General features: G+C 69.1%; 45 protein-coding genes, 1 tRNA gene and 2 pseudogenes (2 of these 48 running past the window's edge). 28 read left to right on the forward strand and 20 right to left on the reverse strand.

Going from position 1 to position 57,671, the window contains the following annotated elements:
- A protein-coding gene (locus tag OG885_RS43800) for an AAA family ATPase (RefSeq protein ID WP_405742380.1) crosses the window boundary here: on the reverse strand, window positions 1-203 show its 5' portion. It extends 310 nt beyond the left edge of the window; the window shows 203 of its 513 coding nt (coding positions 1-203); it begins with the start codon at window positions 201-203; the stop codon falls past the left edge of the window.
- A gap of 439 nt (window positions 204-642) precedes the next feature.
- Window positions 643-722, reverse strand: a tRNA-Asp gene (locus OG885_RS43805).
- A 214-nt stretch (window positions 723-936) separates the two neighbouring features.
- On the opposite strand from OG885_RS43805, the gene OG885_RS43810 reads away from it, so the two are divergent.
- Complete coding sequence (locus tag OG885_RS43810) at window positions 937-1,521, forward strand: dihydrofolate reductase family protein (RefSeq protein ID WP_405743176.1); 585 nt, start codon at window positions 937-939, stop codon at window positions 1,519-1,521.
- Window positions 1,518-1,931, forward strand: a complete 414-nt coding sequence (locus tag OG885_RS43815) for a VOC family protein (RefSeq protein WP_405742382.1) — start codon at window positions 1,518-1,520, stop codon at window positions 1,929-1,931. The genes OG885_RS43810 and OG885_RS43815 overlap by 4 nt, the downstream gene beginning before the upstream one ends.
- A gap of 138 nt (window positions 1,932-2,069) precedes the next feature.
- Here the strand turns inward: OG885_RS43815 and OG885_RS43820 are convergent, their stop codons facing one another.
- The gene (locus tag OG885_RS43820) at window positions 2,070-2,468 is read right to left on the reverse strand and encodes an MmcQ/YjbR family DNA-binding protein (RefSeq protein WP_405742384.1); all 399 of its coding nucleotides are present in this window, start codon (window positions 2,466-2,468) and stop codon (window positions 2,070-2,072) included.
- 128 nt (window positions 2,469-2,596) lie between these two features.
- On the opposite strand from OG885_RS43820, the pseudogene OG885_RS43825 reads away from it, so the two are divergent.
- The 3 genes and pseudogenes from OG885_RS43825 (at window position 2,597) to OG885_RS43835 (ending at window position 5,224) form a co-directional block, all read left to right on the forward strand.
- Window positions 2,597-3,559 (forward strand): annotated as a pseudogene (locus tag OG885_RS43825) (helix-turn-helix domain-containing protein).
- A 117-nt stretch (window positions 3,560-3,676) separates the two neighbouring features.
- Entirely contained in the window at window positions 3,677-4,135 is a 459-nt protein-coding gene (locus tag OG885_RS43830; protein ID WP_405742386.1) for a hypothetical protein, read from the forward strand.
- Window positions 4,136-4,315: 180 nt separating this feature from the next.
- Window positions 4,316-5,224: a hypothetical protein gene (locus OG885_RS43835; protein ID WP_405742388.1), complete on the forward strand. Its 909-nt coding sequence runs from the start codon at window positions 4,316-4,318 to the stop codon at window positions 5,222-5,224.
- Between the two features lie 180 nt (window positions 5,225-5,404).
- Here the strand turns inward: OG885_RS43835 and OG885_RS43840 are convergent, their stop codons facing one another.
- From OG885_RS43840 to OG885_RS43860, 5 genes are all read right to left on the reverse strand, one after another.
- A complete protein-coding gene (locus OG885_RS43840; protein ID WP_405742390.1) occupies window positions 5,405-5,554 on the reverse strand; it encodes a hypothetical protein in 150 nt (49 codons plus the stop codon).
- Between the two features lie 62 nt (window positions 5,555-5,616).
- The gene (locus OG885_RS43845; RefSeq protein WP_405742392.1) at window positions 5,617-6,801 is read right to left on the reverse strand and encodes a serine hydrolase domain-containing protein; all 1,185 of its coding nucleotides are present in this window, start codon (window positions 6,799-6,801) and stop codon (window positions 5,617-5,619) included.
- 74 nt (window positions 6,802-6,875) lie between these two features.
- Window positions 6,876-7,001 (reverse strand): hypothetical protein, encoded by a 126-nt coding sequence (locus tag OG885_RS43850; protein WP_405742393.1) that lies wholly within the window; start codon window positions 6,999-7,001, stop codon window positions 6,876-6,878.
- 119 nt (window positions 7,002-7,120) lie between these two features.
- Entirely contained in the window at window positions 7,121-7,852 is a 732-nt protein-coding gene (locus OG885_RS43855; RefSeq protein ID WP_405742395.1) for a DUF4232 domain-containing protein, read from the reverse strand.
- A gap of 296 nt (window positions 7,853-8,148) precedes the next feature.
- On the reverse strand, window positions 8,149-8,682 hold the full coding sequence (locus OG885_RS43860) for a hypothetical protein (protein ID WP_405742397.1): 534 nt from the start codon (window positions 8,680-8,682) through the stop codon (window positions 8,149-8,151).
- Window positions 8,683-8,870: 188 nt separating this feature from the next.
- Between OG885_RS43860 and OG885_RS43865 the strand changes: the two genes are divergently transcribed.
- The 3 genes from OG885_RS43865 (at window position 8,871) to OG885_RS43875 (ending at window position 14,236) form a co-directional block, all read left to right on the forward strand.
- Window positions 8,871-9,515: a GAP family protein gene (locus OG885_RS43865; protein ID WP_405742399.1), complete on the forward strand. Its 645-nt coding sequence runs from the start codon at window positions 8,871-8,873 to the stop codon at window positions 9,513-9,515.
- Window positions 9,516-9,937: 422 nt separating this feature from the next.
- Window positions 9,938-12,211 carry a M4 family metallopeptidase gene (locus tag OG885_RS43870; protein WP_405742401.1) on the forward strand — a complete coding sequence of 758 codons (2,274 nt, stop codon included), beginning with the start codon at window positions 9,938-9,940 and terminating at the stop codon, window positions 12,209-12,211.
- A 264-nt stretch (window positions 12,212-12,475) separates the two neighbouring features.
- Window positions 12,476-14,236, forward strand: a complete 1,761-nt coding sequence (locus OG885_RS43875) for a S8 family peptidase (protein ID WP_405743177.1) — start codon at window positions 12,476-12,478, stop codon at window positions 14,234-14,236.
- A gap of 128 nt (window positions 14,237-14,364) precedes the next feature.
- On the opposite strand, the gene OG885_RS43880 is transcribed toward OG885_RS43875, so the two are convergent.
- The 3 genes from OG885_RS43880 to OG885_RS43890 all read right to left on the reverse strand — a co-directional run bounded on the left by OG885_RS43880 (window position 14,365) and on the right by OG885_RS43890 (window position 20,152).
- Window positions 14,365-15,609 (reverse strand): NAD(P)/FAD-dependent oxidoreductase, encoded by a 1,245-nt coding sequence (locus OG885_RS43880; RefSeq protein ID WP_405742403.1) that lies wholly within the window; start codon window positions 15,607-15,609, stop codon window positions 14,365-14,367.
- 215 nt (window positions 15,610-15,824) lie between these two features.
- The gene (locus tag OG885_RS43885; RefSeq protein ID WP_405742404.1) at window positions 15,825-19,832 is read right to left on the reverse strand and encodes a trypsin-like peptidase domain-containing protein; all 4,008 of its coding nucleotides are present in this window, start codon (window positions 19,830-19,832) and stop codon (window positions 15,825-15,827) included.
- A complete protein-coding gene (locus OG885_RS43890; RefSeq protein WP_405742406.1) occupies window positions 19,808-20,152 on the reverse strand; it encodes a CU044_2847 family protein in 345 nt (114 codons plus the stop codon). Before OG885_RS43890 ends, OG885_RS43885 begins: the two co-directional genes overlap by 25 nt.
- 271 nt (window positions 20,153-20,423) lie before the next feature.
- On the opposite strand from OG885_RS43890, the gene OG885_RS43895 reads away from it, so the two are divergent.
- The gene (locus OG885_RS43895) at window positions 20,424-20,546 is read left to right on the forward strand and encodes a hypothetical protein (protein ID WP_405742408.1); all 123 of its coding nucleotides are present in this window, start codon (window positions 20,424-20,426) and stop codon (window positions 20,544-20,546) included.
- A 266-nt stretch (window positions 20,547-20,812) separates the two neighbouring features.
- On the opposite strand, the gene OG885_RS43900 is transcribed toward OG885_RS43895, so the two are convergent.
- The gene (locus tag OG885_RS43900) at window positions 20,813-21,169 is read right to left on the reverse strand and encodes a winged helix-turn-helix transcriptional regulator (protein WP_399963440.1); all 357 of its coding nucleotides are present in this window, start codon (window positions 21,167-21,169) and stop codon (window positions 20,813-20,815) included.
- Window positions 21,170-21,309: 140 nt separating this feature from the next.
- Between OG885_RS43900 and OG885_RS43905 the strand changes: the two genes are divergently transcribed.
- Window positions 21,310-22,161, forward strand: a complete 852-nt coding sequence (locus tag OG885_RS43905) for an alpha/beta fold hydrolase (protein WP_405742410.1) — start codon at window positions 21,310-21,312, stop codon at window positions 22,159-22,161.
- 220 nt (window positions 22,162-22,381) lie between these two features.
- Window positions 22,382-23,143, forward strand: coding sequence for a class I SAM-dependent methyltransferase (locus OG885_RS43910; RefSeq protein WP_405742411.1), 762 nt, complete (start codon window positions 22,382-22,384; stop codon window positions 23,141-23,143).
- A gap of 50 nt (window positions 23,144-23,193) precedes the next feature.
- Here OG885_RS43910 and OG885_RS43915 read toward each other — a convergent pair whose 3' ends face one another.
- From OG885_RS43915 to OG885_RS43925, 3 genes are all read right to left on the reverse strand, one after another.
- Window positions 23,194-24,135: a carbohydrate ABC transporter permease gene (locus OG885_RS43915; RefSeq protein ID WP_405742413.1), complete on the reverse strand. Its 942-nt coding sequence runs from the start codon at window positions 24,133-24,135 to the stop codon at window positions 23,194-23,196.
- Between the two features lie 13 nt (window positions 24,136-24,148).
- Window positions 24,149-25,120 carry a carbohydrate ABC transporter permease gene (locus OG885_RS43920; RefSeq protein WP_405742415.1) on the reverse strand — a complete coding sequence of 324 codons (972 nt, stop codon included), beginning with the start codon at window positions 25,118-25,120 and terminating at the stop codon, window positions 24,149-24,151.
- A 108-nt stretch (window positions 25,121-25,228) separates the two neighbouring features.
- Window positions 25,229-26,539, reverse strand: a complete 1,311-nt coding sequence (locus OG885_RS43925) for an ABC transporter substrate-binding protein (protein ID WP_405742417.1) — start codon at window positions 26,537-26,539, stop codon at window positions 25,229-25,231.
- A gap of 285 nt (window positions 26,540-26,824) precedes the next feature.
- Between OG885_RS43925 and OG885_RS43930 the strand changes: the two genes are divergently transcribed.
- Window positions 26,825-27,841: a LacI family DNA-binding transcriptional regulator gene (locus OG885_RS43930; RefSeq protein ID WP_405742419.1), complete on the forward strand. Its 1,017-nt coding sequence runs from the start codon at window positions 26,825-26,827 to the stop codon at window positions 27,839-27,841.
- Between the two features lie 615 nt (window positions 27,842-28,456).
- A complete protein-coding gene (locus tag OG885_RS43935; RefSeq protein ID WP_405742420.1) occupies window positions 28,457-31,111 on the forward strand; it encodes an RICIN domain-containing protein in 2,655 nt (884 codons plus the stop codon).
- Window positions 31,112-31,606: 495 nt separating this feature from the next.
- Here OG885_RS43935 and OG885_RS43940 read toward each other — a convergent pair whose 3' ends face one another.
- Together OG885_RS43940 and OG885_RS43945 are read right to left on the reverse strand one after the other, a co-directional pair.
- Window positions 31,607-32,266 carry a response regulator gene (locus OG885_RS43940; RefSeq protein WP_405742422.1) on the reverse strand — a complete coding sequence of 220 codons (660 nt, stop codon included), beginning with the start codon at window positions 32,264-32,266 and terminating at the stop codon, window positions 31,607-31,609.
- Window positions 32,263-33,447 (reverse strand): sensor histidine kinase, encoded by a 1,185-nt coding sequence (locus OG885_RS43945; protein WP_405742424.1) that lies wholly within the window; start codon window positions 33,445-33,447, stop codon window positions 32,263-32,265. Before OG885_RS43945 ends, OG885_RS43940 begins: the two co-directional genes overlap by 4 nt.
- Before the next feature lie 322 nt (window positions 33,448-33,769).
- On the opposite strand from OG885_RS43945, the gene OG885_RS43950 reads away from it, so the two are divergent.
- Together OG885_RS43950 and fxsT are read left to right on the forward strand one after the other, a co-directional pair.
- Entirely contained in the window at window positions 33,770-34,369 is a 600-nt protein-coding gene (locus OG885_RS43950; protein WP_405742426.1) for a DUF308 domain-containing protein, read from the forward strand.
- A gap of 143 nt (window positions 34,370-34,512) precedes the next feature.
- Complete coding sequence (gene fxsT / locus OG885_RS43955; RefSeq protein ID WP_405742428.1) at window positions 34,513-37,086, forward strand: FxSxx-COOH system tetratricopeptide repeat protein; 2,574 nt, start codon at window positions 34,513-34,515, stop codon at window positions 37,084-37,086.
- A gap of 88 nt (window positions 37,087-37,174) precedes the next feature.
- Here fxsT and OG885_RS43960 read toward each other — a convergent pair whose 3' ends face one another.
- Window positions 37,175-38,038 (reverse strand): helix-turn-helix transcriptional regulator, encoded by an 864-nt coding sequence (locus tag OG885_RS43960; protein WP_405742430.1) that lies wholly within the window; start codon window positions 38,036-38,038, stop codon window positions 37,175-37,177.
- Between the two features lie 113 nt (window positions 38,039-38,151).
- On the opposite strand from OG885_RS43960, the gene OG885_RS43965 reads away from it, so the two are divergent.
- From OG885_RS43965 to OG885_RS43975, 3 genes and pseudogenes are all read left to right on the forward strand, one after another.
- Window positions 38,152-38,850 carry an SDR family NAD(P)-dependent oxidoreductase gene (locus tag OG885_RS43965; RefSeq protein ID WP_405742432.1) on the forward strand — a complete coding sequence of 233 codons (699 nt, stop codon included), beginning with the start codon at window positions 38,152-38,154 and terminating at the stop codon, window positions 38,848-38,850.
- Window positions 38,851-39,193: 343 nt separating this feature from the next.
- Window positions 39,194-39,392: pseudogene (locus OG885_RS43970) on the forward strand (IS5/IS1182 family transposase); the annotation flags it as partial.
- A 287-nt stretch (window positions 39,393-39,679) separates the two neighbouring features.
- A complete protein-coding gene (locus OG885_RS43975; protein ID WP_405742434.1) occupies window positions 39,680-40,444 on the forward strand; it encodes a maleylpyruvate isomerase family mycothiol-dependent enzyme in 765 nt (254 codons plus the stop codon).
- A 332-nt stretch (window positions 40,445-40,776) separates the two neighbouring features.
- On the opposite strand, the gene OG885_RS43980 is transcribed toward OG885_RS43975, so the two are convergent.
- Window positions 40,777-41,673 (reverse strand): LysR family transcriptional regulator, encoded by an 897-nt coding sequence (locus OG885_RS43980; RefSeq protein ID WP_405742436.1) that lies wholly within the window; start codon window positions 41,671-41,673, stop codon window positions 40,777-40,779.
- 122 nt (window positions 41,674-41,795) lie between these two features.
- Here OG885_RS43980 and OG885_RS43985 point away from each other — a divergent pair, with 122 nt between their 5' ends.
- The 7 genes from OG885_RS43985 to OG885_RS44015 all read left to right on the forward strand — a co-directional run bounded on the left by OG885_RS43985 (window position 41,796) and on the right by OG885_RS44015 (window position 50,992).
- Window positions 41,796-42,788 (forward strand): NADP-dependent oxidoreductase, encoded by a 993-nt coding sequence (locus tag OG885_RS43985; RefSeq protein ID WP_405742438.1) that lies wholly within the window; start codon window positions 41,796-41,798, stop codon window positions 42,786-42,788.
- 959 nt (window positions 42,789-43,747) lie between these two features.
- Window positions 43,748-44,206, forward strand: coding sequence for a hypothetical protein (locus OG885_RS43990; RefSeq protein WP_405742440.1), 459 nt, complete (start codon window positions 43,748-43,750; stop codon window positions 44,204-44,206).
- A gap of 601 nt (window positions 44,207-44,807) precedes the next feature.
- On the forward strand, window positions 44,808-47,552 hold the full coding sequence (locus OG885_RS43995) for an AAA family ATPase (RefSeq protein WP_405743179.1): 2,745 nt from the start codon (window positions 44,808-44,810) through the stop codon (window positions 47,550-47,552).
- Between the two features lie 95 nt (window positions 47,553-47,647).
- Window positions 47,648-48,472 (forward strand): alpha/beta fold hydrolase, encoded by an 825-nt coding sequence (locus tag OG885_RS44000; protein WP_405742442.1) that lies wholly within the window; start codon window positions 47,648-47,650, stop codon window positions 48,470-48,472.
- A gap of 19 nt (window positions 48,473-48,491) precedes the next feature.
- Window positions 48,492-49,316 carry an alpha/beta fold hydrolase gene (locus tag OG885_RS44005; protein ID WP_405742444.1) on the forward strand — a complete coding sequence of 275 codons (825 nt, stop codon included), beginning with the start codon at window positions 48,492-48,494 and terminating at the stop codon, window positions 49,314-49,316.
- A 19-nt stretch (window positions 49,317-49,335) separates the two neighbouring features.
- On the forward strand, window positions 49,336-50,133 hold the full coding sequence (locus OG885_RS44010) for an alpha/beta hydrolase (RefSeq protein ID WP_405742445.1): 798 nt from the start codon (window positions 49,336-49,338) through the stop codon (window positions 50,131-50,133).
- A gap of 67 nt (window positions 50,134-50,200) precedes the next feature.
- A complete protein-coding gene (locus OG885_RS44015) occupies window positions 50,201-50,992 on the forward strand; it encodes an MBL fold metallo-hydrolase (RefSeq protein ID WP_405742447.1) in 792 nt (263 codons plus the stop codon).
- Window positions 50,993-51,576: 584 nt separating this feature from the next.
- Here OG885_RS44015 and OG885_RS44020 read toward each other — a convergent pair.
- Window positions 51,577-52,530 (reverse strand): hypothetical protein, encoded by a 954-nt coding sequence (locus tag OG885_RS44020; RefSeq protein WP_405742449.1) that lies wholly within the window; start codon window positions 52,528-52,530, stop codon window positions 51,577-51,579.
- A 369-nt stretch (window positions 52,531-52,899) separates the two neighbouring features.
- Between OG885_RS44020 and OG885_RS44025 the strand changes: the two genes are divergently transcribed.
- The 3 genes from OG885_RS44025 to OG885_RS44035 all read left to right on the forward strand — a co-directional run.
- Window positions 52,900-55,011 carry a LamG domain-containing protein gene (locus OG885_RS44025; protein ID WP_405743181.1) on the forward strand — a complete coding sequence of 704 codons (2,112 nt, stop codon included), beginning with the start codon at window positions 52,900-52,902 and terminating at the stop codon, window positions 55,009-55,011.
- A gap of 304 nt (window positions 55,012-55,315) precedes the next feature.
- On the forward strand, window positions 55,316-55,918 hold the full coding sequence (locus OG885_RS44030) for a cadmium resistance transporter (RefSeq protein ID WP_405742451.1): 603 nt from the start codon (window positions 55,316-55,318) through the stop codon (window positions 55,916-55,918).
- A 1,290-nt stretch (window positions 55,919-57,208) separates the two neighbouring features.
- Window positions 57,209-57,671: the 5' portion of a class I SAM-dependent methyltransferase gene (locus tag OG885_RS44035; RefSeq protein WP_405742453.1), read on the forward strand. Its footprint extends 329 nt past the window's final position; only the first 463 of its 792 coding nucleotides appear in the window; its start codon is at window positions 57,209-57,211; its stop codon lies off the right edge, out of view.

Genomic DNA, 57,671 nt, shown 5'->3' on the forward strand with positions numbered 1-57,671 from the left:
TCGAGCACGACGCTGGTCCCCAGCCGCAGCGCCTGGAGGGCGACCGAGATGAGCCGCCCTTCCAGCACCCAGCGCTTTCCGTCGGCCATCGAATCGCCGAACAGCGGGACCATCCAGTCGTCCGGCGTCAGCCGCAGTGCCCGATGGGTCACGGCGAGCTCTTTGGCCCGGGTGGTCTTCCCGGCCCCGGGGAGCCCGACCATCAAGAACAGGGTGGCGGCAGGCGGATCCTGCGGCGTGCGGGCGAGGGGACGGGGCCCCGTACTGGCGTGTGGTGCACCGAAGCGCTGCGACTGAGACATGACTCCCCTGATCAGGCTGGATGGCCCGGCAGCACAGCGATGAGTGAGTGGCTGCCGACAGGACACTGATCCGGCGGTACGTCGTGACACCGGCCCCGGCAGGGAGCCGTCAACGAGGCCGCGGTGATGGGCAACCGCGGATACCGCCGTTAAGAGGCGGTACGGGTGGTCATGGCGGCGCAGCAACACATGCCGTCACCCTAGCCGACCCACCTGGACAGACGAGACGAAGCCGCCCGCCGGTTTTCCCCCGTGGCGGGCGGCTCGTGCCGTGGTGTTCAGAGATCGAGGTCGGCGGCGGCGACGTTGGCGTCCTGGGCCGCTGGACGACACCGGCCGGGGCCGGCGGCGGGATTCGAACCCGCGTCACCCTCTTGACAGGAGAAGTAACCGCAGCCTTCGCACCTGAACAACGCCAACCGTAGACGGCCTGATCCGTCAACGCACCCCTTTTTCTTGTGTGCTGCCGAAGGGCCCCCGCCCCGGACGCCGCACGCCCCGCCGGAATTCTGTCGAACGGCCAGCTCCGGCCCTCAACTCCTGCCCCTCAGCCTCCCTGCGGCCCGGCGCGCCGGACCGATTAGTTCGCCGGTTGACTGAAGTCTTTCCTCACGGAGAAGAGAGGGAGACCAGGATGGACAATCCGATTCGGCTCTACATGTCGATGTCGCTCGACGGCTATATCGCCGGCCCTGACGATCGGCCAGGACAGGAGCTCGGACGGGATGGCGGACGGCTTTTCAACTGGCTCGACGACCGGGAGTCCGACGGTCCCAGCGGTCAGGTCTATCGCGAGGCGCTGGCGACCGGCGCGCTGATCTCCGGCCGTCGGACCTTCGAACTCGCCGGGCGTTGGAAAGGCGATCACCATGACGGCGTGCCGATCTTCGTACTCACTCACCAGGTGGATGACGGGGACGTCCCGCCGGGCCGCGCGCGTTTCGTCACCGACGTCGAGGACTGCGCCCGTCAGGCACGCGCAGCCGCCGGGCACCGGCCGGTCATGGTGCACGGGGCCGGGGCGGCCCAAGCACTTCTCCGCGCCGGTCAGCTGGACGAGATGGAGATCCATCTGGTTCCGGTCCTCCTCGGCGGCGGCCGACGGCTGTTCGACCACCTGGGTGGCGGTCACATCGAACTCGACCTGGTCCGACGGCTTGAGGACCGCGACGTGACGCATCTGCGCTACCTGGTGCATCGAGCAGAGGCGGCCGCGTGAAGACACTCTTCGTCTCCTACCGCGTCACCGACCTGGACCGCTCGCTCGGTTTCTATACCGCCCTGGGCTATACCGAACTGGGCAGGGTCGATATCGGTGACGAGGCTCGCCTCGTGATCCTCAAGTTCCCCGAAGAACCAGCGGCCTCGCTCGAACTCGTACACCGTCCCGGCGACGGACCAGTCGACGTGGGCAGCGGCTTCGACCACCTCGCGATTCAGGTCGAGAGTCTCGCCACCACCCTGGAGACGCTGACCGAAGCCGGTCTGAGTCCCGGGCCCCTCCAGTACCCGGGTGGCCCTCATGGCCCGAAGACGTCATGGCTCACAGACCCGGACGGCTACCGGATCGAGCTGGTGGAATGGCCGTCCGGGCATCCCGACGGCATCACCGCAGCGGACTTCGCCTGAGGGGGACCGCAGACGTTCGGTGCCGCCACCCAGCCGCGTTCACCCATGGGCGGCCAGTACTGCCACGAGTCCCGGGCCAGGGCCGCCTGCCAGGCGGTGTCCTGGAGCCGGTCGCCGGTCGCCGGTCGCCGGCCGCGCTCACCGCGCCGCCTGGGTGCTGCTGTCGTAGGTGCGCGGGTCGACGGGCTGCTCGGCCTTGGGCAGGCCGGAGACGACGAGCCGGTAGGAGTCGGTGACGAGTTCCGTCACCAGCTTCTTGTCGACGCCTTCCCCGCCCTCCAGGGTGATCCAGTGCCTCTTGTTCATGTGGTAGCCGGGGGGGGTGATGTGCCGGTTGCTGTTCGCCAGGGCTTCGGCGTCGCCGGGGTCCGCCTTGAGGATCACGACCGGCCGCCCGGGGACTTCGGTCATCAGCATGAACACTTTGCCGCGTACCTTGTAGACCTCCCAGTCGTCCCCGAAGGGATGCTCCAAGCGGGCTCCGGGGAGTTCCTCGGCGCAGGTGGCGGCGGTCTTGTGCAGGGTCGTTCCGTTCACGGGCAGGGCCTTTCTGGAGGGGGACGGGCTGCCGCGTCCTGCGGTGCCGCGGGGGAGCGTGCGGACTCGCGGCGGCACGTTCCATCGTTTCTCCGGACTTGGCCGAACGGGCTGTACGCTGCGGACACGTGATGGCCGACAGGCGACACCCCAGGCAGGAGGGGCCCGCGGCGGTCCCCTTGTACGGTTTCCAGCCCCCGGTCGGCACTCCGTACGGGCTTGAGGTGACCACCGTCGAGGACTTCTTCGCCCAGCTCGAGGACTGGCCGTGGAACCCGCCCCGCCCGGGCCGCGCCACCTTCCACTACCTCATCGCGGTCACCGAGGGCGAGCTCCTCCACGACGTCGACCACATCACGCGGACGGTCGGGACCGGACAGTGGCTGTGGGTGCGACCCGGGCACGCGCAGTGCTGGCATCCGCCCGGCGACACGCGCGGCCTGTTCATCCTGTTCGAGCCGGACGTACTGCGCCCCGACATCGCGCGCCTGCTGGCCCCGCTCACCGCGCACGAGGCCCCCGCCGTCCTGAACCCGCACCCCGACGACACCGACTGGCTGCGGCAGAGGGCCTGCCAACTGCTCCACGAGCACCAAGCGTTGGGGCGCCGCCCACTCGACGTCCACCACGGCCCTGCGGCGCAGCCTGCTCGAATCCCTGCTGCTGCGGCTCGCCAACTCCCCTGATGTCGCCGCCCCCACGAGCAGCGCCCGCGACACACATACACACGCCTCATGAACGCGCTGGAGCTGCACTTTCGCGAACTGCACCGGGCTGCGGACTACGCCGAGCTGCTCGGCTGCTCGGTGCGCACCCTCAGCCGCGCCGCCCGCGCCACCACCGGCAAGGGCGTACGCGAACTCATCGACGAGCGGCGCCTGTTGGAAGCGCGACGACTGCTCGGCGGCGCCGGATGGGACGCCCGGTCCGTCGCCGCCCACCTGGGGTTCTCCGATTCCGCGAACTTCGACCGCTTCTTTCGCACCCACACCGGCCGCACACCCGCGGCCTTCGCGGACCAGGCGCCACCAAGTCCCCAAACCGGGCAACCCGAGCAGGCTGAAGCGCACCGCGCAGAGGGCGACCGGTGAGACTGCCGACGCTTTCGGCCAGGCGTTGCCTGCCTTGTTCTGTTCCTTCGGGACCTCACCTCGCGACGAAACAAGGCCAAGGGACGTCAAGTGACAGGTGACTGACATGCTGGCTCAATGCGATTGATCGACTGTGACGGGCACGGCATTGAGCTGGGGGTTGTGAACTACCAGTTCCCCGATGCCGCCCATGAGGGGAAGCGTCGGAGCTGGCTGATCATCGACGGCACTGCGCATTGCCCACAGGGAACATGGACTTTCCGTTGGCAGGCACTGACTCCGGAGGACGCGGTCGCGTTGGCCAATTGGCTCCGCGACGTTGCTCGCACGCCCGACGGTGGCCAACCAGCGGATCGCAGCCTTGAGTTCATCGAGCCGAACCTGGCCTTCACGGCCGACCGGGCCGATGCACGGCACGTCACCCTCCAGATCCGCTTGGATCTCGAGTTCTCGCCGCCCTGGCGGAAGCGGAATCATCCAGGAGACCCGTTCACAGTCGCGTGTCACATCACGCCGGAGGCGCTGCTGAGAGCAACGACGGAATGGACCGCTGAGATCGCCCCTTACCCGCCGTGAACCCCAGGCGAACAGCACGGGCCTTCCTGACCTGGACAGGGGTCCGACCAGGCGACACTTCAACAAGGTGGTCAAGGGGCAACGGCCCCCTTCGCCCGGGTTGGTGAATGCGCGGCGAAGAAGACCGTGTCACGCGGCGCGGCCCGGCAACGGACGGCCAGCGGGGCAGAGGGTGAGGGTGTGGATGTTGACGAGGTCATCGGCGCGTTGTACCGGCTGCGGCCCGAGGAGTTCGTCGCCGCGCGGGATGCATGGGTGGCGGAGGCCCGCCGGGCGAAGGATGCGGCCGCGGCGCGGCGGATCGCCGGGCTGCGGCGGCCCACGCTCGCGGCCTGGGCGTCGAACCTGTTCGTACGCCAACGCCCTCAGGAGGCAGAACGCCTGCTGGAGCTGGGGGAGACGTTGCGGCAGGCGCATCGGACGCTGGATGCCGGGCAGCTGCGCCAGGCGAGCCGCCAACAGCACCAGATGATCACCCTGCTGGCGCGGGAGACGGCCGATCTCGCACAGCAAGCCGGATCGCCGTTGACTCAGGCGGTCCGGTATGAGGTCGAGCAGATCCTGCACGGTGTCCTGGCCGACCAGAAGGTCGCCGAGGAGTGGGCGGCGGCCCGGCTGACCAGAGTGCCGGCGGCAACGGTGGACTTCACCGCCGTCACCCCCGAGGCCCTGCCCGAACGCTCCCGGCCGCCAGCGACTACGGCCCCCACGGCGGCGACCCGCGGGACGAAATCCCGGGCGAACAAACCCGACCGGCGCACCCAGGCGCGGCGCGAGCGAGTGAACCGGGCCCGTGCGCGCAGCGAGGAGACGGCAGGGGAGGCCCGCCGAAGCCAGGACATCCTCAGCACCGCGAACGACACGAAGCAGGCTGCTGACACTCGCGCAGAAAGAGCCCGGGCCCGGGTGAGCGAGCTGGAGGAGCAACTGCAACAAGCCCGAGAGGAACTGCGCGAGGCCATGGAGACGGTGGCCCTCGCCGACACCGCGGTGAAGGACGCTGCCCGGGCCGCCGACAAGGCCCGCCGGACCGCGGACCGGGCGAGCCGGGAGCTGGCCAAACTCACCGAGGACGCGGACGAGGCATAGCCGGCCTCGGCCCCTCGCCCGCCCCGTTCCCGGACGGCCCGCCTTCCGGGTGCGGCCGCGGCCTTCCCATCGGAGGAGGGAGACTCCGGCGGGCTGTTCGGGCAAGGTGATCGTCTCGGTGTCGTAGCTGCACCGGCAGCCGGACGTCGTTGTAACAGTGGGCGGGTTGCGCGTCCGGGGTCAGACGGGCCGGGCGTTCGGACGGATCGTCACCGTGTTGAGGTCGACACCCGTGGGATGGTCGAGCGCGAAGCCGATCGCCTCGGCCACTGCTTCCGGGTTCATCGCGATGGGTGGTGCCTGGCCGTGCCACAACGCGGTGTCGATCATGCCTGGGTTTCACGAGGGTGACTCCGATTCCGCTGTCGGGGTCAGTGGGTCGAAGTTGAGGGTCACTCCTCATGCGATTGCAGTATCTGAGCGGGGCCGGTGACCGCCCGCACCACCTCCTCGATCAGCAGCCGGTTCTCCTGATCCGCGCTCTCGCCGACGGTGAACCGGGTGCGGATGTAGGCGTAGGCCAGATCCAGCCGTGGGCTGGCGAAGGCCACCCCTCCGGCTGCCCCTCCGTGACCGAAAGCGTCGGGACCGAGGCAGGGGTAGCGGTCGTCGAGGACCGCGAAGCCCAGGGCGAAGCGGCTTTCGACGCCGGCCACCACGTCGCTGCCCTCGGAGTGAATTCGGGTGAATGTCTCGACCGTGCCCGCGTCCAGCAGAGCCGACCGGTCGTCCAGGACTCCGATCGCCGCCGCGTAGGCCCCGGCCGCGCCTCGGGCGGAGGCGACACCGCCCGCTGACCCCTGCCCGAGGGCCCTGGTACGGCGGAAGTTGGGGAAGACGGACAGGTCCGGCAGGTACTGGTGACTGAAGGCGATCTTCACCAACTCCGGGGGCTCTTCCACCTCCCCGCCAGGGTTCTGGATCGCCGGGGCCACGGGGACGTATCTGGGTTCGAGTTCCTCCGGCAGGCCCAGATAGAAGTCGACGCCGTACGGGCGGCGCACCCGGTGCTCCCACCAGTCCTGGAGGGTACGGCCGGTGGCACGGCGTACGACCTCGCCGGTGAGGGCGGCTATGACCAGGCCGTGGTAACCGAACGCCGTGCCGGGTTTCCAGTAGGGCGTCTGGGCGGCCAGGCGCTGGGCCATGAGGGTGTCGTCGGCCAGTTCCTCGATCGTGAAGACGTCGTCCACGCCTATCACGCCGGCCTGGTGGGCGAGCAGTTGGCGCAGCGTCGTCGCTTCCTTGCCCGCCGCGGCGAACTCCGGCCAGTACGAGGCCACCGTGCGGTCCAGGTCCAGGAGGCCGTCCTGGACGAGCAGGGCCACGACCAGGTGGGCTGCGCCCTTGCTCACCGAGAACACGCCGGTCAGCGAGTCGCCGTCCGCGACGGGGCCGGCCCAGAGGTCCACCACACGCTCGCCACGGTGGTACACGGCCAGTTGTTGGCCGGTGGGGTGCGGTTGCCGGGCCGCCGCCTGTGCGAAGACCTCGCGCACCGCTTCGAAGCCCGTGTGCACATGTCCGTGCACGTGTTGCCGCACCGGCGTGCGATCGCCGTCTGCGTTGTCGGTCAACTCTGTCTCCTGTGGTCGAACCGTGCGTATCACTGCGGGCGTTCGCCGCACCTGGATCATGTCCGTGGCTGCCCTCACGAATGCGCCGCGGCCTGTGCCTCGGCGAGCACGTTGAACACGGTGACTTCGGCGCGGTTCGGGTCCTGGGCGCGGACGGCGTCGCCGCGGTGCAGGGCGGGGCCCGGCGTGTCACGCGTCATGGACGACCGCGCCCTGAAAACACCGCGGGGCCTGCGCCGATGACTCGGTGCAGGCCCCGCGCCCATGCCATGGCCCCTCACTGAGCCCTGCTGGGCGCGCCTGTTGCGCCTGGAATCGGTCAGGAAGGTTCGACTGCTGATACGGCGGTGACGGTCACGGTGTCGTCGCACTCGGCGAACTGCCCGTCGTCCAGGGCCACCTGGTGTGCCCCGGACCCCGGCAGCCCGATCACCATCGTGGGATACACCACGGGGGCCGAGCCGGATACGCAGTATCCGTCGGCCTCTCCTTGCACTTGCACGAACGTCAGCTTCACCCATGCTTCGGCACCGGGCAGTACCGTCACCGCCGTCGCGGTTCCGGTCGGCTTGACGGTGAGCGGCACGTTCATCTCGGGAGAGCCGTTCCCGGCGCCGGCCACCGTGGGGTGACCTGTGAGGACGCACGTCTGTGCGGACACATTGGTGAACTCGACGACGGCTGCACCGGTACCCGTACCGTCCGGCCGCACGGCAGCCTGACGGGAGGTCGCTTTGAGACTGCCCGCGGCGCACGTCGCCGCCGAACCCGGCGCGGATGCCGAAGGCGCGGAGGCGCTGGGCGCGGGCGGGGAGACAGAGGGCGTTGAGGGGCCGGACGGGTCGGTGGAAGCGGAGGCGGAACTCCCAGGCTTCGCAGCGCCGGATGGGGAGGGAGAAGCCGTTGCTGTGCTGACGGCCCCGGACGAGGTGGCTCCGCCTCCTCCGGTGCCCGCATCCGCCTCACCGGGCTGACACCCCGCCACCGCCAGAGCCGCCGAAGCCACGATGACCGCTACCGCCGTGCTGCGCATCGCGCTCACATTCCGCATGCCGTCCCCCAAGTTCCAGTTGTCCGGAGCGCGACTCCAGCCGCCTCGTCGAACCAGACAGAACCGTGGGGCCGGCAGTTCTCCCGCGCACCGACCTGTGACCCACCGGTGACGAATCCCCCGGACAGTCGACAGCGACCAACACCGTGCCGCCGCTGTGGTGCTGGCGTAGGTGCGGCAGTTGAAGCCCGAGGAGTGATCAGGCCCGCTACTGGTACGACCTGCGAGAAGGGCCGAGGCCCGAGTCCGTGGTCGGAGCGCATCTGCTGATCAATTGCGGCAGCTGTGAACGGCCCTTACCTGGGCCCTGCCTGGTCGTCCGGCGTGGGCAGGGCTGAAGGGTCGAGATCTCGGCGCATGCCGGCACGCAGGGCGTCAAAGGCGTCGAACCATGGCCGGCACTCACTCCTGAGCTCCGCCCAGGTGTCGTATCTGCGGCCGGCGATGAGTTGTTGAACGAGGTCGCGCATGCCCTTCATGGTCTTGTCGGAGAGGGCAACGATCTCGGGTGGCGCTGTGATCGCCAGCTGGTACCGCAGCTCGTACACTCCGCCGTTGCGGTAGGCGCCTTCCGCCTGACGGGCCCGCTCTGGCCAGGGCTCCGTGCTGTCGATGACGACGGCGCGGATGTCGTTCCAGGTCCTGGCGACCGCTGCCAGGTAGGCGGCATACAGTTCGCGTCTGACCTCAGTACGGCGCTCGCTCTGCTCGCGGCGCCACTTGGCTCGGTCGGCTATCGATGTGGCGCCCACTCCGATGACTGCGCCGGTCACTGTGCCTATGAGGGTGCCCCATTCCATCGCCTCAAGATAGGCCTTCCTCACGTGCATGCCCCTGCTCCCTCTCGAACCGTGCCTGAGGAGACAGGTAGGGCGTCATGGGCGTGGCCTGCTTGACCCGCCAGGCCGCCACCTGCACAGTCGTGAAGCGGCTCCGTGGCCAGCGCCGCGATCTTCTGCCGGCCGGCCCCTGATGCATGGATGGCGGCCGACCCCGAAGCACAGGAGCGATTGGTTCGATGGTCCTCAACCTGGTGGTGATCGGCACGGCCGTCACCCTGGGGCCGTTGCACAACAGTGCCTTCATCCTGTTGCTGTCCTCGCGGAACGGTATCCGTCAGGGTCTGGCATTCCTTTTGTCGTGGCTGGCCAACCTGGTCGTCGTCATTGCCGTCGTGGTGCTGCTGACCGGCGGTCAGCCGCCGGATCGCCACAGCGCTCCCTCGACCGCCGCGATCGCCGCGAAACTCGCCATCGGTCTGGGGCTGGTGGTGTACGGCGCGCGCCGGCGGCGCCGACCGCCCCGCCCGCGCGGTCCCGTGCGCTGGGCCGCTCGGATCGACAACGCCTCCTGGGTCACGGCGGCCGGTCTGGCGTGGCTGCTGCAGCCTTGGGCGCTGGTCGGCGCCGGTGCTGCAACGGTCCTGGAGGCGGACCTCTCCACCGCGCACGACTGGCTCGCGCTGAGCGGCTACTGCCTGTTGGCGACCCTCAGCCTCATCGTCATGGAGATGTACGCGGTCTGGGAGCCTGCGGCCGCGGAAGCCCGGCTGAACGCCCTGCGGATCTGGCTGAGCGAGCACCAGGAGCAGCTGGTCGTTACGCTCTCCCTCGCCGCCGGCCTGTGGCTGATGGCCGCCAGCATCTACGAGCTGGTCGCCTGACGCGGATGGCCGGTCGGAAAAGGCGGCAGCAGCCAGAGCGAGATGGAGCCGAGGCGGCCTGACCACTCGTCTGATCAGCGCCATGACACCGCAGTTGCGGAAATCCACCACGGCTCGCGGTGAAGCCCTCCCTTTGAGGCGAGGCTGAAAACCGGCGCTGCCTGTGCCGATATGCCCGTCCGGCATGGTCATTTCCAGCCGTTGCTTTGGCATTCACATGACAAACCTGTGTGTACGGTGCCACTCTTCTGCGGAAGTTCACGGTTCCTCGACGGAATCCCCACACAGAGCACCCCCACACCCCCACCCCCCACCTCCTTCCACCCGCATGCCGTGCAGCGCTCCGGATCGGCGCACCCCGCCGCTCCGTCTCGTCCACGACCCTGCCTCACGGGCCGTCCGTTGTGTTGAAGGAGAACCCGTTGCCCTTGCGACGCCGCGCTCTTGCCGGGCGCAGACGCGCCACCGCCACCGCCCTCGCTCTCACTGCCGTAGGTTCCCTGCTCGCCCTCGCCGCCCCAAGTCCCGCCGCCGCGGCCCCTGCCGAGCCGAGCCCCACGAAGATCACCGCCACCCCCAGGGCCGGCGCCACGCAGCCGTCCCTGACACCCGCCCGCCGAGCGGCCCTGATCGAGAGTGCCCGGTCCGCGGCGCCCCGCACGGCGCAGCGAATCGGCCTCGGCGCCCAGGAGAAGCTCGTCGTCAAGGACGTCATCAAGGACGCCGACGGCACCACGCACACCCGTTACGAACGCACCTACGCGGGGCTGCCCGTCCTCGGCGGTGACCTGGTCGTCCACGAAAAGAGCGGTCGTACGTCCGTCACCAAGGCGAGCTCCGCCCGACTTCAGGTCCCCTCGCTCCGTCCGGCGATCACCGCCGCGGGCGCCGCCACCAAGGCCCTCGGCGTCTCGAAGAAGGCCGAGGCCAAGGGGTCCCGGACGGAGCGGGCGCCCCGCCTGGTGGTTTGGGCCGGGACCGGTAAGACCGTGCTGGCGTGGGAGACCCTCGTCGAGGGCGTCCAGAAGGACGGCACTCCCAGCGAACTCCAGGTCGTTACCGACGCCGTCACCGGCAAGAAGCTTCTGGCCGCGGAGCACGTCCACACCGGCTCCGGCACCGGCCAGTACGCCGGCGAGGTGCCGCTCGGCTCCACCCTGTCGGGATCGACGTACCAGCTCGTCGACCCCGACCGTGCCGGGCAGCGGACGTACGACCTCAACCAGGGGACCTCGGGCACCGGCACCCTGTTCACGGACGACAACGATGTCTGGGGCAACGGACTTCCGACCAACCGTCAGACCGCCGGTGTCGACGTGGCGTTCGGTGCCGCGGCCACCTGGGACTACTACAAGGAGACGTACGGCCGCAACGGCATCCGCAACGACGGTGTCGCCGCCTACAGCCGCGCCCACTACGGCAACAACTACGTCAACGCCTTCTGGCAGGACGCCTGCTTCTGCATGACGTACGGCGACGGCTCGGGCAACACCCATCCGCTGACCGCGCTCGACGTGGCGGCCCACGAGATGAGCCACGGCGTCACCGCCGCCACCGCGGGCCTGGTGTACTCGGGGGAGTCCGGCGGGCTCAACGAGGCGACCTCCGACATCTTCGCCGCCGCCGTCGAGTTCTACGAGAACCTTCCGGCCGACCCCGGGGACTACCTCGTCGGTGAGAAGATCGACATCAACGGTGACGGCACACCGCTGCGTTACATGGACAAGCCCTCCAAGGACGGTGCCTCCCGCGACAGTTGGAGCTCCGCCCTCGGCGGCATCGACGTCCACTACTCCTCGGGCCCCGCGAACCACTTCTTCTACCTGCTCTCCGAGGGCAGCGGCGCCAAGACCGTCAACGGCGTGGACTACGACAGCCCGACGTACGACGGCCGGCCCGTCACCGGCATCGGTATCCAGAACGCCGCCGCGATCTGGTACCGCGCGCTGACGACGTACATGACGTCCACGACCGACTACGCCGGTGCCCGCACCGCCACCCTGTCGGCCGCCGGCGACCTGTTCGGCGCCTACAGCCCGACCTACCTCGCCGTCGCCGATGCCTGGGCCGCGATCAACGTCGGCAACCGCGTCGCCCTCGGCGTCAACCTCGCCCCGACCGCCGACCAGTTCAGCGGCGTCGACCAGAACGTCAGCCTCCAACTGGATGCCTACACCACCAACACCGGCGCCGCCCTGACCTACGAGGCCACCGGACTGCCCGACGGCCTCAGCATCAGCCCGGGCGGTCTGATCAGCGGCGTCCCGACGACCCTCGCCACCAGCGACGTCACGATCACCGTGACCGACAGCACCGGGGCGACCGCCTCGGACACCTTCACCTGGAAGATCGGCTACGTCTACGCCAACGCCACCCGCGTCGACATCCCGGACAACGGGGCCGCCGTGGAGTCACCGCTGACCATCACCGGCCGCGACGGCAACGCCTCCGCGACCACCTCGGTCTACGTCAACATCGTCCACACCTACCGCGGCGACCTCACCGTCGACCTCCTCGGCCCCAACGGCACCGTCTACTCCCTGCTCAACCGCAGCGGCGGCTCCGCCGACAACGTCGACCAGACCTTCACCGTCGACGCCTCCGCGCAACCGCTCAACGGCACCTGGACCCTGCGTGTGCAGGACCGGGCAGCCATCGACGTCGGCTACATCGCCCGCTGGCAGCTGATTCCCTGACACCAGCCCGACCGCACGACACCGCCCGGGTCCCGAGGATCCGGGCGGTGCCATGGGGAGCGTCGGCTGGAGAGTGGCGTCTGTTTTCAGCCAGGTCCGCGCAACGTCCCTGCGCGGAAAGGTACTTCCCCGCAGGGGCATGCACCTGACATCTTGCACCCACCACTTGTTTCGTACGGCCAGGTCGGTGCCACCAGCACGGCCGGGCCGTCTTCGGAGGACGCATTGACACCCCACATATTCAGCCGACCGAGACGCACGCTGGTGCTGGCGGCCACGCTCGGCGCCGCCCTCGCGTTCGGCGCCCCGGGCGCCCTCGCGGGTACGCTCCCGGTCGTCCCCTCCGCCGCGCCGGCCGCCAAGGCCCACGCGCCGGCCGTCGCGCAGGCTTCCCAGAGCGCGGCCTGGGTGGCCGGCACGCGTGCCTACCTCGTGATCACCGCCCCTGGTGACAGTTCGGCGGTCCGTTCCGCGATCACTGCCAACGGCGGCACCGTCTTCTCCAGCTTCGACGCCATCGGTGTGATCGTCGCCCACTCGGCGTCCAGCACCTTCGCCGCCACCCTGCGCGGCGTCGCCGGCGTGCAGCAGGTCGGCGCCACGCGTACCTCGGACGTCCCGGCCGCCGCCTACGACCCGGCGCTCCCGCCCAACCCGGCCCAGGCCTCGACCCCGGCCGGAGAACCGGTCCGGGCCGACATGAGCCAGATCAAGGCCGACCAGGCCTGGGCCGTGAACCCGGGCTCCGCCTCCGTCACGGTCGGCGTCCTGGACACCGGTGTGGACGACCAGCACCAGGACCTGGCGCCCAACTTCGACGCGGCCGACTCGGTCTCCTGCGCCTACGGCAAGCCCGACACCCGTACCGGCGCCTGGCGCGACGTCGACACCCACGGCACCCACGTGGCGGGCACCATCGCCGCGGCCAAGAACGGCAAGGGCGTCGTCGGCGTGGCCCCCGGAGTGAAGATCGCAGCGGTCCGGGTCGCCGAACCGGGCAACTCCTTCTTTTTCGCCGAGAACACCATCTGCGGCTTCGTCTGGGCCGGTGACCACGGCTTCAAGGTCACCAACAACAGCTATTACACGGACCCGTGGCAGTTCAACTGCCCGGACAACATCGACCAGGCCGCCATCATCGAGGGCGTCAAGCGCGCCCAGGAGTACGCCGAGAGCAAGGGCTCCCTCCAGATCGCCGCCGCGGGCAACGAGAACTACGACCTCGCCCACAAGACGACCGACTCCGCGAGCCCGAACGACTCCACCCCGGTCACCCGCACCATCACCAACGCCTGCCTCGACATCCCGACCGAGCTGCCGGGCGTGGTCACGGTCGCGGCCAACGGCACGGGCGTCACGAAGGCCTCGTTCTCCAACTACGGCCAGGGCGTCATCGACGTCGCGGCACCAGGCAGCAACGTGTACTCCACCGTCCCCGGCGGCGGCTACGGCAGCAAGAGCGGCACCTCGATGGCCACCCCGCACGTGGTTGGTGTGGCGGCCCTCATCGCCAGCGCCAACCCGGGCATCACCCCGGCGCAGATCCGCGCCAAACTGGCCGAGCAGGCCAACGACATCGCCTGCCCCTCGGACAGTCGCTGCACGGGTACGACGGCCAACAACTCGTTCTTCGGCGAAGGACAGGTCGACGCCCTCAAGGCCGTCGGCACCACCCCGCCGCCCGGCAAGTACTTCGAGAACCTCGCGGACTTCGCCATCAACGACAACGCGACCGTGGACAGCCCGATCGCCGTGACGGGTGTGACCGGCAACGCCCCGGCCACCCTCAAGGTGGGTGTGGACATCAAGCACACCTACATCGGTGACCTGAAGGTCGACCTGGTGGCGCCGGACGGCACCGTCTACACCCTGCACAACCGCGCCGGCGGCAGCGCCGACAACATCGCCCAGACCTACACCGTGAACGCCTCCTCGGAGGTCGCGAACGGCACCTGGACGCTACGCGTCAACGACAACGCCGCCTCCGACACAGGCAAGATCGACGCCTGGAACCTGACCTTCTAGCACAGGGCCCGACCACGCCATGGTTGTGCTGTTCGGGCACATGGGCCTCGGCCGCGGTGGACACCGCGGCCGAGGTCGCCCTCCCCGGCCAGCAGGAAACGCGGCCCACCCAAACGGGACCCGCGGGGCTAACGCAAGCGTTCCCGGAGCACTTCCCGAGCGGCCCGGGCGCCGGAGGCCAGGGCTCCCTGGACCGAGCCCGTGGCCCGGTGGTCGCCGCACACGTGACGTCCCGGCCCCATCCGGGTGGCCCGGCTGAGCGGCAGCGGCGGCGTCATGACCGGCAGCGCGTCGACGATCGTGCGGACGGTGAGGAGGTCCCATCCTGCGGTGTCCGTCCCGTACGCCTCGGCGAGCGCGGCGCGCACGGTCCCTTCCCGTCCGTCGGCGTCCCCGCCGAGCACGGAGGTCCCCACGAGGGCGTAGCCGTCCGGGGCGTGTCCTGGCACCACCTCGCTCAGGACACATGTGTTCAAGAACCGGCGGCCTTCGTCGACGAGGAGAGCCGGCTCAGCCAGCGGCGACCGCGGTGCCACGTGGTAATACGTGGTCACCACACGGCAGTCGGGCACCTTCAGGCCGGGGAGCAGCCGCCCTGCGGGTCCGGGGCCGGTGGCCACCACCACCGCCCGCGCCGCCAGTTCCTCTCCGGTGTCCGTGACGGCGCCGTCGTCGATGAGGGCGCTCACGGCGGTCTCCAGACGGACCGTGCCCGCGGGCAGCGCGGCGGCGAGCGCCGCGGGGACGGCGCCGATACCGGCGCCCGGCAGACACAGGGTGCCGCGGAGCATGCTGCGCCAGACGAGGTGGAAGAAGCGGCTGGAGGTCTCCAGCTCGTCCTCCAGGAAGACCCCGGACAGGAACGGCCGGAAGAAGCGTTCGACGAACTCCTCGGAGAATCCGGCGTCGGCCAGGGCGGTGCGGGTGGTCCGGTCCCGCGCCGTCTTCACCCGGCTGACGGGGCCGAGCAGGTCGCGGGCCGAGAGCAGGCCGAGCGCCGCGAGGTCGCGGGGACCTGCGAGCCGTCCCGGCAGCAGCGTCGACCAGGCGTGCGGGCGCCGGGTGGGGTCCTGAAAGCGCAGGGTGCCCTGCCCGACGGTGTGCACCAGGATCCCGGCCATGAACGGCCGCAGCCGCAGTTCGCGCAGCACCAGCCTCCGGCGCACCTGCGGATAGGAGGTGTTGAACACCTGGAAGCCCCGGTCCACGACGAAGCCGTCGACACGGTCGGAGCGCATCCGGCCGCCCACAGCGTCGGACGCCTCCACGACCTGGACGTCCAGCCCGGCCGCCAGGAGGTCCCGCGCGCAGGCCAGTCCGGCGACACCTGCGCCGATGACCAGGACATCGGGGATGTTCGGGGACGCGGGCACAGAAGCCTCCTTGGCGGGTCCGGCGGCGCCGGAGCGGCAGCCACGTACAGGTACCAACCTTCTTCCCTCACCGGTCCTCCGAGAGGTGACGGTCACCCGCTACCGAACGGAGAGACTGACCGGTTGCAGTACTGGCACCGCGCGCCGTGCCGACTCACCAGCTCCCCGCTCGCCTCGGGCCCCGTCCTGCGTGGGACCCGAGGCGAGCGGAACGGTCAGCTTCGGGGGACGAGGTGGTGCCAGAACCGCCAGTCCTCGTCCCAGGGAATCACCGCTGCCAGGTGCGCACCCCACTCGTTGAGGAGCGCGGGTTCCGGGAGCCGTAGCAGCCCGATGGCGGCCCCTGCCAGCAGGCCGCACAGAATGAGCCTGTTTCCCTTTCGGCCCGCACCGCTCGCCTGGCATGCCCCGGCGTGCAGCGCGGCGACGAGTACGGCGGTCACCGCGGCGTACGCCCACGTCTTCCAGCTCTCGGGAGGGGCCTCGGCCGCACGCGCCACCGTGAACGCGTTGGCCGCGACGGCTACGCCGAACGGCAGGAGGGCAGCGAGGGCGACGAAGGGCACCCTGAGTACGGCGGTCAGCACCGCGGCGAGGGCATTGAGCACCTTCTCGATCGCCCGTCCCACGATGCCGCCGGTCGCGAGCACGAGGTCGGCCGAAGGTCTCCCGATGCTTCCGACCACCTCCCGTGTGACTTCTGCTAGAGCTAGGAGGCGGACGCGCGGATGAAGGCTCCGGTTCCGTACCAGCGTGAGCCCTCTGCTGCGGTTGCCTGGCCGGGTGGCACCGGCCGCGGCCAGCCGCGCGGCCTCAAGTCGCAGCCTTGCGGGCAGTGCTTCGGTCACGGCCAGCTGGTGCAGGTGGGACTGGGCGTGGGCCTGGCCCAACCGAACGATGAAATGCCGGCAATCGTCCTCGTCCAGTTCCCCGGTGGTGACCAGCGCGACGGCGGTGTCGCACCACCATGATGACGCCGACTGCGAAGGGAGGCCCTCGGAGGTTGCCGGAGGCCACCAGGATGCCGTCGCTGTCAGAAGCTCCACGCGGCTGCGTGCGGAGTACTGCCTGTCGGGGGTGTCCTTCATCAAGGCTGTCAGTGCTGACTGGACCCTGGCACGGGGCTCGGGGGATGGCGGCAGTAGCTCTGCGGCTGCGTGCCGGTTCATGAGCGAAGTCGAGTGATCGTCGATGATCGACAGCAGCAGGTCGGTGATGTCCCGGCTGTCTCGGACCGACACCTGCCGCAGGGCCATCAGCCTCAGTTCGGAATGCGCGCCGGGGTCCGCCGCGGCGCCCACCAACAACTGCTCGCGCTTCTTGGTGGACTTGATGGCCTGTGCCGCCTCGATCCGCAGGTGCACGGGTAGCCGGGCATCCTCGGCGAGTTCACCGAGCATCGCAGCGACCTGCGGCCCACTGGACGACATGAGCAGCCTGAGCGCCCGGACACGATCCTCTGGGGTCAACTCGCCCCGGATCAGATCCGCCAGCGTCCGCGCGACCGTCTCGGCATGGTGTCCTTCCAGGTGCTCGGCCGCCAGGATGCGCGCTTGGCCGGGCGCGCCGGTGTCGGTCAGGCGGGTCAGGAGGGCTTCGACGCCCTGCGCGAGCTGGAGTCGGATCATGATTCTGGCGGCTTCGAGCCAGAGCTTCGATCCGGTGTCGGCGCCTCTCGCCATCTCCACGAGAGCCGCCGTGCCCTCAGGCTCGTCCCGGCGCACCAGTTCCTCCGCGGCCAGGAGTCGACCGATATCGGTGGTGTCAGCTGCCATCGCGCGCAGAGTTTCGAGACCACGGGAGTGCCCCACGTCGGCGAGGCCACGGGCCGCTTTGAGGCGGTGCTCAACACTTCGGTCCCGTTGCGTGGCATCGATGAGGATGTCGACGCCGCGATCGTCTCCCATCCGGGCCAGGGCCATCGCCGCCTCGTGGTCCAGGTTGCTGGCGGCTCGGTGCAGTACGGAGATGGCCGACTTACGCGCGGCGCTGTCGACCATCGCGCCGTCGGTGACCAGGGTGGCGATGAGGGCCGCGCCTTCGCCATGGGTTGCGAGCCCGCGGAGCGCCGATTTGAGTCCGAATTGGCCTTTGCGTCCCCAGGCGTCGATCAGGAAGCGGACCACGGAGGTCGCCGCCGGATCGGAGGAGCGGTGGCGCAGGGCCCAGGAGGGCCACAGCGGGTTGTGGTGGAAGACCCGGCGGAACTCGATGGTGCTGAGTGTGAGCTTCTCGGCGATCCGTCGCGCGGTGAGGAACTCGGCGAAGGTCTGATGGATGAAGACGAAGTCGCCGTGGCGCTGGCGCAGCAGCCCGCTGGCACGGAGGAGTTCGGGAAGGGCGTCGCCGCGCATCGCATCCCACTGCCCGTCCCGGACGTCGGGGTGCTTTATACGCATCGACCAAGCCGTCACGAGTTCGACGGCCGACCCCTTGGTGCCGTTGTGGCGCTCATGAGCGAGACGCTCGATGAAGTCGGGCAGTGTGTCGCGCAGCTCGGTCAGAGCCGCGACACCGGGATCTCCGTACTCGGCGCGGGTTCTGTCCCGGAGCCCGGGCCACGGGCTCTCGCGTCGCGTCCAGCGGCTGCCGTGTTGAGTCGCCTCGACGAACTCCTGGTACACCGCGCTGCGGCCTCGGGGCAGCGGCTTGTCCTCGTCCGCCTTGAACAGCTGGCACAACATGGAGGCCATCAGGGGTGTCCTGGCCGGGTCCGCCATACCCGATGCCTCCAGCCGGTTGATGAAGCGATGTGCCGCGTCGTGGGGTTCGGTCATCCCCAGGGCAGCCAGCCAGCGCTCGGCGAAGTCATAGAGCTGACGCCGGTCCAGTGGCAGAAGGTCGAAGCGCCGAAGGTCGCAGGTGAGTTCCTCGGCGGGCAGCGGGCGGGTCGTCACCAGGAAGCGGAAGCGGACACCCGCATCTGTCTTGCTCAGCGAGCTGATCGCGTTGAGCAGCGTCTTGCGTGCGGCGGGGTCGCCCATCTCGTCGAGCCCGTCGACGAGAACCAGCCAGCGCGAGGCGGGAGTCGGGGGCTCGTCGAACAACTCGGGTGGCCAGCCGCCTGCCAAGGGTGCCGTGCCGTCCTTGCCCATGGCCTTCGCGATCGCCTTGAGAAGCGGGGTGCCGTCTAGGTCCCGGGCGTCCACGCGGACGGGAACCACGTCGTGCCAGGGCGGGTTCTCCCAGTGGGCGGCGAGTTCGGTGACGGCGTGCCGCAGGAGGCTCGACTTGCCCGCGCCGGGGGCACCCACCAGCAGGATGTTCTCGTCGAGCCGGAACAGTTCCCCGGCGGGGATCCGCTCACTCTCCGGGGTGACCGTTTCATTGGAGGCCCGTTCCTGACCCGAGTTGTCCGAGCCGGACTCGTCCGGGCTTGTCTCCTCCGGGCCGACGAACGGGCAGACGTACACCAAGGACAGGGTCTTGGGAGCCTCGCCCTCGATCATCGGATACGGGTGTTGCCCGTCGGCCGAGGCCCTGGCTCTCGAAAGGTATTCCAGGAGCAGGGGGGTCGGCCATCCGCCCGCCCTCAGCTGGTCGGCGTCCAGTCGACGCAGCCAGTCGCCTCGGTGACCTTCCCGGTTGCCCCCCGCTGGGCAGCGCGCGAAGATCTCGGCCACGGGAACCAGATGGACGCTGTTGTCGAGGTCGGAGGTACTCGACATGCCGCACACCGCGCCGGTACGGACGTTGATCACGGCACTGCCGCTGTACCCCGGGCCCAAACGCCCCTGCCCATGAGGCAACCAGGGCCCTTCCGCCCGGTCCCTGCGCAGATCGGTACCTTGGTGGCGCAGGAGTGCGGACTGGCCGGACAGGAAGCCGCGGACCGGATGGCCGTACGTCCACAGGGTGTCATTGATCTCCAGCACACCCGAGGTGAGGACCGGCCGGAGGGGCAGAGTGGGGGTGCCGGGGGCGTCGATGACGCGCAGCAGGACGACGTCGAGGCCACCTTCGCGGTCCCGGACGTAGGATCCGGCCACAGGCGCCAGGACGATGTCCTGGCCGAGGGCGACAAATCGGCCGCGTACCTGTTCCGGCAGCGAACTCTCGTCCCGGGCGACGACATGCGCGCAGGTCGCCACCAGCCCCTCGGCGATGACGAATCCTGTGCCAATCTCCCCGGAGGGCGGTTCCAGCCGCACTGTCGCCGCTTTGAGCAGCCCCTCCCAGCCGGTCAACGCGGCCGGGATCACTGCGTCGGCTGTCGCTCCCATTCCAGCTCCACCGTGAAGGCCGAGGAGGTACGCGCCTTACCGAGCACGGCGACGACGGATCCCGATTCCAGAGCGAACTCACAGCCGAACTGGACCCGCACTCGCGTGGCCTCGCTCTGCCGCAGCTGTGTCACCACGGCCCGTGCGGTACTCGTCAGCCCCTCCAGAGCCTCGTCCAGACGCTGTCCGATCCGCCCGGAAATCTCGTGCTCGCCGCCGTATCCGCCATCCAGCTCCCGTACAGCCATGTAGACCCGCTGTCCGTCCACATCGAGCCGGATCAGACGATCCGAGTCGTCGACACGTCCCCTGTCCTGCATGACGTCCCCTTGGAGTAATTCGACGGACACGAAGCGTAGTCGCAAGTCGGGCCGGAATTCAGGCCGTTGGGGATTTGACGGCAGGCGCACAGGACCTCAGGTGATGTGGTCGTCTTCCAGCTCCGCGTCAGAGCGGCACGGGAAACGGGTCACCAATGCGCTTCGCGTTCTTAGAAGAGACGCGGCTGCCGTGCAACCTGGCCGTTGCAACGGGGGTGTGAGGAGGTGCCGCGTTGAGCGGTACCAGTACCTCGATTGACAGGAGGAGACAGTGCGCAAAGCCGTAATCGGGGTGTTCGTGGCGCTGGCGGTGGTGCTCGCGGTGGCGCCCTTTGCCGACGCCGGTCAGACCGAGACGGTGGCCTGCTGCGGCGGCACGCCGGGCTTCCCGTAAAGGGGGCTTACCAGCTGAGGGTCCGTCGGCTTGCCGGCGGGCCCTCTCATCGCCCGTCTGCACAACCGAAGGCCGTTCCCCTTGCCCGACCCCACGGTCACCCCGTCCCCACCGCTGGGGCGCCCACGAACTGGTCGAGCGCGTGCACAACATGGGCGGCCTCGACACGGCGCTATGGCGTGGGTGTGCGGGGCCGGCTCGACCCCGACAGGCCATTGGGCAAGGCCCTCAACAAGTGGCTGTGGCCTGCGCGTTCGACGGATGACCTAGTTGAGGGGCGACCCGTCGGCGAGCTGATTGTTGCGGTCGATCTCCGGCATGTGCGTTTCGGCCCAGACCCGCAGAGCGGAGAGCGGGACTTCGAGGGACAGGCCGAGCGCCGTGAGCCGGTAGTGGACGGCGGGCGGCACGGTGGGCTCCACACGGCGGGCGACCAGACCGTCGCGAACCAGGCTCTGCAGGGTGACGGAAAGCATCTTCTGCGAGATGCCCGGGATTCGACGCCGCACTTCCGCGAAACGCACCTCGCCCGGAGCCTCCTCGGCCAGCACCTTGACCGCCATCGACGTCCACTTGGTGCCGATGCGGTCCAGCAACTGCCGCGTCGGGCAGTGCGGATCCATCAGATCCCCGCGCTCACCGGGCCTCGACCTGGTCACCTGGGGCTCACCACCTGAAGGGAAAGTGCCGTCTTGGGCGGATCAGGCTAGTTCCCTAGCGTGACCCTGTCACTTTCCGCATCACCCCTTGGGAGAGCCCCGCCATGCCTGAGCTGCGACGCATCCCGGTCAACGGTGTCGAGCTGAACGTCGCCCTCGCCGGGTCGGGCCCGGCTGTCCTGTTGCTGCACGGCTTCCCGCACACCTGGGAGCTGTGGACGGACGTCATCGCCGATCTGGCCGACCGCCACCGGGTCATCGCGCCGGACCTGCGCGGATTCGGCGCGAGCGGCCGGGCCGCCTCGGGGTACGACGCGGGCACCCTGGCCGAGGATGCCGCGGCGCTGCTCGCCGCACTCGACGTCACCTCGGCCGCGGTGGTGGGCATCGACGCCGGTACAGCGCCGGCCTTCCTCCTGGCCCTGCGCCGCCCCGATCTCGTCCGGCGCCTGGTCGTCATGGAGGCCTTGCTGGGCAGACTGCCGGGCGCCGAGGACTTCCTCGCCGACGGGCCGCCGTGGTGGTTCGGCTTCCACTCCGCCGCACCCGGCCTCGCCGAGACCGTGCTGGAGGGACATGAGGCCGCTTACGTCGACTGGTTCCTGCGCACCGGCACGCTCGGCGACGGGGTGCCCCTCGCTGTCCGCGACGCCTTCGTCCGCGCGTACACCGGACGCGAGGCGTTGAGCTGCGCGTTCTCGTACTATCGGGCCCTGCCCGAGAGTGCGGCGCAGATCGAACGGGCAGTCGCCACAGCCCGCCTGACGGTACCGACCATGGCGCTGGGCGCCCAACCTGTCGGTACGGCACTGGAACGCCAGCTCCGTCCGGTCACCGACGATCTCATCGGGCACGTCATCGAGGACTGCGGCCACATCATCCCGCTGCACCGACCGTACGCCCTGCTCACACTGCTACGCCCGTTCCTGGCCGACGAAGACGCGCGAGCGGCATGACCGGGCCCGGCGCACTGCCTTGGGCCCATACAGGGCGGCGGGCAGCACGAGAGGGCTTGATTCCGGCGCTCGGTGGGTCTCTTGGGCGCCCGGGACGTGCACGGCAGTACTTTGAACAGCCCCAGGGTCAGCGGTTCACAGAGCTGCGCCGCATCAATGGGCAGTCTGGCGGCGCAAAAACCCGTTGCTGGAACAACAGCGCCGTCGATCAGATGTCTTCATGACTCATGACGCCCCGGCGGAACATGTGGAGCAGAACCGACGCTTTTGGGATGACGAGGCGGCTGCGTGGCACGGGCCACTGGCCCGTGCTCATTGGGCGCAGGCAGAGCCGTCCTGGGGATTGTGGGCCACCCCTGAGTCGCAAGTTTCCCTGCTGCCCGAAGGCATCGACGGGATGCGGACCATTGATCTGGGCTGCGGTACGGCCTACGTTTCCGCCTGGCTGGCCCGTGCGGGAGCCCATCCGGTCGGGATCGACGTCTCGGAGAGGCAGCTCGCCACCGCTCGAGTGATGCAGGCGGAGTTCGACCTGGACTTTCCCCTTCTCCTGGGCAATGCGGAGAACGTGCCCTTCGAGGACAACACGTTCGGCCTGGCGATCAGCGAGTACGGCGCCTCGCTGTGGTGCGACCCCTACCAGTGGATCCCGGAGGCAGCCCGGATTCTCGTTCCTGGAGGTCGGCTGGTGTTCTCTCGGTACTCGCCGCTGTTCGCGCTGTGTGCGCGTCCCGAGGGGCCGGCGTCCGCCGCTCTGTCCCGCGGCCAGTTCGGCCTGACACGGCTGGACTGGGGGAATCGCATGGAGTTCGTCCTGCCGCACGGTGAAATGATCCGTCTGCTGCGGGCCTGCGACTTCGTCGTAGAGGATCTGATCGAGATTCAGGCACCCCAGTCTGCGCGGGACTACCCGGAGGTTTCCGCCGACTGGGCACAGCAGTGGCCCAGTGAGGAGATCTGGAAAGTGCGGCTGGCAGGCTGACAACTCCGCGGGCGGCGAAGGGCCACGGCAGTTGGGGGTGGACAGGGCGTTCATCCTTTGACGGCTCCCTGCATGATCCCGCCGACGATCTGACGGCCGAAGACGACGAAGAGGGCGAGCAGAGGCAGCGTGCCGAGCAGTGCGCCGGCCATGATCAGCGACTGGTCGCGGACGTAGCCGGCGCTGAGTTGGGTGAGAGCGACGGGCACGGTCGGGTTGGTCATGTCGAGCACGATGAAGGGCCAGAAGAAGTCGTTCCACGCGTGCACGAACGTGATCATGAACAGTACGGCCATGGGGGGCCGGGCGATGGGCAGCACGATGCTCCAGAAGATGCGCAGGGAGTGCGCACCGTCCACCCGTCCGGCCTCGACGAGTTCGTCGGGGAGGGCTTCGGACAGGTACTGCCGCATGAAGAACACGCCGACGGCGCTGACGAGGGTGGGGAAGATGACGGCGGGTAGCTTCTGGCCCCAGCCCAGTTCCGTCATCATCATGAACAGCGGTACGACGCCGAGTTGGGGCGGCACCATCATCGTGCCGATCACGAGCATCAGCAGGATGTTGCGGCCCTTGAAGCGGAGTTTGGCGAACGCGAATCCGGCGAGGGTGGCGAACAGCACCGTGGACAGGGCGATGGCACCCGCCACGATCAGGCTGTTGAGCATGGCCTTGCCCAGCGCGGCGTCCTGCCAGGCCTTGCCGAGGTTCTCCAGGAGGTGGGGTCCGGGCAGGAAGGGCGGAGGCGTCTGGGTGACGCGCGTGTTGTCGGTCGACGCCGCCACCATCGTCCAGTAGAGCGGGAACAGAGAGACCAGCGCCGCGAGCCCCAGCAGGATGTAGGCGACGGGTCCTGCGTGGTGCTGGCGTCCGGCACCTGGGTGGCGGAACAGTTGTCGGCGTCGTGCACCGGACGGGGCGGCCTTGCTGGTCTTTCGCGCGGTCTTGGGGCGTGCGTCCGTCGCCTGGACCGGGATGCTGTCTGTGGTCATGGAGATCTCCCGGTCAGGCCCTGCGCGTGGTGATGCGGTGGACGATGCGTTGGACGACGAACACGAGGATGAGCAGCAGGAACATCGCCCAGGCGACCGTTGCGGCGCGGCCCATCTGGTAGTTCTTCCAGCCCTCCTCGTAGAGCAGCAGGCCCAGCGTCTGGTACTGGTTGTCCGCTCCTCCGGTGATGCCGTTCGGGCCTTGGCCGAAGATCAGGGGTTCGCCGAAGAGCTGTGTGGCGCCGATCGTGGACAGGACGATGGTGAACACGATGGTGGAGCGGATGCCGGGGACGGTGACCTTGAGGAACTGCTGCCACCGCGAGGCACCGTCGATGGCCGCGGCTTCATACCGGTCGCGTGGGATCGCCTGCATCGCCGCGAGGTAGAGGAGGGCGTTGTAGCCGGTCCAGCGCCAGATGACGATGGAGGAAATCGCCGTCTGCGCGGCCCACTTGTTGTTCTCCCAGTCGATGTTGTCGACACCGAACAGGCTCAGTACCCAGTTGATCATGCCGAAGTCGCGCTCGAAGAGCATCGTGAACACGAGGGCGGCGGCACCGACCGAGGTGGCGTACGGGGTCAGGGCGGCGACGCGGAAGAACGTCGAGCCGCGTAGCCGGTAGTTGAGCAGGTGCGCCAGTCCGAGCGCCATCAGCAGCTGTGGCACGGTCGACAGGACGCCGATGGTGAAGGTGTTGAGCAGCGCGTTCCAGAATCGGTCGTCGTCCCACAGTGCCGTGTAGTTGTCGAAGCCGACCCACTCCATGAGGTTCAGGGTCGACAGTTCGACGCGGTGCAGCGAGATCCACGAGGTGTAGATGAGCGGATAGAAGCTGAAGGCGGCGAAGACGATGAAGAACGGGGCGACGAAGGCGTACGGGGCACCGCGGACGTCGAGGCGGTGCAGCAGTGTGCGTCGCCGCTGACGCTCCGCGCCGATGCCGGGCGCGGTGTCTGGGGCTGTCGAGGTGGGGATGGCCACCGGAAGGCGTCCTTCCTGGACGGGTGGTGAGGCGGGCAGGGGCCCGGCGGCCCACACGGGCCGTGCGTGGGGCACCGGGCGAGGGAGGAGGCGGGCAACGGCCCTGGGTCAGCCGGCGGCCTTCTCGATGCGCTCGTCAGTGGTCTTCCACGCCTCGTTCGGGCTCTTGTTCTGGGCCTCGATCAGGGTCAGGCCCTGCGAGAAGATGTCCTTGATGGTGCCGTCCTTGCGGCCGAGCACCTGCTCGTCGGGGATTTCCTGGGCTGCGGCTCCGAAGATCTTCCCGATGGGGGCGCCGCTGAAGTAGTCCGACTTGGCGTTGACGACTTCGGGCATCTCCAACGCGGTCTGTGACGAGGGGAAGTTGCCGATCTTCTCGAAGAGGTAGGCCTGCTGTTCGGGGGCGGTGAGCCAGGCGACCAGCTCCTGTGCCTCCTTCTTGACGGGGCTCTTCTCCATCACGCCCAGGAAGGATCCGCCCCAGTTGGCGCCCTTGGGTGCCTTGGCGACGTCCCACTTGCCCTTGTTCTTCGGTCCCGCCTTCTCGCTGATGTGGGCGAGCATCCACGCCGGGCAGACGGTGCTGGCGAAGGTGCTGTTGGCCAGACCGGGGTCCCAACCGGGCTGGAACTGGCGGAGTTTGGCGGTCAGATCGGACGTGGCCGCTTCGGAGGCGAGTTTCCAGGCGTCGGTCACGACGGGGTTGGTGGCGTAGATCAGCTCGCCCTGCTTGTCGTAGAACTGCTGGGAGTTGCCGTAGATCATGGCGTTGAACAGGCCGCTGGAGCTGTCCATGAAGGCGACCTTGTCGTCCTTCGAGTTCTGCTTGAACCGTTTGCCCGCGTCGACGTACTTCGACCAGTCGCCCTCCCACAGCTTGGCGACCTTGTCGCGGTCCGTGGGCAGGCCTGCCTGTTCGAAGAGGTCCTTGCGGTAGCAGACCGCCATCGGGCCGATGTCGGTGCCGAGGCCGATGACCTTCTTGTCCGCGGTGGTGACCTGGCTCTGTTTCCACGGCAGGAAGTGGTCCGTGCCGGCCACGCCGGCCAGGTCGACGAACTTGTCCTTCTGGGTGTCGGAGAGTTCCTTGGCCCGACCAATTTCTATGCCCTGGATGTCCTTGAGTCCGCTGCCCGCGGCCAGGTGGGTCTGCAGGGCGGTGTAGTAGGTCTGCTCGTCGCCCGCGACGTCCGCCTTGATGACGACGTTCGGGTGTTCCTTCATGTACTTGTCGAGGAGGCCGGTCTCCTTGAAGCCCATGACGCCGAAGAGCCCCATGGTGATGGTGACCTTGCCGTCCTTCTTCCCGCCGCCGGTTCCGCCGTCGCTGCCTCCGCAGCCCACGACCAGTCCGAGTGCCGACGCCACCGACACGGCGGTCACGACTTTCGTACGCAACTTCCTTCGGAACTTGTTCATTTCGTCCTCCAAGCGGCGGCGTTGACGCACCGGAGTGCGAGCCCTCACGGCTTCGCTCCGTTGGTGCGATTTGTCCGGTGGGTACGTTCCCAATTAGCGGTGGGAACGTGCCCACCCGGGAGTCCGCAGCCTGGCCGCCACGCAAGGCGTCTGTCAAGAAGTTGAATCCACTTCGTTGCCGACAGATGTCGCGCGCCCGCGCCCGGGCCCTGCGGGCGCTCTCTCCAGGTCTGGCACAATGCGCAGGTGAAAGCCGTCTGGGCATCGCCGAGCGAGGGAGGCGTCATGGGGGACAGGCAACGCCCGACCATCATCACCGTGGCCGCGCGCGCCGGTGTCGGACGCACCACGGTTTCACGAGTCATCAACGGTTCCGAACTCGTGAGCGACAAGGCGAGGGCGGCGGTCCTCGCGGCCATCGCGGAGTTGAACTATGTCCCGAACTCCGTTGCCCGGGGGCTGAAGACGAGCAGGACGAACTCCGTCGCCCTGGTGATCCCGGAGTCGGAGAGCAGGCTGGGTTCGGAGCCCTACTTCTCGGCAGTCATCCGTGGTGTCAGCACGGCTCTCGCGGAGACCCGCACGCAGCTCCAACTGGTGCTTGTCCGCGACCAGGCCGAGCGGGACCAGCTCACCGAGTCGGTTGCCGAACGGCGGGTCGACGGGGTGCTCCTGGTCTCGGTGCACGAGCATGACCCGCTCCCCGGGCTGCTGGAGGACATGGGACTGCCCACGGTGCTCGCCGGACGCCGTTCCTCCGACGAGTCACTCAGCCATGTGCACTCCGACAACGCCGGCGGGGCCGCGGCGGCCGTCAACCACCTCCTCGCGCGGGGGCGGCGTACCGTCGCCACCATCAGCGGACCGCTCGACATGGACGTAGCCCGCAGCAGGCTCCAGGGCTGGCGCGAGGCCCTCGAGAACGCGGGTCACAAGGCCGCGGACCGACTCGTGACCTCGGCCGACTTCACCGAGGAGGGCGGCGAGACGGCCATGCGTTCACTCCTTGAACGGGCCCCCGAGCTCGATGCCGTGTTCGTCGCCTCGGACGTCATGGCGGCGGGAGCTCTGGCAGAGCTGCGCAGGCAGGGGAGGGAGGTCCCCGACGACGTGGCTGTGGTCGGATTCGACGACTCCACCATCGCCCGGCACACCAACCCGCCCCTCAGCACCGTGCGCCAGCCCGTCGAGGAGATCGGCAGCATGATCGCCCACATCCTCCTGGAGGAGATCGACGATCCTGACAAGCCGCGCCGGCGAGTCACGCTTCCCACCGAGCTGGTCGTTCGCGAGTCGTCATGAGGCCTTGTACGTCGTGGTGGTGAAGTCCTTCAGCGCGAGCCCCCCGTTGGCCGGCTGAGTCGGCGGTCGGTTGAGCTCCACCGGTACGTCGACGGAAGAGAGCACCAATCGGACGCGCCGCGCCGCCTGACGTCCAGGCACGGCCCGGATTCCAACGGCTACGACGCCCGCCGCCCGACACATCGAGACACCCGTGGGATGCGACGCCTCGCACGGCGCTCGTGGTCGGCCGCCTGAGCCGGCGTGACGACGAGCATTGCCGCCGACGAGGCCATGACCGCAACGGGGACCGTGAACCCCGAATGCGGATCGGAATATCGAGGAGTGACACCTCCGGACACCTCCGGACACCTCCGGACACCTCCGGACACCTCCGGACACCTCCGGACACCTCCGGACACCTCCGGACACCTCCGGACACCTCCGGACACCTCCGGACACCTCCGGACACCTCCGGACTTCCAAACGCCCTGGCGCGCCGGGGATCTGATGGAAAAAATTCCGGGCTCGCGGCAACCCTGTGCATGGCCTGTGACGACAAGGAAGCGGATCCGGCCCGTCCCGGGGCCCGGATCCGCTGATCTCGTGAACGGCCTGCAAGGAGAACAAACCTTCATGAACAACCCCGCGAACGGTGGGCGCCGCGGACGTCACCGCCGCCGCTGGACCGCTACCGGTCTGCTGCTCGGCGTGCCCGCTGTCCTCGTGCCGTATCTCCTCTACGCGCAGGAGGACTCGCAGGCCGCGACGGTCGACGGCACCGCCTACTACCGGCTGGCCTCCGTTCGCAGCGGCAAGGTGCTGGACGTCAACGGGTACTCCACCGCCGACGGCACCCGTATCCAGCAGTGGACCGATCAGAACAGCGCCAACCAGCAGTGGAGGCTGAAGCCCGCGGGGGACGGCTACTACGAGCTGGTGAACCGCAATAGCGGCAAGGTGCTGGGCATAGCGGGCGATTCGACCGCGCAAGGGGCCGCCGCGGAGCAGCAGACCGACAGTTCCGCCACCTCGCAGGAGTGGAAGATCGAGGAGGTGAGCGGTTCAGACGCCGTCACCTTCGTCTCGCGCAGGAGCGGGCAGGTCCTGGAGGTTTCCGGCGGCTCCAGGGCCGAGGGTGCGGCCGTCGTCCAGCATCCCGGCAAGGGCGGCACCAACCAGCAGTGGAGGCTGGTCAAGTCGGCCGAGACCCGGGCGGCCGGGGCCGGTGTTACGCAGACCACGGCTGTGTCCGGACCGTATATGTGGAAGAACGCCCAGGTGGTGGGCGGCGGTTACGTCACGGGGCTGGTGTTCAACCCGCGCGAGAAGGGCCTGCTGTACGCGCGCACCGACATGGGCGGCGCCTACCGCTGGGACAGCGCGGCCGAGCAGTGGATCCCGCTGACCGACTGGATCGGCGAGAAGGACTGGAACCTGCTGGGCATCGACTCACTGGCCACTGATCCGGTCGATCCCAAGCGGCTCTACCTCGGGGCGGGCACCTACACCAACGACTGGGCAGGCGAAGGCGCGATCCTGCGCTCCACCGACCGGGGCCGCACCTTCAAGCGCGTCGACCTGCCGTTCAAGCTGGGTGCCAACGAGGACGGCCGCGGGGCGGGCGAACGGCTCGTGATCGACCCCGCCCACCACGGCACCCTGCTGCTGGGCACCCGCAAGAACGGACTGTGGCGCAGCACCGACTACGGCGTGACATGGCGTCAGGTCTCCTCGTTCCCCGTCAAGGACGGGGCGAGCAGCGGCGGAGGCATCTCCTTCGTGACGTACGGCCCGGCCGGAACCAGGACGGTCTACGTCGGTGTCGCCGACAAGTCCACCTCCCTGTACCGCTCCACCGACGGCGGCAGCACCTGGCAGGCGGTCCCCGGGCAGCCCACCGGCCAGCTGCCGCAGCACGGCGTGGTCTCCGGTGACGGCTCGCTGTACCTGACGTACACCGACACCCTTGGACCCAACGGCGTGACCGCAGGTTCGGTGCGGAAGTACACGCCGGAGGGCGGTGCGTGGAAGAACATTTCCCCGTCCAGCGGCAGTTACGGGTTCTCCGGCCTGGCCGTCGACCCGCGCAAGCCGTCCACGGTGATGGTCACCACCCTCGACCGCTGGTGGCCCGAGGACGAGATCTACCGCAGCACCAATGGCGGTACGACGTGGAAGGCACTGGCCGACAAGTCGGTGCGGGACGCTTCCGCGGCTCCGTACGTCGGTACCGGCGTCGGGCACTGGATGACCGCCCTGGCCATCGATCCGTTCAACTCCGGGCATGTGCTGTACGGCACCGGCAACGGCATCTGGCGCAGCAAGGACGCGGGCGCCACCGACAGCGGCGGCACCAGCCATTGGACCGCCGGCGCCCGAGGGCTGGAGGAGACCGCGCTGATGGACGCGATCGCCCCGCCCGGCGGCGCCACCGTTGTCACCGCCATGGGTGACCAGGGCGGTTTCCGCCATGGCTCGCTGACCAAGGTGCCCGGCGGGCGGCTGAAGAATCCGCAGATGAGCAACAGCACCGATATCGACTTCGCCCAGTCCAAGCCCTCGGTGATGGTCCGTGTCGGCCGTGGCGGGACGCAGGACGGCGCGTACTCCACCGACGGTGGCAGCAGTTGGAAGGGCTTCCCGGCGGAGCCGGTGGCCGGCGCCCAGGACGGCCATGTCGCGCTCTCGGCGGACGGCGCCGCCATCGTCTGGACCCAGGCGGGTGAGGCCCCGTACCGCTCGACCGACAAGGGGGCGAACTGGTCGCGGGTCGGCGGCCTGGGCTCCGGTGCCGTGGTCGTCGCCGACCGCTCCTCGGCCAGGACCTTCTACTCCCTGTTCGACGGCAGGCTCTTCGCGAGCACCGACGGCGGTGCGACCTTCTCCGCCCGGGCCGGAAACCTGCCTTCCGGTCGGCTCGTGGCGGTGCCCGGTGTTGCCGGGGACCTGTGGATCGCCGGCGGTGCCAAGGGGGTGCTGCACTCCACCGACGGCGGCCGCACCTTCACCACGCTCCGCTCGGTGCAGTCCGCCTCGGCCCTCGGCTTCGGCAAGGCCAAACCGGGCACCTCCTACCAGGCCCTCTACCTGATCGGCACGGTCAAGGACGTCGCAGGCGTCTTCCGCTCCACCGACAAGGGCGCCACCTGGCTCCGCGTCAACGACAACGCCCACCAGTGGGGCAGCATCGGCGGCGGCGGCGTCATCACCGGCGACCCCGACACCTACGGGCGTGTCTACGTCGGCACCAACGGACGCGGCCTGCAGTACGGCGACCCGTCGTCCTGACCCCAGCGTCGGAGCGGGGCCGCAGGCCGAAGCGCCTGCGGCCCTGCGCTTGGCACCTCCCGGACCCTGGGGATTCTGGGGGCAGGTGGCTCTCCGCACGGTCGTTGACGACCCGCTTTGTCCCAGGTACTGACGCAGTCCTGTCTCAGGCGGCTCGGCGCGGGCGCCCCGGACCGGGGCGCGGCGGAGTCATCGCAGCGGCGCTCCCCAGCGGACCTGTTCGCGCATGCGGCTCCGACGAGTTTTCCTCCCGCGTTGAGTGGGAGCGCCTCGGTGACGATGACGGCGTACTGACAGTGGGCGATGACGGCGCTGAGGTCCACGTCGCACCGCCTCGAATGGCCGTCTCCCACACCGACTCCCCGTACCTCATCTGACCGGGACACGAGGCATGGAGCCGGGCTGGATCGGCAGAGCCCCTGTCACAGGTGGCCGCCTGCGAGCTCGGTCAAGCCCTGCAAGCGGCCACCTGTTTCGGGGAACGGCTCGGCAGGTTCACGGGTAGAGGCCGGCCCGGAAGGTGAAGGAGACCAGTTGGGCTCGGTCGCGGGCGCCGACTTTCGTCATGGCTCGGACCGCATGTGTCTTCACGGTGAACGGTGACACGGACATCTGGGCCGCGATCTCGTCGTTGCCGAGACCGCTTGCGACCAGGACGACCACGTCCCGCTCCCTGGGGGTCAGGGCGCTGAAGCGGCCCAGAAGCTCCTTGTCGATCAGCGGGGGCGGACTGTCGGTCATGTGACCGATGAGCGCGGCCGTCGCGGCGGCCGACAGCGCACCGCCACCGCCCACGACCTCGGTGATTCCGGCGACGAGTTCAGCAGGGCTCACGGTCTTGCTCAGGAAGCCGTTGGCGCCCGCGCGCAGGGCGGCGAGGACGATGTCGTCCTGGTCGAAGGTGGTGAGCACGATCACCCGCGTCTTCTCGGGTGGATGCTCTGCGCGGATCCGGCGGGTGGCTTCGACACCGTCGATGCCGGGCATCCGGATGTCCATCAGCACCAGGTCGACGGGGTGGTCCCGGAGGAAGGGGACGACCTGGAGTCCGTCGGAGAGATCCGCCGCGACGACGAGACTCGGGTCGAGTCGAAGCATCGCTCGGATCCCGGCCCTGATCTCGGCCTGGTCGTCGACGATGAGGATCCGTGTCATCGGACGACCTCTCCCAGCGGGCTGAACTCCGCGTGGACCCGGAATCGCCCGTCGTGACTGTCGATCGTCAGTCGCCCGCTGGAGGACTCGACGCGTTCGCGCATCCCCACGAGTCCGAGTCCGCTGCCCGGGTCGGAGCCGTGGGGTGAGTGACCGACGCGGTTCTCCACAGTGACGCGGATCCGGCCGTCGTGCTCGCGCACATCCACCGTTGCCGTCCCCTCTCCATGCCGGTAGGCATTCGTGAGCGCTTCCTGAACGACCCGGTAGACCGCCACGCCGACGCTCGGCTCCACGAAGCCGGCCGGGATGTCGATGGAGGGCCGGACATCGAGGCCGATGCTTTCGAAGGAGGCGATGAGTCCTTCCAGGCCGCTCAGCGCCGGGGTCGGCCGGAGCGCCTCGCTGCCGGAGACGTCGTCCCCGAGGCGGAGGAGCGCGAGGATGCGTTGCGTCTCGACGACGACGGTACGGGCGCTGGACCTGGCCGAGACGAGGGCCTGCCGGGAGGACTCGGCGTCCTCGGGCAACCCGATCTCCGCCGCACCGAGGTGCATGCTCAGCATCGCGACCTGGTGGCCGATGACGTCATGGAGGTCCCGGGCGATACGGAGACGTTCCTCCGTCACTCGTCGGGTCGCTTCGATCTCACGGGTGGCGATGGCGATCTCGGCCCGTTCCTCCAGGGTCCACCAGTGCTCCCGATGGATACGGAGCGCGGCCCCCGTCGCACCTCCCGCCATGGCCGAGAAGAGGGCCGCGGCTCCCACGACCGCACCGCCACGGAATCCTCCCACCGTCATGAACGCCCCCAGGAAGAACGCCGCCACGATGCCGGTCCCGGCCAGCGGCTGCTTTCCCCTGAGGGTGACCGAGAACAGCACGAGCACCGCCATCATCCACACCGACAGGGGGTCGTCACCCACCGCTGTGACGGCGAAGGACGCCGCACTCGTCACGACCAGTCCTGCCCACGGCTTCCACCACGAGAGGGCGACGCCACCGCCGGCGAGGAGCACGGACAGGGCCGTCGGCCAGTCCGACCCCCTCACCGCCGCCGCCACGATCTGCCCGGTGAACACCAGCCCTGCCACCGAATAGGCGACCCGGTGCAGTACCTCGGGGTGGCGGACCCACAGCGGTGCGGCCGGTCCGTCCTGACTGTTGTGCGCCTTGGCCATGACCCGATTCTCGTTCACGTGTGCGGCGGCCGTGTACTTCAAACGATGTAGTCGACCAACGATGTAGACGACCAACGAGGTGGACGACCAACGAGGTGGACGACCAACGAGGTGGACGACCAACGATGTGGACGACCAACGATGTGGACGACGAACGATGTGGACGACCGAGCCGCTTCGGTCGATGGAGACGGCAGAACCCATTGCGTCGAAAGTGGACGGCAGAAGTACTTCGTTCGAAGTACGCGGCCCCTCCCGAGGCCGCTGAGACTCCTCATCGAGGCGACCGTCTCACACCGTCACGATCACAACGGGACACCCGATGACGCAGACCACCGTAACTTCGACCACTTCGGCCACGGCCACGACGACGTCCTCCGGGCTCCGATCGCTCCACCTGGTCCGAGTCGCCTTCTCCCTGATCTGGGTGGCACTTGTCCTCGCGACCTCCGCCTCGCTCGTGTCGACGGACGAGCCCACAGTGATCGCGGCCGTGCTGCTCGTCGTCTACCCCCTCTGGGACGCCATCGCCACGCTCATCGAGCGCAGCCTGACCGGTACCGGCTCCACGAACAGCGTCAGCACCACCAACATGGTGCTCGGCCTCGCCGCAACAGCCGGGATGATCGTCGCCGTCTTCTCCACCGTCGGGACGGCGCTTCTCGTGTTCGGCGTCTGGGCCCTCCTCTCCGGAGCCATCCAGCTCGTCGTGGCGATCCGGCGCCGGCGCACCGTCGGCGCCCAGTGGCCCATGGCCATCAGCGGTGGACAGTCCGTCATCGCCGGTGCCACCATCGCCGCCACGTCCGCCTCGGCGACGAGCAACCTGTCCACCGTGGCCGGATACTCGGCGTTCGGCGCCTTCTGGTTCCTCGTCTCCGTTATCGCCCTGAGCCTCCGCAGCCGACGCGAGAAGCGTTGACCACCGCCGCCGGAACCACCGCCTCTCCCGCAGCCGCAGCGTCTTTCATTCGTCTTTGGACGGATGGTGGTGAACAGGGGCGGGGCAAGGTCCACTGCTTCTAGGCTGGTTGAAGAAGTACATCAGCACGGTGCGGGGGCGCGATGACGGGCACGGAGGCGTCTGACGGTTCGTCGGATCAGCGCTGGTTCGTCAGTCATGCGGGGGCTGATCGGGCGTGGGCGGAGTGGATCGCCTGGCAGCTCCTCGACGCGGGACTGCAGGTGGAGCTGGACTGCTGGGACTGGCGTGCGGGCGACAACTTCGTGCTGAAGATGAACGCCGCCCTCGAGCAGGGCCGCTTCCTGGCGCTGTTCTCCCCGGCGTATTTCGAGCCGGAGCGCTTCACCAGGCCGGAGTGGACGGCGATGGTGGCCATGTGGGAGAAGATCACCCCTGTGCGGGTGTGCGACGTTGAAGCTCCGCCGCTCTTGCGTGCGTTGATTTCCCGGGATCTGTTCGGCATCGGGCAGGCTGAGGCGCGTCGGGTGCTGCTGGAGGTGGTCAGCGGTCCGTCCCGGCCGGATACCGAGCCGCCCTTCCCCGGCTCCGGTGGGGTGCCGCGGCAGCTGGGCGGCAGCGGTCCACGCTTGCCGGGCACTCTGCCGAGGGTGTGGAACGTGCCGGCCCGCAACGCGTCCTTCACCGGCCGCGACACCCTCCTCGTCGAGCTGCGCCAAGCCCTGGTGACGAACAACCGGGTGGCGGTACAGGCATTGCACGGCCGGGGCGGGGTGGGCAAGACCCAGTTGTCGATCGAGTACGCCTACCGGTTCGCGGGCGAGTATGAGCTGGCCTGGTGGATCGCCGCGCAGGACCCGGCGCTGATCCCCGACCAGCTCGCCGCCCTTGCCGGCCGGATCGGGGCCGCACCGGCCGGCACGCCGACGGGGGAGGCCGTGCAACTGCTCCTGGAAGAGTTGCGGACGCGTTCACGATGGCTGCTGGTCTTCGACAACGCAGAAGACCCTGAATCTCTGACCGGTTTCCTGCCCGGCGGCACTGGACATGTGGTGATCACCTCCCGGAACCCGCACTGGCAGGTGTGCGCCACCCCGTTGAGCGTGGATGTCTTCTCCCGCACCGAGTCACGCGCCCTGCTGGGCACGCACCACCACGTCCTCAATGATGCGGACGCCGACGACCTCGCCCGAGCCCTGGACGATCTCCCCCTCGCGCTCGCGCAGGCCGGCTCGCTCCTCAGCGGTGGCCTGTCGGCTGCGGACCTGAGGGGTGAATTGGCCGCGAACACTGCGGCGGTGCTGGCCGAGGGCCGCCCCGCGGGGTATCCAGTGTCGCTTGCCGCGCAGGTCCGTCTGACCGGCGACCGTCTGGCGGCCGAGCATCCAGGCGCACTGGCCTTGCTGTCGGCGCTGTCCCTGCTGGCCCCTGAGCCCTTTCCCGTCACGGTCTGCGCCGACCGACTGCCCGACCAGGCCTCCGCACCGCTGACGCAGAGCCTCACGTCTCGGCTGGCGGCCGGTCCGGTGTTGCGGGCGATCGGCCGGCACAGTCTGGCCCGGGTGCAGGACGGCAGCGTGCAGGTGCACCGGCTGACCCAGACCGTGCTGGCCGACCAGCTCACCGGCGACCAGCAACGCCAAGCCGCTCAGGATGCCGAGTCGCTCCTGTCAGCAGCCCACCCCGGTGACGTCAGGCAGCCCGCGACGTGGCCCGGGTGGCGGCAGCTGCTGCCCCATCTCCTCGCCGTTGACCCCGCCTTGATCAAAACCGATCAGGGGCGGAACGTGGTGCGCGACGCCTGCTGGTATCTGATGGATCGCGGCCAAGCCGGCCCCGCCCGGGAACGTCTGGAAGAGCTGTACGACACCTGGTCACGGCAGTCGGGTCCGGATGACGAAGGCAGCCTGTGGACCGCGAATGCCCTGGCGCGCGCCTACAACGACACCCAGGATCACGAGCGGGCGCGCGCTTTGGAGGCGGACACCCTCGAGCGGCGTCGCCGACTCCTTGGGGAAGACCACCCCGACACCCTGGCCTCGGCCTCGAACCTGGCCAACCATCTGTCGGCGGTGGGCCGGGTGGAGGAAGCGCTCGCTCTGGGTGAGGAGATGCTGGTCCGGCGCCGCAGACTCCTTGGAGAAGACCACCCCGACACCTTGTTCACGGCGTCGAACGTGGCCATCCATCTGGCTGCGGTGGGTCGGGTGGAGGAGGCCGTGGCTCTGGACGAGGAGGCCCTGGACCGGCGGCGACGCGTGTTGGGTGAGGAGCATCCCGAAACCCTGTTTGCGGCGTCGAGCCTGGCTGTCCATCTGGCGGATCTGGGCCGGGTGGAGGAGGCGGTCGCTCTGGGGGAGGAGACACTCGTCCGGCGGCGGCGTGTGTTGGGTGAGGAGCATCCCGACACCTTGTTCACGGCCTCGAGCCTCGCCATCCATCTGGCGGAGGTGGGGCGGGTGGAGGAAGCGCTGGCTCTGAGCGAGGGGACACTGTTCCGACGCCGCGAGCTCCTTGGAGACGATCACCCCGACACTCTGGTCACTGCGTTGAGCCTGGCCCTCCATTTGGCGGAGGTGGGTCGGGTGGAGGAGGCGCTCGCTCTGGGCGGAGAGACGCTGGGGCGGCAGCGGCGGGTGTTGGGTGAGGAACATCCCGACATCGCGCAGTCCGTTGAGGTGCTGCAGTGGGTGAAAGGGCTGCAAGCCGAAGAGTGAGCATCCCAGGCGAGTACTTGTACGCCCGGCAAGAAGGGCCACAGCTGTCAGCGGAGCGTCTTCCCCCCCACACATCTGCGAGCGCGGATCAGATGGGGGCGTTCGTGGGCTGGCCGGCGACGGCGGTGAGCCGCAGCTTGGTCTCGTCCTCGCTGCCCCGCAGGGCGGTCATGATCACGATTTTGAGATCGAAGTCGCCGTCGGTCAGGACGTCGCAGTCCACGGTGACTGGGCCTACTGCAGGATGGTTGATCGTCTTCTGGTCTTCGCGGTGTGCGGCTACGCCGCCGGTCGCCCACAGCCGGGCGAACCTCGTGTTGGCGCTCAGCTCACGGATCAGCGTGGCGAGGCGTTCGTCCTGGGGGTAGCGGCCGGTGGCGCGGCGCAGGTCGCAGACGACGGCGGCATCGGTGGCCTCCCGGTCCGCCTCGGTCACGGGCCATCGTGCGAGGTGGGTGGGTCCGTCGTCCAGGGGGAACCTGTCGCGGGCGAAGTTGCGCAGTCGCGGTGGTGAGGCGGAGGGGTCGCCCACGAGGCCGGCCCATCCGTGGTTCCACCACACCAGCTGCCAGTCCGCCGCGAAGACGGCGACCGCGACGTCCCCGAGCCGAGTGAGGACCCGTTGCACGCCGGGTGTCAGGTGGTCGGATATCGTGCCGTTCGCCGGAGGGGCGAGGCGCGCCAGACGGTACAGGTGGTCGCGTTCAGCCGTGGACAGCTGGAGAGCGCGTGCCAGGGATGCCACCACCGCAGCCGAGGGGGTCGTGGCCCGACCCTGTTCCAGACGCACGATGTAGTCGACCGACGCCCCTGCCAGGTCGGCCAGTTCCTCACGCCGCAGCCCGAGCGCACGGCGTCCGTGGGCCACCGGCAGCGCGGCGGCCGACGGAGGCAGCCGGTTGCGCCATGTGCGGATCATCGCAGCCAGTCCGGTCCCAGAGCTTGTCGGCATGATCCCATTCTCCCGCGCCGCGGGCCGCGGGTCAGGGTGCCAGGGTGGTACGGCTCTTCCTACCGTCGAGGCGTCCCTGTTGCCCCTGCCTCATGAAAAGCATCATCGAAGGCATGACGATCACCTTCATCACCGGAGCGAACAAGGGGCTCGGCCGCGAGACCGCCCGCCGCCTGATCGAGGCGGGCCACACCGTCCTCCTCGGCGCCCGTGACCGTACGCAGGGCGAGGAAGCCGCCGCCGCGCTCGGCGCCCGTTATGTCCCCATCGACGTCACCGACGACACGTCTGTGACCGCTGCGGCCGCGGACGTCGCCGCACACGAGGGCAGGATCGATGTCCTGATCAACAACGCCGGCGTCCACGGACCCGCCGGCGACCCCAGCGACCTCACCGCCGCCGACGCCCACGCCGTCCTCGACGTCAACCTCATCGGTGTCATCCGCACCACCACCGCCTTCCTGCCGCTACTGCGCCGCTCGGACGATCCCGCGATCGTCAACGTCAGCAGCGGCATGGGCTCCCTCGCCTTCACCCACGACCCCTCCCGACCCGAGTCGCATGTCATAGCTCCCCTGTACACCGCCTCGAAGGCGGCACTGACGATGCTGACCACCCAGTACGCCAAGTCACTCAAGGACATCCGCATCAACGCCGCCGACCCCGGCTACACCGCGACCGACCTCAACGGCCACAGCGGTCCCCAGACCGTCACCGAAGGCACGGACGCGATCGTCACCCTCGCCACCGAAGGACCCGGTGCCGGCACCGGACGCTTCCTCTCCCGCCACGGCGACATCGCCTGGTCGTGAACACCCGCAGCCCAGTGCGATCCGCCCACGTCCCACTGGCCCGCACAGACCGCGACTGGATCTTCCCCGCGCTCATTGCAGAACCAGGCCCGAGATCGGCCCATCGGTGGGTGGCCAGTGCTGCAATTCCTGATGAGCGGCCGAGTCGTCGTGGGCCCCGGGTAGCCACTCTGAAGCCTCCCGTGCGGCAGACGACCGCCAGACCCGAGCACCCGTGAACTGACCGGATTCAGAGCGATCGGCATCAGGTGCCGGCGAGGTTGGCCCAGGCGGCAGCACGGGCACGGACCCACGTGATCATGGTGTCCACGCTCAGTGATCGCGAAGGACAGCCACGCCCGCGCTGCCGTCCTGCCTGCTCGAACCCCTCTGGAACCAGTTCACCGAACTCCTACCCACACGGCCGGAGCGCCGTGGGGCACCCGCACCGCCGCCACCGCCGCAGAATCCCGGACGGGACCGTGTTCCAGCACCTGGTGCTCGCGCTGATCCACGGCTCGGGTTACGAGCACCTGTCCAGTCCCGCATGCTCCGACCGAAGCTGACTCCTGCCGGAGGATGTGCACGTTAACCTCGACCGGGGCTGCAACGACAAGTCCGCCCTCCGCTCCCGGAGTTGGGCTTCACCGCTGAGAGGAACGGCGCGGTCGGCGAGTTCTACCTCCCCCTCGCCGCGACTCGCGTTACGTTCCGCATGCTCATCCGACGCCCGACGCCCGACGCCCGACGCCCGACGCCCGACGCCCGACGCCCGACGCCCCAACTGATCCATCTGCTGGTCGTTCTTAATCGAGTGCGAGAGCGCCGATACGGGTGATACAAGGTCCGCGTGACTGATCATCTCTACTTCCCCACCCTGTTGCGGATGATTGACGAGCGTTCCGCCGCGTTCCGCGCCGCCGTCGCCGCGGCCCCCAGCCTCGACGCCGACGTCCCTTCCTGCCCAGGCTGGACGCTGTACGACCTGGCGAACCACCTCAGCGAGGGGGACCGCTTCTGGGCCCACATCGTGCTGAACACCGCGCCGGGCGACGAGCGGCCGAGCAAGGACGGCCTGACGGCGCCCAGGGAGCGCGAGGCCCTCATAACCTGGCTGGCCGACTCGACGGAGCAGCTGCTCACCGCTCTGCGCGTGGCTGGCCCGGACCGGGGCTGCTGGGCCTGGTGGGAGCCGCTGGCCTCGCCGCACACGGTGGCCGCCGTGGCCCGCCGCCGCGTCCCGGAATCGCTGATCCACACCTACGACGCCCAGCTGGCCTCCGGTACCCCGCAGGAGCTGCCGGCGACCGAGGCGGCGGACGCCATCGAGGAGTTCCTCGCCACCGTCTGCACCGGCACAGTCCCGTGGCCGGGCGAGCCCGCCGCCATGGACTACCACGCAGCCGAGGCCGGCTCCTGGCGCCAGACAGTGGACGCCGCCGGTTCCCGCTTCACCCGCCTCACCGCTGCGGAGGCCGCCGAGAGCAAGCCCACCGCCGCCATCTACGGAACGGCAAGCGAGATGGCCCTGCTCATGTACATGCGCATCCCGGCCAGCTCGCTGCGGATCGAGGGCGACGCCGACCTGCTCCAGCAGCTGCAGGACTGGGGATGAGACCGACCGGCAGATGGATCACTTGAGGCGTCGGGTGGTGGAGGTGCAAGTTCGCGGCGCGTAGCCGGAGTTGTGGATCAGCGCGAGCACGGTGTACTCGAAGACGGCCCGGTCCGGAACCCGTCGCCCTGGCAGCCCAGCGGTTCCGCACCGCAGCAGAGTGCCGAAGTCGTCCCACAGTGGTTGCGAAGGGGCATGCTGGGACCGCAGACGTGAGCCCTCGGGGCGGGCGGTGATCACCGAGCGCCAGGAACCCCATGATCACTCAGGCTCGTGCCTGCCTCGGGTTCGGGCCCGCCTGGGCCGCCCGACCCACCATTTGCGGATCGGCCCTACTTGGCCCCTGGTCCTCGTTCCCGAAGTGGGGCGGTCAGGACGGCTTCGGCGGCCAGCCGGAGATTCCTGATCATCGGGTTCGGGTCGCCCTTGCGGCTGACCAGGACGACCTGGCTGGGTGGAGCGTCCGCGATCGGGACGGTGACGAGGTCGGGACGCAGTGAGCTGCGCCGATCGCCGACCGGTAGGACGGCGATCGCTCGGCCACTTGCCACGAGCTCGAGCTTGTCCTCGTAGCTTTCGACCGGCGGCAGGTCAGCCCCGAGGAGTCGGTAGGAAGTCCAGTCCGTGGTCTTGAACGCGCACGGCGCCGGCGTCTCGTCGGCCAGCTCATGGGCGGCCACCGACGCGCGATCGGCCCAGGGATGGTCGAGGGGGACCGCGAGCATCCGGGGCTCCTCGTACAACGGGGTGGTGAACACGTCGTCGGGGACGAACGGCAGCGGAGCCCGCGCGATCAGGGCGTCAACGCGCCTGTCGGACAGTGCCCCGACGTCGCGGCAACTCAGGTACCGGGTGGCGATCTCGGCGTCCGGGTGACGGTGGCGCAGTTCCCGTACAGCGGCGGTGATCACCAGGTCCTCGACGTAGCCAATGGTGATTCGTCCGCTCTGGGCTTGTTCGCGCACGGCCAGTTCGGCCTGGCGGGCGGCCTGCAGCAGGGCATGGGCTTGGGGGAGGAATGTCTGGCCGGCCGGAGTGAGCCGGGTGCCCTGGGGCGTGCGGTCCAGCAGTCGTGTGCCGAGATACTTCTCGAGCCGCTGGATCTGGCGGCTCAGCGCCGGCTGGGCCACGTGCAGGTCGGCGGCGGCCCGGCCGAAGTTCTGGTGCGCCGCCACCACGGTGAAGTAGCGCACCAGCCGCAGTTCCAGGTCCTGTCCGAGATCGTTCACCCTTGCAGCGTACGTGTCATGCCGTTTCGGAATGACGAGGTTGCCGAACCGGTCTTGGACGTCTATGCCGTCCTGGATCTTGACTGAAGGAGCAACGTCTCCCCGAGAAAGCGACAGGCACGATGAAGGCGATCCAGTTCCACGAAGCAGGCGGACCGGAAGTTCTGCGGTACGAGGAGGTGCCGGTTCCCGGGATCGGCCCGGGCGAGGTGCTCGTCCGGGTGCACGCGGCGGGCATCAACCCGCCGGACTGGTACCTGCGTGAGGGGATGAAGGTCATGCCGGCCGAGATGAGGCCGGTGCTGGAGTTCCCCCTGATCCCCGGAACGGACATGTCGGGGGTGGTGCAGGCGGTCGCTCCGGACGTGCACGGGTTCGCCGTCGGTGACGCGGTCTTCGGCATGCTGCGGTTCCCCGGATTCAACGGCCGGACGTACGCCGAGTACGTGGCCGCGCCGGCTTCTGACCTGGCTCACAAGCCGGCTGGTATCGACCACGTACAGGCGTCCGGTGCGCCGATGGCGCTGCTGACGGCCTGGCAGTACCTGATTGATCTCGGCCACGACGTACCGTCTCCTTTCACCGGCCACGTGCACCAGCCGGTGCCGATCACGCCAGGGATGACCGTGCTGGTCAACGGGGCCGCTGGTGGAGTGGGTCACTTCGCGGTGCAGTTGGCGAAATGGAAGGGGGCACACGTCATCGCGGTGGCTTCCAGCCGGCACGAGCAGTTCCTGCGCAAGCTCGGCGCCGATGAGTTCATCGACTACACCACGACGAGGGCCGTGGACGTGGTCAGCGGCGTCGACCTGGTGATCGACACAGTCGGCGGCCCGCACAGTTCACGCTTGCTGACCGTGCTCAAGCGCGGAGGCACCGTGCTTCCGGTGTTCTTCGCCCAGTACGATCCGGAAGAGACGGCGCGTCTTGGCATCACCGTCTCGAACATTCAGGTGCGTTCCAACGGCCCCCAGCTCGCCGAGATCGGGCGCCTGTTCGACGAGGGCAAGCTCCAGGTCGGGGTGGACAGCGTCTTCCCGCTTTCCGAAGCGGGCAGCGCCCACACGCGAGCCGCGCAGGGCCACATCCAGGGCAAGATCGTGCTGACGGCGTGATCGCCGCCCCACAGGGCCTGGGCTTCCTCGACACCGAGCCAGTCGAAGCACGGACGGGTTCGGGAGCAGCGAGGCGGAGGGAGGTATCAGTTCGGGCCGGGGGTGGAGGCCTGGGCCGGACCGGTCTGGCCATCGGCCTGGTGGCTCAGCGCTCTCGGTCGCGTGGTGGGCGTTCCCGGAACTTCCAGGTGGTGAACAGGCCCATCCCGGTGACGCTGATGGTGGAGAGGGCGGTCGCGCCTTCGAGTACGTACACCAGCAGGGACAGCGCCGTCAGGCCTGAGGGCGGCCAGGTCCAGCAGTCGGCCGCGTGCGGGGCCCGGTTCGTTGGGCTCGTTTTCGTCCATGTCGGAAGTGCAGCAGCCGGGCGGAGCGGGTGGCGAGGAAAGGGAATTCGGGAGAACGAACCCGAACACGGCGCCTGCTACGCAGAACATGAGCGAATTTTGGCGAACACCGCTGGTGTTGCGGGCCGTTCGCGAGCGTTCGGCGCAGGGATGGCACGCGCGTCCTAGCCATGACTGCCACGTGGCACAGGGGGACTGGGGGACTGTTGGACACTCCGATCTACGGCCCGACGGAATCGGTGGAAGAGGCGTACCAAGCAGAGCAGGCGGCCTTTGCCCGGGATCTGAAGGACCTGCAGCTGGCCTGCGACATCACCTACCGTCAGATCGGGGATCGCTCGCCGCTCAGGTTGTCGCCTTCCGGGATCGCGGAGACCCTGCGCGGAAGGCGGCTGCCCAGCCGCGACTTCCTGAACGCCCTTGTCCGGGTCTTGTACGAGGTGCGGGACGAAAAGCCGGTCAGTCGCGAGGACCCCCGCCTGCGGCGATGGGAGGACCGGCGCACGCGTCTGCTGCTGTTGCGGGACCGGGCCCGGCAGTCGGAGGCGGACGCCGGCACGCGCGAACACGACACGTGGGCGGACGACTCGTTCCCCACGGACACCCGGGTACGTGCCTCCGCCGGACGGCGCGACGCTGCTGGAACTGGAATCAGCCAAGTCGGACCTGCGGGACATCCTGAACAACCTTCAGGAACACGAACGCCGAGTGCGCACCGAGTTCCGTCAAGTCCTGGATGAGCAAGCCCGCGTGGCAGCGGAGCTGAGCCGGCTTACCTCTCTCCTCGAACAGGAACGCGGCGACAAGGAGCGGCTCGAACGCGAGGTCGCGTTGCTGAAGCGGCAGCGCGCGGCACTGAGCAAACAACTCAACGACTTTCGGGCCCAGTTCGCGGAGATCGACGCGGACAAGGTTGCTCTGCTCAAGGAAGAGAGCGACCTCAATGACCGGCGCGCCGTGCTCAACTTCGACTGGGCCCGCTACGAGGAACTGCTGCGTCAGCGGGCGAACGCCGAAGTGAGCCGCCTGCGCGAAAAGCTGGACCGGACGCGCTCAGACCCGCCCGCCTAGCGGCGGGTGTTGGAGATGAACGCCCCCAGCCCTCGCAGCTCGCCGTCGATGTCCTCGCGGTGCAGGCGCGGTGCTGGCGCGATACGCGCAGGTGCCCCTCACACGCGTGGACTGGCGGGCTGCGGCTGTGTTCCGCTCCTATCCGCCAGCAGGTCTGCCCCGAGCCGACCCCCCGCTTCAGGGGCAAGAGCTGCCAAGCGAACGTCCTGGTGCCGGACATACGGATGCTCTGCAGGCACAGCCGGCCCGCCACCCGCTTCGCCCCGGAGACTGTTCGGGCCAAGGTGCGCTGGCTGCTCGTCGTACAGCCGCACCTTCAGGCGGCCCTGGGGCACTCGGACGAGCGAATCGATGACGCGTACCGGAGCCGGAGTTCGCCACAACGGCGCTGCACTTCGCCAGCGTTGCACGGCGATTCGGGTGGCGGAGGAGAGCGACAAGTAAGCGGAAGGTGACATATGACTTGTGCAAGTTTCCTGCAAGTCATGGTGTGCATATGCAGGATGGTCAGCACCAGCGGAGGGTGCGGGTGAAGTGATCGTGGGGATACCCCGTCGCCGTTGACCTCGCCACCCCGACCTTTGTGAAAGGTGTCGGTGTGATGCTCAAGGGGCGGGTCAGGGAACGTGAAGTCCTCGATCGGTTTGTCACGGACCTGCGCAAGGGTTTGAGTGGTGTCGTCCTGCTGAGAGGTGACGCCGGCATCGGTAAGACCGTGCTGCTGAATCATACGAGCGCCGAGGCGGCTGACCTGCGTGTCCTTCGAGTGGCCGGTGTGGAGGCGGAGTTCGGGTTCCCCTTCGCGGCGCTGCACCGTCTGCTCGTTCCCTTCCTGGACGGGCTCAAGGAGCCCGGGGCGTTGCCCGAGACCCAGCGCGCGGCGCTGCGGGTGGCATGTGGGCTGGCCGACGGTCCGCCCGCCGACCCGTTCCTGATCGGGCTCGCGACGCTCACGCTGCTCGCCGAGGCCGCGAAACAGCGGCCCGTGCTGGCCTGCGTCGATGACGCGCAATGGCTCGACGAGGAGTCCTTCGCGGTGCTCGCCTTCGTGGGCCGGCGGCTGCATGCCGAGGGCGTCGGTCTGTTGTTCGCCGCGCGTACCGGTTTCGACGCGCCCGCGGGCCTGTCCTTCACCGAAGTCGTCGGCCTCGAGGACGAGTTCGCTCTGGAACTGCTGCGTGAGGCTGTCGCCGGACCGCTCGACGCCCGCGTCGCGGCGCGGATCGTAGCCGCCACCGCCGGGAACCCCCTGGCACTCACCGACCTGAGGCAGGAGCTGTCCGCGGACCAGCTTGCCGGAGGCCTCGCACTGCCCGAACCGCTGCCGGTGGGCGGCAGGTTGGAGGCGCACTACCTCCAGCAGGTCCGCGAGCTGCCGGACACGACGCAGACCTGGCTGCTCCTCGCCGCCGCCGAGCCTGGCGGTGACCTGGGGTACCTCACGAGTGCGGCACGTCAACTCGGGGTCGGTGCGGAGGCTTCGGGCCCGGCCGAGGCCGCTCGTCTGGTGGTGCTGCGTTCTGCCGTGCAGTTCCGCCATCCGCTGGTGCGGTCGGCTGTGTACAGCGGCGCCACCAGCGTCCAGCGCAGGCGGGCGCATCGCGCGCTGGCGGAGGTCACCGACCGCCCGGCCGACACCGACCGGCGGGCCTGGCATCTCGCCGCCGCCGCGATCGGGACGGACGCCGCCGTCGCCGCGGAAGTGGAACGGGTGGCCGACCAGGCGGGCGCGCGGGGCGGCTACTCCGCGCGCGCCACCTTTCTGACCCGGGCAGCCGAGCTGACGCCGGACGGCGAGGAACGAGCGGGGCGGCTGCTGGCGGCGGCCGAGGCGGCACTGCGGTCCGGGGCACCGCTGCAGGCGGAGTCGCTGCTGGACGGCATCGACGAGGCGTTGCTCGGCGACGTCGGAACGGGCCGGGCCCTGTTGGTCCGGGCGGACACCGGCTTCGCACTGGGTCGCGAAAAATCGTTCGCGCAGGCGCCCGCGCTCTGCGTGCGTGCCGCGCTGCTCCTCTCCGACGGAGCTCCGGACCTTGCTCGTGAGGCGCTCCTGAGGGCGATCGACCGCGTCATCACCGCAGAACACCTGATGCGGGACACGACGCCGGCCGAGATCGCCCGGACCGTGGAGACGCTGATACCGCGCACGGGTGCGGTGACCGGCGTCGATCTCGTGCTGCGCGGCTTCGCGGCTTTGATCACCGACGGCTACGAACGCGCTGTGCCCCATCTGCGACGGGCCTGCGCCATGGTGCTGGACCCGGATACTCCCCAGGAGGACGTGCTACGCGGCTATCTGCCCGCCATCACCATGTCGATGATCCTGTGGGACGAGCCGACGCACACCGCCGTCATCGGGCGGGCAGCTGACATCGCCCGGCGGACGGGCGCCCTGTGGCAGCTGGACACCGCGCTGTACTGCGCCACGATGTCCGAGACGAATCTGGGCGAGCTGGCGGCTGCCGACGATCTGCTGACCGAGGGGCACCAGATTCGTTCGGCGATCGGCGCGAACGACGACGTCTGGGCCATCTACCGCCATCCCGAGCTGCTCGCCTGGCATGGCGAGCACGAGGATCTGGACGCCGTGCTGCGCGGGTCGAAGGAGGCCGGAACCTGGCTGGGCGCCGGCGCGGTCGAGTCCATCGCCCGCATCGGCATGGTGGTGCTGGCTCTCAGCCGCGGCGACTACGCCGAGGCACGTACCATCGGTCACGAGCTCATCGAACATGACGTGCTCGGGGTGCACTCCCGGCTGCTCCCTCTTCTCGTCGAAGCAGCCGTACGCTGCGGCGACCGGGTTCTGGCCACGGCCGCGCTGGGGACGCTGGCCTCCCGGGCGACGGCCTCCGGCACGCCCTGGGCCCTGGGCCTGCTGGCCCGATCCAGCGCCCTGCTCGCGGCCGTGGACGACGCCGAGCCGCTGTACCGCGAGGCGATCACCCTGCTGTCGGGCACCAGAGCACGCTCCGATCTCGCCGTTGCCCACCTGCTGTACGGCGAGTGGCTACGTCGACGCAAGCGCCGCAAGGACGCCCGCGAGCACTTGGGCACAGCCGTCGCGATGTTCGACGCCATGCGGGCCACGGGACACGCGACGCGCGCCGCCCAGGAACTCGCCGCCACCGGGGCGCCGCATCAGCGCGCCACGGCCGGGCCGACGAGCACGCTCACCTCGCAGGAACTCCAGATCGCCCGCCTCGCCAAGGGCGGCGCGACCAACGCCGAGATCGCCGCCCAGCTGTACATCAGCGCCAGCACCGTCGACTACCACCTACGGAAGATCTTCCGGAAGCTCGACGTGACGTCCCGGCGCCAACTCAACCAGGCGTTGGGCGACTGAACCCGGTCACGACTACGCGCTCCACGGGATTCGGGCACCGTCCGTCCTCGCCCACGCTTGGGCACCCGGACAGATCCTGCAGACGGGAGCATTCCATGCCGTACGTCACCGCAAGCGACGGAGCGCAGATCTACTACAAGGACTGGGGCACGGGCCGTCCGGTCGTGCTCAGCCACGGCTGGCCGCTGAACTCGGACAGCTGGGAGGCACAGCAGCTGTTCCTCGCGTCGAACGGCTTCCGTGCCATCGCCCACGACCGCCGCGGACACGGCCGGTCCGACCAGACCTGGCACGGCAACGAGATGAACACCTACGCCGACGACCTCGCCGGCCTCATCGACACGCTCGACCTGCGCGACGTGACACTCGTCGGCTTCTCGACGGGCGGCGGCGAAGTCGCCCGCTACATCGGGCGGCACGGCACGGCCCGCATCGCGCAACTCGTGCTGGTCTCCGCCGTACCGCCCTTCATGCTCAAGGCCGACGACAATCCTGGGGGCGTACCGATCGAGGCGTTCGACGCCATTCGCGCCGGATCGCTCGCCGACCGCTCGCAGCTGTACCACGACCTGGCCGACGGACCGTTCTTCGGGAACAACCGACCTGGCGCCAATGTCTCCCAGGGCATCCGGGACGCGTTCTGGCACCAGAGCCTGCAGGCCGGACACCGTGGCGCCTACGAATGCGTCGCGGCCTTCTCGGCCACCGACTTCCGCGCCGACCTGGACGCCTTCGACGTACCCACGCTGGTCATCCACGGCGACGACGACCAGGTCGTGCCCTTCGAGGTGGGCGGCAAGGCGTCCGCGGCCCGCATCAAGAACGCGACGCTGAAGGTCTATCCGGGTGCACCGCACGGCATCACGGACACGCACAAGGACCAGCTCGGCTCCGACTTGTTGGACTTCCTCAACTCCTGACCGCGGAAGGAACCACCGCATGATTCCCGAAGGTCAGCCCCGCCGCCGCGTCCTGGGCGGGCTGCTCGCGGCAGGGGCGGTCACGCTCGGTGCTGCTCCTGCCTCGGCCTCCGCTCGCTCGCAAGGCGGGACGAGACCGACCGTCGTGCTCGTGCACGGCGTGTTCGCCGACGCCTCCGGCTGGAACGATGTCATCGCCCGGCTGCTGAAGGCCGGATTCCCGGTCATCGCCCCGGCGAACCCGCTGCGCGACCTGGCAGGCGACTCGGCGTACGTCTCCAGCGTCCTCGACACCATCGACGGCCCGGTCATTCTGGTCGGCCACTCCTACGGCGGCGAGGTCATCACCAACGCCGGACGGGGCCACTCCCACGTCAAGGCACTGGTGTACGTCGGCGCCTTCGCACCCGACGAGGGCGAGAGCGCGCTGCAACTGGCCGGCATGTTCCCCGGCAGCAAACTGCCGGACGCGCTGGTGACCCGTCCGTTCCCGTTGCCCGACGGCACGACCGGCACGGACGGCTACATCGACCCGGCGAGGTTCCATGAGGTCTTCGCCGCGGACCTGCCGACCTCCGTGACACGGCTCATGGCGGCGACCCAGCGCCCCGGCAGCGTGGGCGGGTTGGCGTCCGGCAGTGGCGTACCCGCCTGGAAGAGCCTGCCGTCCTGGTATGTGATCCCCACCGCCGACAACGTCATCCCGGCCGCGGCGCAACGCTTCATGGCCAAGCGAGCCAAGAGCACCACCGTCGAGGTGAAGGGCTCCTCCCACGTCGTGATGATGTCCCACCCCGACACCGTCGTCCGCCAGATCCTGGCCGCCCACCGCGCCACTCGTTGACGCTCCGGAAGGAACTTCGATGACCGCACCGGACACCATCGTCCTGATCCACGGCTTCTGGGTGACGCCACGCAGCTGGGAGCACTGGATCGACCGCTACGAGAAGCAGGGCTACCGCGTACTCGCGCCCGCCTACCCCGGCTTCGAGGTCGAGGTCGAGTCGCTCAACGCCGACCCGACCCCGATCGAGAAGCTGACCGCACCGCAGATCATCGAGGCTCTGGCCAACGTGATCCGCGGACTCGACAAGCCGCCCGTACTGATCGGCCACTCAGCGGGTGGGGCGTTCACCCAGGTGCTGCTCGACCACGGTTTCGGCGCGGCGGGAGTCGCCATCAACTCCGCGCCCACCGAAGGCGTGAAGGTGATCCCGCTGAGCCAGGTGAAGTCGACCTTCCCCGTGCTCAAGAATCCCGCCAACCACCACAAGGCGGTCGGTCTCACTCATGAGCAGTGGCACTACGCCTTCACGAACACGTTCTCCGAGGAGGAGTCCCGGACGCTCTACGAGCGTTACGCGATCCCCGCGTCGGGCCGCATCCTCTGGAACAGCGTCCTGGCCAACCTCCAGCCCGGCCACCAGGACATCTGGGTGAACTACCACAACGACGAGCGTGCACCACTGCTGTTCCTCTCCGGCGAGCTGGACCACCTCATGCCGCCCCAGGTCCAGCAGTCCAACGCCAGGCACTACAAGTCGAACACCGTCACCGAGGTCAAGGTGTATCCGGGGCAGCCGCACCTGATGCCGGCCTCGCCAGGATGGGAGGAAGTCGCGGACCACGCACTGTCGTGGGCCCTGTCGCACGCCCGATAGAGCCACCGCACGCCCGGGACGGCGGCTCCCTGCCTGCCATCCCGGGCCACCGGAAGGGATCAACTGCATGTCCGAGGTCCGCGTCACCTACATCGGCGGCCCGACCACACTGATCGAGGTCGGTGGCTGGCGGCTGCTGACCGACCCTACGTTCGATCCCCCGGGCCGCCGCTACTCGTTCGGCTGGGGCACCTCCTCCCGTAAGACGTCCGGCCCCGCCCTCGCCGCAGCTGACCTCCCGCCGGTCGACGCCGTCCTGCTCACCCACGACCATCACGGCGACAACCTCGACACGGCGGGGCGTGCCCTGCTGCCCACCGCGAAGGCCGTACTCACCACACCGTCCGGAGCGAGACGACTGGGCGGCAACGCCCGTGGCCTCGCGCCCTGGAGGACCACACGCCTTCAGGCCCCTGGACGCACGACGATCGAGATCACCGCCACACCCGCCCGGCACGGACCGCCGCTCTCACGGCCGATCACCGGTGACGTCACCGGCTTCGCGCTCAGCTGGGAGGACCAAGAACACGGCGTGCTGTGGATCTCCGGAGACACCGTCCTCTACGACGGCGTACGACACCTTGCCCGTCGCCTGAACGTGGGCACCGCCCTCTTGCACATGGGGGGCGCGCGCTTCCCGCTGACGGGCCCGATCCGCTACTCGATGACGGCCCATCAGGCTGTGGAGCTGTGCCGTCTGCTCACCCCACGCGCCATCCTGCCCATCCATTACGAGGGCTGGCACCACTTCCGCGAGGGCCGCGCAGCCATCGAACGACACCTGGCCTCGGCCCCGGCCGACATCCGGGACCGCTTCAACTGGCTTCCTGCCGGAACGGGCGTTGACGTGAGCGTGTGACGATGCCGGTCGGTTCTGGCGCTCCAGCCGACATCGTCGTCTCTTTCATGGCTGATCTTGGTCTGGAACGCGTTGACGGGTGCTTCGCGGCGCATGGTCCACCGCCTGCGGCCCTAGTACTCCAGCTCCGTCGATAGTGAGCTGCTCACAGTCTGCACGCTGGGATCGAGGCGGCCATGGCCCCCTTCGATATGAACGGTGACCACGAGCCTTACCAAGGCGAATGGGACCAGGGGTGGCTTGGCCTAGCGGGGGAGGAGCTCGACGTGCTTCCCGGCCACGAAGCCGGTCCCCAGCTCATCCGAGCGCCGCGGGAAACTTCGGGGCGCCCCGTCACTGGACACCGGGGCAGTGCGACGGGGCCCTCGCGGCTGCTCGACTTCCATGGAATGCGCACCCGCGCGGCACAGTTGGCCGCGAGTCTGGACCCTTGCCAGGCCGGCCGGACTTCGTACCGGCGCGGGCGGCCCGAGGGGGAAGTCCCCACAGATCATCTGCTCACCCAGGACGGAGCATGGGCAGCCATGGCCAGTACTGGCGGCTGCGGGCACCCGCCTGTGGCTGGGGCGGTCGGCACAGCGGCCTCAGCGTCGGTGGGAGTCCTCGGACGGGTGGCGTGGAGACTGTTTGCGTACGGTGCGCCAGCGCGACCGGGTCTGCTCGACGATGCTGTCCCACTGGCGTCGCACCTCGTCCTGGGAGGGGCGCAGGCCCTGCCGGATCCGGACGAGTTCGTCTCGTACCTCACGCCCCAGTGCCGACGACAGGACGAGGACGAGCATGGCACCGAAGAGGACCGACGCCATCCCGAAGACCGAGCCGGCGGCGCCGTAGCGTGAGGCGTAGGAATTGAACAGGCGCGGCAGGTAGACGGCCGCGAGCACCGAATAGGCCGAGGTCAGGACAGCCGCGCAGATGGCGAACGGGAGCAGGGCCACACCGGCGAGCCGCTTCGCGGAGAGGATCCAGCCGCTGAAGGTGAAGAAGACGGTGGTGACCGGCACCTCGCACACCGCGGCCGCCAGCCCCAGGCGCCCCCCGCCCAGGACCACGTAGAGCCATCCGATCACCGCGGTGTAGAAGCTGAGCACGCAGATCCACCACAGGCCGTTGCGTGTGTTGCGCACACCGAGCGGCTTCAGTTCCCAGGTCTGCTCGAACAACCGCTGCATGGTCCGGGAGAAGCTCAGCACCGAGATCGCCAGAAACACCGTCCCGAAGACTCCGACGCCGGCGCTCGCGGTCTCGGCGGAGAACACCGCCCGGACGGCCTCAGCACCTTCGCCGGTGAGTCTGTAGCGGTTGATGATCCGGTCTGCGGCCTCACCGCCGAAGACGGCACCGCTCAGCACCGCCAGCGGGATCAGCGCGGTCAGCGCACCGGAGGCCAGCGCCATCGATCGGTCGAAACCCGCGATCTTCTGGAACCGGTTGATGACACGCAGCACGAACGAAGGACGCAGCCAGAACGTCAGCGTTCTGGTGAGCCGCTCACGGTTGAGTCCCGACGTCCTGCCCTCCGCCCGATCCAAGGTCATATGTGGCGAAGCGAGCCTAAAGGGGCTTCGGACCCGAAGCGCGGGGCGACACGGGAACGGGACGGGGTAGTACCGGGAGCCGCGTGCGTGCCGGGCGTGTGCCAGGCCGGGGGAGTCCGGCGGGCGGCGCACCACTTCTTCAGCGCGGCACTGATGCCGGTGCTGACCGTGCTGCCGCACCGGGAAGGCCTGATCCGGCTCACGCTGATGCGCACGGCACTGCGTACGCCGTGGGCGGGGGAAAACCCTTTCGGGACTGTCGGTGGCGGCTGTTAGCTTCTGTGGGCTCGTGTGATCCACGAGGATCAAACACCCACAGGGGAGGGTCAGTTGAAGCTGTCCAGGAAGACCGGCAGGCACAGAGCCGTGGTGGTGGGAGCCTTGGCAGGTGCGCTGCTGGCGAGCCTCGCCGGCACGGCGCACGCCGTGGACAACCTGCCGCCCAAGCAGCCGCTCGTCGAGGATCTCCAGTCGGGCAGCAAGCCTTGCGCGACGGGGGACGACACCGTGTACGTCCCGACTCCGCCCAGGCTGAGCGCCGTACTGTACGACCCGGAGGAGGACAACCAGCCCTCCGAATCCAGCCCGCTCTCCGGTGAGTTCGAGGCATGGTGGACGGACGCGGACGGCACGGCCCAGCGCCGCTCCTACACCACCATCACCCTGTCCTCCGGAATGCGCCAGTACTGGACGATGCCGAGCGATCTTCCCGCGAACATCCCCATCTCCTGGCACGTGCGCGCCAACGACGGTCTCGCCACCTCCCCTTGGAGCGATGAGGGCGACGGCTCGGTCTGCTCGTTCATCTACGACGACACGAACCCCGAGAAGCCCACGATCAGCTCCCCCGAATACCCCACCCCGGACGAGGTGTTCTGGGTGGACGGCGTGGGTGTCTACGGCCACTTCACCGTCGACTCGCCCTCCGACGACGTCGTGTCGTACACCTACAGCTTCCTCGGCGGCCCCAACGGAACCGTGACCGCCGAACCTCACGGCGCCGCCGTGACCATCCCCTACCTGCCGCTCACTGCCGGCCCCAAGTCCCTTACGGTCCGCGCCATCGACCGGTCCGGCCGCGGCAGCACCCAAGCCCGGTACGACTTCAACGTGCAGTCCGGCCGGGCACCCGTCGCCCGCTGGAAGCTGGACGACCCGGTCGGATCGCGTTCGGCCGCCGCAGAGCCGGGTACCCCCGCCCGCGCCGGCAGCGGCGCCACCTTCGGCGGCCCGGCGCCCACCGGCACCGCCATCGCCGGCACCGTCGCCCTGGACGGCAGCGGACACGGCTTCCTCACCCCGGACGCCCCGGTCGCCGACCTCCGCGAGACGTTCGCCGTCAGCGCCTGGGTACGGCCCGCCGAGACCGGCCGCACCATGACCGTCGCCAGCCAGGACACGGACGGAGGGCCCGGGTTCACCCTCGGGCTGCGTGCGAAGGACTCCGGCCCCGTATGGTCCTTCGCCATCGGAGAGGCGCGCGTGTCCGGCGGCGCCCCGGAGACCGGCGAGTGGGCTCACCTACTGGGGCAGTACGACGCCGAGACCGGAAAGGCCCACCTGTACGTCAACGGCCACGAGGTGACGGACGCGGCGGCGGCGACGCCCGCCGAAGCCGCCGGCGCTTTCCAGATCGGACGTGCCCGCGGCACCACGGGCTACCGCGACCGCTGGCACGGTGACGTCGGCGACGTACGGGTCCACGACCGCGTCGTCGTACCGGGCGAGGTGAGCGAACTGGCCTGGCGCAAGCCGACGTTGCTCGGCCACTGGTCGCTGTCCAACGCCACGGACGGCGCCAGCCCCGAGCAGTCGGGCGCATCGCCGCTCCACCTCGCCGGCGAAGCGTCGATCTACCACGGCTCTGACAACTCATGCATCCCGGAGATCGACCCGGACTGCACCTATGTGCCGCCGCCGCTGGTCGGTGACGGGCACCTGTCCCTGGACGGCGACGGTGACTATGCCACCGCCGAGGGGCCCGTCGTGGACACCGGCGACAGCTTCACCATCGGTGCCGTCGTCCGCCTCGCCGACACCACCCCCGCCCACCCGATGACCGTGCTCTCCCAGGCCGGCCAGCACACCGACGCCTTCAAGGTGCGCTACGACCCGCCCACCTACAGCTGGCAGCTTGTGATGCCCGAACGGGACGAGGCCGGCGCACCCGAGAAGGTCGTCTCCCAAATCACGGGGGCCGACGGCGGCGAGGGCCAGGGGCACCAGCTCACCGTGGTCTACGACGACGCCACGGACAGCATCAAGCTCTACCTCGACGGATACACCAGCGCCACGGCTACCGCCGACCTCCCCGACGGCTGGCACAGCTCCGGTGCCCTGCAGATCGGACGGGGCGCGGTCGGCGACGGCTGGGGCGAGTACCTGCACGGCGACGTGGACGAGGTGCAGGCCTACGCCGGTGCGCTGCGGGACGACGACGTCTTGAGCCTGGGTCGGGAGACGAACCCCTGCCTGTGCTGACGCACGCGCAGTGACCCGCATGACACAACTGTCAGGACGGCCGGCCGGAACCAGGTTCCGGCCGGCCGTCCTCACCGTGGGGTCAAGTCCGCCTAACCGTGCGACGAAGGCGCCAAAACCCTGTGAGGGGCCACGTCGCTTCACCCACGTCGGCGACTCACCCCGCGCCGCACGCCGACTGCCTCGCCGAGGTCGGGCGGGCACCCCGCGGCCAGGGTTGGTCGTCGACGGGCACAGTGTTAAAGGGCGGTTGTGCGCCGGGTACTGTCGCCGGGCAGGGCACTTGGGAGAGGGATAACTGTCAGTGAACCTGGGCATCATCGGGCAGGCAACCGGGCTGTTCGCCGTGACCAACATCGACGACATCCTGATCTTGTCTCTGTTCTTCGCCCAGGGCGCTCGTCACCGTCACTCAACGCGCCGGATCGTGATCGGGCAGTATCTCGGCTTCGCGGCGATCCTCGCGGTCGCAGTCGCCGCCGCGTTCGGAGCGACCTTCCTGCCGGAGGCGGCGATCCCGTATCTCGGCTTGCTGCCTCTCGCCCTAGGGCTCAAAGCGGCGTGGCAGGCGTGGAAGAACCACCGTAATGGCGAAGATGCGGATGAGGAGGAGGCGAAGGAGGGCGGGCCGAGCCCGCTGGAGGTCGCCGCGGTCACCTTCGCCAACGGCGGTGACAACATCGGTGTCTACGTCCCCGTGTTCGCCACGGCCGGTGTCGGCGGGATGAGCGTGTATGCCGTGGTCTTCCTGATCCTGGTCGCGGTGTGGTGCTTGGCCGGAAAGTTCTTCGCCACCCGTCCGGTCGTCGCCAAGGCTCTCAGCCGCTGGGGCCACATTCTCCTGCCGCTGGTGCTGATCGCGATCGGCCTGCTCATCCTGATCGAGGGCGGGGCTTTCGGGCTGTAGGCGGGCCTGTCCCCTCCGGCATGTGGTTCGGCGCCCGGGGCAGCGCACGGTTGGTGTCGCGCGCTGCGTCCAGTTCCTCGCTCCGGTCATCCAACTGCCCATCGTGCCCAGTTCCTTCGACAGGTGCGAGGCCCCCCGCGGACCCGCCGACGGCATACGTCGACGCCTGGACCGCGTCCCGGACCCTGGAGAATGGGCACAAGCGACCTCTCCCCATGACGCAGGATCTGCTGCCCAGCCCTGCGGGAGGGTCGACTGGGGGAGTGAGCCTGGTCAGGATGGGTTCGGGCAGCCTCCACGACACGCGCGATGTCTTCCACCCTTGGGGTGTGTCGTACGGTGGATCTCGGCCTTCCCAGGAACTACCAAGGGGCCTTTGCGGCCATGTAGCTGGTTCGTCGTGCGGATGAGGCGCCGTGCTGCCAGACTGAGCGTGTGCCCGTCAGGCTCCCCCGTCTTGGCGGGCACATTCTTGCCGCGGAGCGGACACGGTTTCGGGCCGTTCGCCGGGCGCAGCGCCGCCGCCCAGTTGATGGGCGTGCTGATGGAGTCCGCAGGATGCCTGTGGCTCGAGCGTGCCCGAACTGAGAGGGCTCGTCTTCCTGCTGTGGCTCGGTAGTCGAGCTGAGGGAGGCGCCGCCCGACTCCAGGCCTGCGCCTGTGGCCGCGGCGGTCACGGTCATGGTCGCCGTCGCGGTGTGAGTCGACCACTGGCGGCGTGATGGTGCATGGAGGGCAGCGGACGATGTCTGATCTGACGTCGGTCCGGGTGGCAAGCCCACCGGCCTGTTTCCGCTCATGGGCACAGAGCGGGCCAGCCCTCTGCGAGGAGCACGGCGGTGCTTTTCGCGCCGCAGGCGACAGCACGTTTCACCGGGTGCGGCACGCGGTCGGGGTCGCGCGTGACGGCTTGCGGCCTCCTGAGTGACAGTTCACCGCCAAAGCCACCGGGCGGCCACCCGACGTCGGGACGGACGGCAGGGTCTCCTGCACCGAAGAGGTGAACGTCCGGCCGGGCTCCGCACGGCGTAGAGGACCTGCCGTGGAGTGCGGCTGCAGTGGGGCCGCTGGGAACCCGTCAAAAGAGGGCTGCCAGCTTGGCCGGGGATGCTCGCTTGCTGGCCTCGCAAGGTTGCTCCGGCGGGCCCTGGGCCGGGGCCTGGAGGAGGTTGCCCCCGGTCTCGTGCGGGGCCCGCAGCCTCCCACTCCAGGCATCGCTGGACACCCCATGGCCTGGCCCTTCACCCCGTTCGCTCCTATGCTCGCCTCCGGTCAGAGGGGGAGGGCCGGATGGACCGGACCGTACGCACTGTGCAGGACGTATTCGAGCTCTTGGATGGGCTGTTCGCATCCGAATCCGTGGCAGGCCGCTTGGCGACCGGTGACGGCAAGGACTTCTGGGATCGCTTCTACGCCGACCGGTCAAGGCCGGTCCCGTTCTTCGCGGCGAAGCCCGATGAGAACCTGGCCGCCTATCTCGACGACGGGCTGATCGCCCCAGGCCGGGCGCTGGACCTGGGCTGCGGAGCGGGTCGCAATGCCCTCTTCCTCGCCTCGCGCGGTTTCGAGGTCGACGCGGTCGACCTTTCTCCGGTGGCCGTCGCGTGGGGAGAGGACCGGGCTCGCGACGGCGGCGCCGATGTCCGCTTCCGGTGCGGTGATGCCTTCGCTCTCTCCGCAACCGAGTTGAGCGGCCCGTACGACCTGGTGGTCGACTCAGGATGCTTCCACCACCTGCCGCCGCACCGCCGGG

Source organism: Streptomyces sp. NBC_00028 (assembly GCF_045041065.1).
Taxonomy (GTDB): Bacteria; Actinomycetota; Actinomycetes; order Streptomycetales; family Streptomycetaceae; genus Streptomyces.

What these genes read in the sequence shown, in the direction of transcription:
- OG885_RS43810 (WP_405743176.1), top strand. Translation starts at nt 937, where the DNA reads ATGGACAATCCGATTCGGCTCTACATGTCGATGTCGCTCGACGGCTAT.
- OG885_RS43830 (WP_405742386.1), top strand. Translation starts at nt 3,677, where the DNA reads ATGCGATTGATCGACTGTGACGGGCACGGCATTGAGCTGGGGGTTGTG.
- OG885_RS43840 (WP_405742390.1), bottom strand. Translation starts at nt 5,554, where the DNA reads ATGATCGACACCGCGTTGTGGCACGGCCAGGCACCACCCATCGCGATG.
- OG885_RS43850 (WP_405742393.1), bottom strand. Translation starts at nt 7,001, where the DNA reads ATGACGCGTGACACGCCGGGCCCCGCCCTGCACCGCGGCGACGCCGTC.
- OG885_RS43855 (WP_405742395.1), bottom strand. Translation starts at nt 7,852, where the DNA reads ATGCGGAATGTGAGCGCGATGCGCAGCACGGCGGTAGCGGTCATCGTG.
- OG885_RS43860 (WP_405742397.1), bottom strand. Translation starts at nt 8,682, where the DNA reads ATGCACGTGAGGAAGGCCTATCTTGAGGCGATGGAATGGGGCACCCTC.
- OG885_RS43865 (WP_405742399.1), top strand. Translation starts at nt 8,871, where the DNA reads ATGGTCCTCAACCTGGTGGTGATCGGCACGGCCGTCACCCTGGGGCCG.
- OG885_RS43885 (WP_405742404.1), bottom strand. Translation starts at nt 19,832, where the DNA reads ATGGGAGCGACAGCCGACGCAGTGATCCCGGCCGCGTTGACCGGCTGG.
- OG885_RS43890 (WP_405742406.1), bottom strand. Translation starts at nt 20,152, where the DNA reads ATGCAGGACAGGGGACGTGTCGACGACTCGGATCGTCTGATCCGGCTC.
- OG885_RS43900 (WP_399963440.1), bottom strand. Translation starts at nt 21,169, where the DNA reads ATGGATCCGCACTGCCCGACGCGGCAGTTGCTGGACCGCATCGGCACC.
- OG885_RS43905 (WP_405742410.1), top strand. Translation starts at nt 21,310, where the DNA reads ATGCCTGAGCTGCGACGCATCCCGGTCAACGGTGTCGAGCTGAACGTC.
- OG885_RS43910 (WP_405742411.1), top strand. Translation starts at nt 22,382, where the DNA reads ATGACTCATGACGCCCCGGCGGAACATGTGGAGCAGAACCGACGCTTT.
- OG885_RS43915 (WP_405742413.1), bottom strand. Translation starts at nt 24,135, where the DNA reads ATGACCACAGACAGCATCCCGGTCCAGGCGACGGACGCACGCCCCAAG.
- OG885_RS43925 (WP_405742417.1), bottom strand. Translation starts at nt 26,539, where the DNA reads ATGAACAAGTTCCGAAGGAAGTTGCGTACGAAAGTCGTGACCGCCGTG.
- OG885_RS43930 (WP_405742419.1), top strand. Translation starts at nt 26,825, where the DNA reads ATGGGGGACAGGCAACGCCCGACCATCATCACCGTGGCCGCGCGCGCC.
- OG885_RS43935 (WP_405742420.1), top strand. Translation starts at nt 28,457, where the DNA reads ATGAACAACCCCGCGAACGGTGGGCGCCGCGGACGTCACCGCCGCCGC.
- OG885_RS43940 (WP_405742422.1), bottom strand. Translation starts at nt 32,266, where the DNA reads ATGACACGGATCCTCATCGTCGACGACCAGGCCGAGATCAGGGCCGGG.
- OG885_RS43945 (WP_405742424.1), bottom strand. Translation starts at nt 33,447, where the DNA reads ATGGCCAAGGCGCACAACAGTCAGGACGGACCGGCCGCACCGCTGTGG.
- OG885_RS43950 (WP_405742426.1), top strand. Translation starts at nt 33,770, where the DNA reads ATGACGCAGACCACCGTAACTTCGACCACTTCGGCCACGGCCACGACG.
- fxsT (WP_405742428.1), top strand. Translation starts at nt 34,513, where the DNA reads ATGACGGGCACGGAGGCGTCTGACGGTTCGTCGGATCAGCGCTGGTTC.
- OG885_RS43960 (WP_405742430.1), bottom strand. Translation starts at nt 38,038, where the DNA reads ATGCCGACAAGCTCTGGGACCGGACTGGCTGCGATGATCCGCACATGG.
- OG885_RS43965 (WP_405742432.1), top strand. Translation starts at nt 38,152, where the DNA reads ATGACGATCACCTTCATCACCGGAGCGAACAAGGGGCTCGGCCGCGAG.
- OG885_RS43985 (WP_405742438.1), top strand. Translation starts at nt 41,796, where the DNA reads ATGAAGGCGATCCAGTTCCACGAAGCAGGCGGACCGGAAGTTCTGCGG.
- OG885_RS43995 (WP_405743179.1), top strand. Translation starts at nt 44,808, where the DNA reads ATGCTCAAGGGGCGGGTCAGGGAACGTGAAGTCCTCGATCGGTTTGTC.
- OG885_RS44000 (WP_405742442.1), top strand. Translation starts at nt 47,648, where the DNA reads ATGCCGTACGTCACCGCAAGCGACGGAGCGCAGATCTACTACAAGGAC.
- OG885_RS44005 (WP_405742444.1), top strand. Translation starts at nt 48,492, where the DNA reads ATGATTCCCGAAGGTCAGCCCCGCCGCCGCGTCCTGGGCGGGCTGCTC.
- OG885_RS44010 (WP_405742445.1), top strand. Translation starts at nt 49,336, where the DNA reads ATGACCGCACCGGACACCATCGTCCTGATCCACGGCTTCTGGGTGACG.
- OG885_RS44015 (WP_405742447.1), top strand. Translation starts at nt 50,201, where the DNA reads ATGTCCGAGGTCCGCGTCACCTACATCGGCGGCCCGACCACACTGATC.
- OG885_RS44020 (WP_405742449.1), bottom strand. Translation starts at nt 52,530, where the DNA reads ATGACCTTGGATCGGGCGGAGGGCAGGACGTCGGGACTCAACCGTGAG.